49 protein-coding genes and 1 riboswitch (2 of these 50 only partly in view) are annotated in these 56,769 nt (G+C 73.2%); of the genes, 19 read left to right on the top strand and 30 right to left on the bottom strand.

Features of this window, described 5'->3' with window-relative positions; genetic code table 11:
- From ACH5AR_RS02580 to ACH5AR_RS02570, 3 genes are all read left to right on the top strand, one after another.
- A protein-coding gene (locus ACH5AR_RS02580) for an amino acid ABC transporter ATP-binding protein (protein WP_396299511.1) crosses the window boundary here: on the top strand, positions 1 to 327 show its final stretch. Its footprint begins 432 nt before the window's first position; only the last 327 of its 759 coding nucleotides appear in the window; the start codon falls outside the window, past its left edge; its stop codon occupies positions 325 to 327.
- A gap of 431 nt (positions 328 to 758) precedes the next feature.
- Positions 759 to 1,313, top strand: a complete 555-nt coding sequence (locus tag ACH5AR_RS02575) for a DUF5134 domain-containing protein (RefSeq protein ID WP_396299510.1) — start codon at positions 759 to 761, stop codon at positions 1,311 to 1,313.
- Positions 1,314 to 1,468: 155 nt separating this feature from the next.
- Entirely contained in the window at positions 1,469 to 2,416 is a 948-nt protein-coding gene (locus tag ACH5AR_RS02570) for a M56 family metallopeptidase (RefSeq protein WP_396299509.1), read from the top strand.
- A 110-nt stretch (positions 2,417 to 2,526) separates the two neighbouring features.
- Here ACH5AR_RS02570 and ACH5AR_RS02565 read toward each other — a convergent pair whose 3' ends face one another.
- On the bottom strand, positions 2,527 to 2,973 hold the full coding sequence (locus ACH5AR_RS02565; RefSeq protein ID WP_396299508.1) for a MarR family winged helix-turn-helix transcriptional regulator: 447 nt from the start codon (positions 2,971 to 2,973) through the stop codon (positions 2,527 to 2,529).
- 87 nt (positions 2,974 to 3,060) lie between these two features.
- On the opposite strand from ACH5AR_RS02565, the gene ACH5AR_RS02560 reads away from it, so the two are divergent.
- Positions 3,061 to 4,575 (top strand): MFS transporter, encoded by a 1,515-nt coding sequence (locus ACH5AR_RS02560; RefSeq protein WP_396299507.1) that lies wholly within the window; start codon positions 3,061 to 3,063, stop codon positions 4,573 to 4,575.
- Between the two features lie 228 nt (positions 4,576 to 4,803).
- Positions 4,804 to 5,409: a TetR/AcrR family transcriptional regulator gene (locus tag ACH5AR_RS02555; RefSeq protein WP_396299506.1), complete on the top strand. Its 606-nt coding sequence runs from the start codon at positions 4,804 to 4,806 to the stop codon at positions 5,407 to 5,409.
- A 79-nt stretch (positions 5,410 to 5,488) separates the two neighbouring features.
- On the opposite strand, the gene ACH5AR_RS02550 is transcribed toward ACH5AR_RS02555, so the two are convergent.
- Entirely contained in the window at positions 5,489 to 6,355 is an 867-nt protein-coding gene (locus ACH5AR_RS02550) for a helix-turn-helix domain-containing protein (RefSeq protein WP_396299505.1), read from the bottom strand.
- A gap of 417 nt (positions 6,356 to 6,772) precedes the next feature.
- Here ACH5AR_RS02550 and ACH5AR_RS02545 point away from each other — a divergent pair, with 417 nt between their 5' ends.
- Positions 6,773 to 7,330: an ATP-binding protein gene (locus tag ACH5AR_RS02545; protein WP_396299504.1), complete on the top strand. Its 558-nt coding sequence runs from the start codon at positions 6,773 to 6,775 to the stop codon at positions 7,328 to 7,330.
- 401 nt (positions 7,331 to 7,731) lie between these two features.
- Here ACH5AR_RS02545 and ACH5AR_RS02540 read toward each other — a convergent pair whose 3' ends face one another.
- A complete protein-coding gene (locus tag ACH5AR_RS02540) occupies positions 7,732 to 7,995 on the bottom strand; it encodes a DUF397 domain-containing protein (protein WP_396299503.1) in 264 nt (87 codons plus the stop codon).
- 558 nt (positions 7,996 to 8,553) lie between these two features.
- Between ACH5AR_RS02540 and ACH5AR_RS02535 the strand changes: the two genes are divergently transcribed.
- Together ACH5AR_RS02535 and ACH5AR_RS02530 are read left to right on the top strand one after the other, a co-directional pair.
- On the top strand, positions 8,554 to 9,510 hold the full coding sequence (locus ACH5AR_RS02535; protein ID WP_396299502.1) for a hypothetical protein: 957 nt from the start codon (positions 8,554 to 8,556) through the stop codon (positions 9,508 to 9,510).
- 463 nt (positions 9,511 to 9,973) lie between these two features.
- Positions 9,974 to 10,134: riboswitch (cyclic di-AMP (ydaO/yuaA leader) on the top strand.
- On the top strand, positions 10,121 to 11,491 hold the full coding sequence (locus ACH5AR_RS02530) for a transglycosylase family protein (RefSeq protein ID WP_396299501.1): 1,371 nt from the start codon (positions 10,121 to 10,123) through the stop codon (positions 11,489 to 11,491). Its footprint overlaps the riboswitch before it by 14 nt.
- Before the next feature lie 264 nt (positions 11,492 to 11,755).
- On the opposite strand, the gene ACH5AR_RS02525 is transcribed toward ACH5AR_RS02530, so the two are convergent.
- From ACH5AR_RS02525 to ACH5AR_RS02505, 5 genes are all read right to left on the bottom strand, one after another.
- Positions 11,756 to 12,775, bottom strand: a complete 1,020-nt coding sequence (locus tag ACH5AR_RS02525; RefSeq protein WP_396299500.1) for a LacI family DNA-binding transcriptional regulator — start codon at positions 12,773 to 12,775, stop codon at positions 11,756 to 11,758.
- Between the two features lie 25 nt (positions 12,776 to 12,800).
- Positions 12,801 to 14,498, bottom strand: coding sequence for a glycoside hydrolase family 13 protein (locus ACH5AR_RS02520; RefSeq protein ID WP_396299499.1), 1,698 nt, complete (start codon positions 14,496 to 14,498; stop codon positions 12,801 to 12,803).
- A gap of 112 nt (positions 14,499 to 14,610) precedes the next feature.
- Entirely contained in the window at positions 14,611 to 15,516 is a 906-nt protein-coding gene (locus ACH5AR_RS02515; protein WP_396299498.1) for a sugar ABC transporter permease, read from the bottom strand.
- A gap of 40 nt (positions 15,517 to 15,556) precedes the next feature.
- Positions 15,557 to 16,558, bottom strand: coding sequence for a carbohydrate ABC transporter permease (locus tag ACH5AR_RS02510; protein WP_396299497.1), 1,002 nt, complete (start codon positions 16,556 to 16,558; stop codon positions 15,557 to 15,559).
- Positions 16,559 to 16,631: 73 nt separating this feature from the next.
- Positions 16,632 to 17,909 carry an extracellular solute-binding protein gene (locus tag ACH5AR_RS02505; RefSeq protein ID WP_396299496.1) on the bottom strand — a complete coding sequence of 426 codons (1,278 nt, stop codon included), beginning with the start codon at positions 17,907 to 17,909 and terminating at the stop codon, positions 16,632 to 16,634.
- Positions 17,910 to 18,219: 310 nt separating this feature from the next.
- Between ACH5AR_RS02505 and ACH5AR_RS02500 the strand changes: the two genes are divergently transcribed.
- Positions 18,220 to 18,723, top strand: a complete 504-nt coding sequence (locus tag ACH5AR_RS02500) for a GNAT family N-acetyltransferase (protein WP_396299495.1) — start codon at positions 18,220 to 18,222, stop codon at positions 18,721 to 18,723.
- On the opposite strand, the gene ACH5AR_RS02495 is transcribed toward ACH5AR_RS02500, so the two are convergent.
- Together ACH5AR_RS02495 and ACH5AR_RS02490 are read right to left on the bottom strand one after the other, a co-directional pair.
- A complete protein-coding gene (locus tag ACH5AR_RS02495; protein ID WP_396299494.1) occupies positions 18,724 to 19,791 on the bottom strand; it encodes an aldose epimerase family protein in 1,068 nt (355 codons plus the stop codon).
- Between the two features lie 260 nt (positions 19,792 to 20,051).
- Positions 20,052 to 23,066 carry an ATP-binding protein gene (locus tag ACH5AR_RS02490; protein ID WP_396299493.1) on the bottom strand — a complete coding sequence of 1,005 codons (3,015 nt, stop codon included), beginning with the start codon at positions 23,064 to 23,066 and terminating at the stop codon, positions 20,052 to 20,054.
- Positions 23,067 to 23,376: 310 nt separating this feature from the next.
- On the opposite strand from ACH5AR_RS02490, the gene ACH5AR_RS02485 reads away from it, so the two are divergent.
- The 3 genes from ACH5AR_RS02485 (at position 23,377) to ACH5AR_RS02475 (ending at position 26,832) form a co-directional block, all read left to right on the top strand.
- Positions 23,377 to 24,324 (top strand): terpene cyclase, encoded by a 948-nt coding sequence (locus tag ACH5AR_RS02485; protein ID WP_396299492.1) that lies wholly within the window; start codon positions 23,377 to 23,379, stop codon positions 24,322 to 24,324.
- A 455-nt stretch (positions 24,325 to 24,779) separates the two neighbouring features.
- Positions 24,780 to 26,303 (top strand): aldehyde dehydrogenase family protein, encoded by a 1,524-nt coding sequence (locus ACH5AR_RS02480; RefSeq protein WP_396299491.1) that lies wholly within the window; start codon positions 24,780 to 24,782, stop codon positions 26,301 to 26,303.
- Positions 26,304 to 26,508: 205 nt separating this feature from the next.
- On the top strand, positions 26,509 to 26,832 hold the full coding sequence (locus ACH5AR_RS02475; protein ID WP_396299490.1) for a nuclear transport factor 2 family protein: 324 nt from the start codon (positions 26,509 to 26,511) through the stop codon (positions 26,830 to 26,832).
- A gap of 101 nt (positions 26,833 to 26,933) precedes the next feature.
- Here ACH5AR_RS02475 and ACH5AR_RS02470 read toward each other — a convergent pair whose 3' ends face one another.
- Positions 26,934 to 28,187 carry a serine hydrolase domain-containing protein gene (locus ACH5AR_RS02470; protein ID WP_396299489.1) on the bottom strand — a complete coding sequence of 418 codons (1,254 nt, stop codon included), beginning with the start codon at positions 28,185 to 28,187 and terminating at the stop codon, positions 26,934 to 26,936.
- 177 nt (positions 28,188 to 28,364) lie between these two features.
- Between ACH5AR_RS02470 and ACH5AR_RS02465 the strand changes: the two genes are divergently transcribed.
- The 3 genes from ACH5AR_RS02465 to ACH5AR_RS02455 all read left to right on the top strand — a co-directional run bounded on the left by ACH5AR_RS02465 (position 28,365) and on the right by ACH5AR_RS02455 (position 31,874).
- Entirely contained in the window at positions 28,365 to 28,874 is a 510-nt protein-coding gene (locus ACH5AR_RS02465; protein ID WP_396299488.1) for an NUDIX hydrolase, read from the top strand.
- A gap of 49 nt (positions 28,875 to 28,923) precedes the next feature.
- Positions 28,924 to 29,742: a TetR/AcrR family transcriptional regulator gene (locus ACH5AR_RS02460; RefSeq protein WP_396299487.1), complete on the top strand. Its 819-nt coding sequence runs from the start codon at positions 28,924 to 28,926 to the stop codon at positions 29,740 to 29,742.
- 263 nt (positions 29,743 to 30,005) lie between these two features.
- The gene (locus tag ACH5AR_RS02455; protein WP_396299486.1) at positions 30,006 to 31,874 is read left to right on the top strand and encodes a hypothetical protein; all 1,869 of its coding nucleotides are present in this window, start codon (positions 30,006 to 30,008) and stop codon (positions 31,872 to 31,874) included.
- Positions 31,875 to 32,099: 225 nt separating this feature from the next.
- On the opposite strand, the gene ACH5AR_RS02450 is transcribed toward ACH5AR_RS02455, so the two are convergent.
- The 11 genes from ACH5AR_RS02450 to ACH5AR_RS02400 all read right to left on the bottom strand — a co-directional run bounded on the left by ACH5AR_RS02450 (position 32,100) and on the right by ACH5AR_RS02400 (position 43,327).
- Positions 32,100 to 32,810 carry a spermidine synthase gene (locus ACH5AR_RS02450; protein ID WP_396299485.1) on the bottom strand — a complete coding sequence of 237 codons (711 nt, stop codon included), beginning with the start codon at positions 32,808 to 32,810 and terminating at the stop codon, positions 32,100 to 32,102.
- 103 nt (positions 32,811 to 32,913) lie between these two features.
- On the bottom strand, positions 32,914 to 34,026 hold the full coding sequence (locus ACH5AR_RS02445; RefSeq protein ID WP_396299543.1) for a YeiH family protein: 1,113 nt from the start codon (positions 34,024 to 34,026) through the stop codon (positions 32,914 to 32,916).
- Positions 34,027 to 34,084: 58 nt separating this feature from the next.
- Entirely contained in the window at positions 34,085 to 34,666 is a 582-nt protein-coding gene (locus ACH5AR_RS02440) for a cysteine dioxygenase (protein ID WP_396299484.1), read from the bottom strand.
- 223 nt (positions 34,667 to 34,889) lie between these two features.
- On the bottom strand, positions 34,890 to 35,795 hold the full coding sequence (locus tag ACH5AR_RS02435) for a LysR family transcriptional regulator (protein ID WP_396299542.1): 906 nt from the start codon (positions 35,793 to 35,795) through the stop codon (positions 34,890 to 34,892).
- A 136-nt stretch (positions 35,796 to 35,931) separates the two neighbouring features.
- Complete coding sequence (locus tag ACH5AR_RS02430; RefSeq protein WP_396299483.1) at positions 35,932 to 36,801, bottom strand: amino acid ABC transporter permease; 870 nt, start codon at positions 36,799 to 36,801, stop codon at positions 35,932 to 35,934.
- Positions 36,798 to 37,442 carry an amino acid ABC transporter permease gene (locus tag ACH5AR_RS02425; RefSeq protein WP_396299482.1) on the bottom strand — a complete coding sequence of 215 codons (645 nt, stop codon included), beginning with the start codon at positions 37,440 to 37,442 and terminating at the stop codon, positions 36,798 to 36,800. The genes ACH5AR_RS02430 and ACH5AR_RS02425 overlap by 4 nt, the downstream gene beginning before the upstream one ends.
- Positions 37,443 to 37,454: 12 nt before the next feature.
- Complete coding sequence (locus tag ACH5AR_RS02420; protein ID WP_396299541.1) at positions 37,455 to 38,336, bottom strand: glutamate ABC transporter substrate-binding protein; 882 nt, start codon at positions 38,334 to 38,336, stop codon at positions 37,455 to 37,457.
- 111 nt (positions 38,337 to 38,447) lie between these two features.
- On the bottom strand, positions 38,448 to 39,227 hold the full coding sequence (locus ACH5AR_RS02415; RefSeq protein ID WP_396299481.1) for an amino acid ABC transporter ATP-binding protein: 780 nt from the start codon (positions 39,225 to 39,227) through the stop codon (positions 38,448 to 38,450).
- Complete coding sequence (locus tag ACH5AR_RS02410; RefSeq protein ID WP_396299480.1) at positions 39,224 to 39,469, bottom strand: lipopolysaccharide assembly protein LapA domain-containing protein; 246 nt, start codon at positions 39,467 to 39,469, stop codon at positions 39,224 to 39,226. Before ACH5AR_RS02410 ends, ACH5AR_RS02415 begins: the two co-directional genes overlap by 4 nt.
- 122 nt (positions 39,470 to 39,591) lie before the next feature.
- A complete protein-coding gene (locus ACH5AR_RS02405) occupies positions 39,592 to 41,364 on the bottom strand; it encodes an ABC transporter ATP-binding protein (RefSeq protein ID WP_396299479.1) in 1,773 nt (590 codons plus the stop codon).
- 178 nt (positions 41,365 to 41,542) lie between these two features.
- Positions 41,543 to 43,327 (bottom strand): ABC transporter transmembrane domain-containing protein, encoded by a 1,785-nt coding sequence (locus ACH5AR_RS02400; protein WP_396299478.1) that lies wholly within the window; start codon positions 43,325 to 43,327, stop codon positions 41,543 to 41,545.
- A 608-nt stretch (positions 43,328 to 43,935) separates the two neighbouring features.
- Here ACH5AR_RS02400 and ACH5AR_RS02395 point away from each other — a divergent pair.
- The gene (locus ACH5AR_RS02395; protein ID WP_396299477.1) at positions 43,936 to 44,802 is read left to right on the top strand and encodes an aldo/keto reductase; all 867 of its coding nucleotides are present in this window, start codon (positions 43,936 to 43,938) and stop codon (positions 44,800 to 44,802) included.
- A gap of 166 nt (positions 44,803 to 44,968) precedes the next feature.
- On the opposite strand, the gene ACH5AR_RS02390 is transcribed toward ACH5AR_RS02395, so the two are convergent.
- Positions 44,969 to 45,793, bottom strand: coding sequence for a MarR family winged helix-turn-helix transcriptional regulator (locus tag ACH5AR_RS02390; RefSeq protein ID WP_396299476.1), 825 nt, complete (start codon positions 45,791 to 45,793; stop codon positions 44,969 to 44,971).
- A gap of 444 nt (positions 45,794 to 46,237) precedes the next feature.
- Between ACH5AR_RS02390 and fabG the strand changes: the two genes are divergently transcribed.
- Both fabG and ACH5AR_RS02380 read left to right on the top strand, forming a co-directional pair.
- Positions 46,238 to 47,005, top strand: coding sequence for a 3-oxoacyl-ACP reductase FabG (gene fabG / locus ACH5AR_RS02385; RefSeq protein ID WP_396299475.1), 768 nt, complete (start codon positions 46,238 to 46,240; stop codon positions 47,003 to 47,005).
- A gap of 232 nt (positions 47,006 to 47,237) precedes the next feature.
- Positions 47,238 to 48,047, top strand: coding sequence for a phosphatase PAP2 family protein (locus ACH5AR_RS02380; RefSeq protein ID WP_396299474.1), 810 nt, complete (start codon positions 47,238 to 47,240; stop codon positions 48,045 to 48,047).
- A gap of 99 nt (positions 48,048 to 48,146) precedes the next feature.
- Here the strand turns inward: ACH5AR_RS02380 and ACH5AR_RS02375 are convergent, their stop codons facing one another.
- Positions 48,147 to 48,374 (bottom strand): I78 family peptidase inhibitor, encoded by a 228-nt coding sequence (locus ACH5AR_RS02375; protein WP_396299473.1) that lies wholly within the window; start codon positions 48,372 to 48,374, stop codon positions 48,147 to 48,149.
- Positions 48,375 to 48,450: 76 nt separating this feature from the next.
- Between ACH5AR_RS02375 and ACH5AR_RS02370 the strand changes: the two genes are divergently transcribed.
- The gene (locus ACH5AR_RS02370) at positions 48,451 to 48,720 is read left to right on the top strand and encodes a DUF6343 family protein (protein WP_396299472.1); all 270 of its coding nucleotides are present in this window, start codon (positions 48,451 to 48,453) and stop codon (positions 48,718 to 48,720) included.
- An 83-nt stretch (positions 48,721 to 48,803) separates the two neighbouring features.
- On the opposite strand, the gene ACH5AR_RS02365 is transcribed toward ACH5AR_RS02370, so the two are convergent.
- The 6 genes from ACH5AR_RS02365 to ACH5AR_RS02340 form a co-directional block, all read right to left on the bottom strand.
- On the bottom strand, positions 48,804 to 50,204 hold the full coding sequence (locus ACH5AR_RS02365; RefSeq protein ID WP_396299471.1) for an aspartate aminotransferase family protein: 1,401 nt from the start codon (positions 50,202 to 50,204) through the stop codon (positions 48,804 to 48,806).
- Positions 50,194 to 52,104, bottom strand: coding sequence for a 1-deoxy-D-xylulose-5-phosphate synthase (dxs, locus tag ACH5AR_RS02360; RefSeq protein ID WP_396299470.1), 1,911 nt, complete (start codon positions 52,102 to 52,104; stop codon positions 50,194 to 50,196). Before dxs ends, ACH5AR_RS02365 begins: the two co-directional genes overlap by 11 nt.
- Before the next feature lie 113 nt (positions 52,105 to 52,217).
- Positions 52,218 to 53,246 (bottom strand): adenosyl-hopene transferase HpnH, encoded by a 1,029-nt coding sequence (gene hpnH, locus ACH5AR_RS02355; protein WP_396299469.1) that lies wholly within the window; start codon positions 53,244 to 53,246, stop codon positions 52,218 to 52,220.
- 2 nt (positions 53,247 to 53,248) lie between these two features.
- Positions 53,249 to 53,929, bottom strand: a complete 681-nt coding sequence (locus tag ACH5AR_RS02350) for a 1-hydroxy-2-methyl-2-butenyl 4-diphosphate reductase (protein ID WP_396299468.1) — start codon at positions 53,927 to 53,929, stop codon at positions 53,249 to 53,251.
- Positions 53,926 to 56,007: a squalene--hopene cyclase gene (shc, locus tag ACH5AR_RS02345; protein ID WP_396299467.1), complete on the bottom strand. Its 2,082-nt coding sequence runs from the start codon at positions 56,005 to 56,007 to the stop codon at positions 53,926 to 53,928. Before shc ends, ACH5AR_RS02350 begins: the two co-directional genes overlap by 4 nt.
- Positions 56,008 to 56,014: 7 nt before the next feature.
- A protein-coding gene (locus ACH5AR_RS02340) for a polyprenyl synthetase family protein (RefSeq protein ID WP_396299466.1) crosses the window boundary here: on the bottom strand, positions 56,015 to 56,769 show its 3' portion. It continues 334 nt past the right edge of the window; the window shows 755 of its 1,089 coding nt (coding positions 335–1,089); the start codon falls outside the window, past its right edge; the stop codon is at positions 56,015 to 56,017.

The following is a 56,769-nucleotide window of genomic DNA, read 5'->3' as shown; positions in this document are numbered from 1 at the left end:
GGGCAGCAGCAGCGGGTCGCCATCGTGCGCGCGTTGGCCACCGGGCCGCGGCTGCTGCTCCTGGACGAGATCACCGCGGCGCTCGACCCGGTGCTGGTCGGCGAGGTGCTCTCGGTGGTGCGGGACCTCAAGGAGCAGGGGATGACGATGGTCCTCTCCACCCACGAGATGGGCTTCGCCCGTGAGGTCGCCGACCGGGTCTGCTTCCTGGACGGCGGGGTGGTGCTCGAACAGGGGCCGCCGGAGCAGGTGCTCGGCGATCCTCAGGAGGAACGGACCCGGCAGTTCCTCAGCCGGGTGGTCGCCTCGGGGCGGCTCCAGGGCTGAGCGGGGCGGACCTGCGGTACGGGCGGCGGGCGGCGGGGCGTACGGCCGGTGTGCGGCGGGGCCTACGGCCGGTGTGCGGCGGGGCCTACGGCCGGTGTGCGGTTGGGGTGCGGTTGGCGTGCGGTTGGCGTGCGGCCAGGGCGTTCACAACGGCGGGCACCCCTGTGCGCCCCCGTACGCGCCCTGGCCACGCCCGGCCGGGTGCGGTGATCGTGGACCGGACGTCCGTCGCCGCGCACGGGAGCAGCGAGCAGGCGACAGCTCGCCGACGACGGCTGACGGCTGACAGCTGACAGCTGACAGCTGACAGCTGACAACTGACGGCGAACAGATGACAGCCGACAGATTTCATCATCTGTTCGCTGACAGCTGTCCGCCGTCCGCCGTCATCTGTTCGCCGCCCCGTCGCCCACCGCCCCGGGAGGCTGCCGTTGTACGGATCCACCCTGGTCAACTGGCTCCTCGCCCTCCTCGCCGCCGGCGCCGGCACCTCCTGCCTGGTCCGGCTGCGCCACTCCCCCTGCGCCCCGGGCGGCGCCCACCCCCCGTCGGTCCGCGAGTCCGACGCCGCCGAGGCCCTGATGGGACTCGGCATGGCCGCGATGGCCGTCACCGGCGCCGCCGTCCCCGCAGCCGTCTGGGCCGGACTCTTCGCCCTCCCCGCCGCCGCCTTCCTGCTCGCCGCCGCCCACGCCCCGGCCGGCCGCGCCCACCGGCTGCACCACGCGGTGGGCGCGCTCGCCATGACGTACATGGCCCTCGCGATGACCACCGCCTCCGGCCACGCCCACCACCAGGCCCCCGCCCTCGGCCTGCCGGTGCTGACCGGAGCGCTCCTGCTGTACTTCGGCGCCTACACCCTCTGGACCGGCAGCCGGCTGCTGCGCACCCCGGCGGGCGTCCTCGCGGTCGGCACCGCCGGCCTGCCGCAGGCCTGCCGACTCACCATGGGGATCGGCATGTTCGCCATGCTCCTGACCATGTGACGGTCGCACGACCGACCGCTCGGAGGCCCCAAGCGCCCGGGCCCGGCGTGGCGTTGGTCACTGGCCGGTCGAAAGCCGTTCCACCGGGCGTCGCCAGCGCATAGGTTGGCAGGGAGCGCGCTGTCGCGTTCCGTGCGTACTCGGGGAGCCCATCGATGCCTGCCCTGATCGGCCTGCTGCTGCTCGGCCTGCTGCTCTCGACCGTCGCGCCCCGGCTGCTCGCCCGGGCCCGCTGGGCGGAGCGCGAACCGGTGCTGGCCCTGCTGGTGTGGCAGTGCCTGGTGGTGGCCGTCCTGCTCTGCTGCGCACTGGGCCTCCTGCTGGCGGCCTCCGCCGCGCTGCCGGAGCTGCGGGCCCTGCTGTTCCGCGGCGCACCGCACGGCGTGGAGGCCGCGTACGGCCTCCAGGACGCCGAGGGCTGGGGCCGGCTGTGCGCCGCGGTGCTGGCCGCGGGCGGGCTCCAGACGGTCCTGGCGCTCACCCGGGAGGTCCGCACGGCCAAGGCGCTGCGCAGTCGTCGGCACGCCCAACTGGCGACCCGCGCACCGGAGTTGCCGAGCACCATCGAGACCGGCCGGAGCCGTCGGGAGCGGCTGGTGGTGCTGGAGAGCGTCCGCCCGGAGGCGTGGTCGCTGCCCGGGCCCGACTCCCGGCTGGTGGTCACCACCGGCGCCCTCCGGCAGCTGACCGACCGGGAGCTGGCAGCCGTGCTGAGCCACGAGCGCGGCCACGTCCGGGCCCGGCACCACTGGCTCCAGCAGTTCGCCCAGGCGCTCGCCTCCGGCTTCCCCGGCGTCGGCGTGTTCGAGGCCTTCCGGAACCAGGTGGCGGAGCTGGTCGAGCTGGCCGCCGACGACCGCGCCGCCCGCCGCCACGGCCGACACACGACCGCCCTCGCACTGGCCGAACTCAACCTGGACCGCGGAGTGTTCGGCTCCTGCCCGCCCGGCCTGGCGCAGTCACCGAAGCGGGTCGACCGGCTGCTCGCCGGCCGCCCGCGGCTCTCCGTCCCGCACCGGCTGCGGCTCACCGTCGCGGCGCTCGCCGCGCCCGCCGTGGTCGTCCTGCTGGCCGCGGCACCGGGGCTGCACTCGCTGCTCTGACCTGCCGCCCTGACCTGCTCCGACCTGCCCTGACGACACCTGGCAGCGAGCAAATCCACGCCCCAGCCAGCATCCTGACGGAGCGTCAGATCGTCGGCCCGCCAGTCCCGTCAGTCGGAGGAAGGCGAACCAGAAGGGGCCTCGCAGGAGGGGACGGGCCCGTCACCCAGGGTCTGCGCCAGCACCTGCCGGTGCAGCGGCCTGGCCTGCTCGTAGCGCTCCCGGCCGGCCTCGGTGAGGGTGAGCTGGACGCCCCGACGGTCGCTCTCGCACATCGCCCGGGTGACCAGTCCGGCCTTCTCCAGACGGGCGATCAGCCGGGAGAGGGCGCTCTGGCTCAGATGGACGTGGTGGGCCAGCTCGCTCACCCGCACCGCGGACCCCGGCCCGCCGCACGCCTCGACGAGGCGCTCCAGCACCTCGAACTCGCTCATGCCCAGCCCGTGGCGCTCGCCCAGCTCGCGATCGAGCATGCAGGCCGCGGAGGCGTGCCGGGCCAGCAGCTCGCGCCACTGCGCGACGAGACCGGTCTCCGCCGGGGAGTCGAGTTCTGCCACGCCGCCACCCTAGCACGTGCGCCAGAAATTAATGCGTTCACATCTAATTTACTTGCATTGAATGCATGTGCATGTACTGTCCTCCCCATGACCACCGCGACCATCTCGCCGCCCGATGCCCCGTCAACCAGCGGGCCGCACTGGACTCCCCGCCTCTGGGGCACCCTGATCGTGCTCTGCGCCGCCATGTTCCTGGACGCCCTGGACGTCTCGATGGTGGGCGTCGCCCTCCCGTCCATCGGCTCCGACCTGCACCTCTCCACCTCCACCCTGCAGTGGGTGGTCTCCGGCTACGTGCTCGGCTACGGCGGCCTGCTGCTGCTCGGCGGGCGCGCCGCCGACCTGCTCGGCCGCCGCCGGGTGTTCCTGGTGGCCCTGGGCGTCTTCGCCGCGGCCTCGCTGGTCGGTGGCCTGGTCGACGACGGCGGCCTGCTGATCGCGGCCCGGTTCCTCAAGGGCGTCAGCGCCGCCTTCACCGCCCCGGCCGGCCTGTCGATCATCACCACGACCTTTGCCGAGGGCCCGGCCCGCAACCGGGCGCTGTCGATCTACACCACCTGCGGCGCCAGCGGCTTCTCGCTCGGCCTGGTGCTGAGCGGCCTGCTCACCGAGGTCGGCTGGCGCTGGACCTTCCTGATGCCCGTCCCGGTCGCGCTGATCGCCCTGCTCTTCGCCTTCCGGCTGCTCCCCCGGCCGGTCGAGGAGAACGCCAAGGGCGGCTACGACGCCCTCGGCGCGATCACCGGCACCGCGACCGTGCTGCTGCTGGTCTTCACCGTCACCGAGGCCCAGGGCGCCGGCTGGCTGAGCCCCCGCACCCTCGGCTCGCTGCTCGTCGTCGCCCTGCTGGCCGCCGCCTTCCTGCGGGTGGAGAGCCGCGCCGCGCACCCGCTGGTCCGGCTCGGCATCTTCCGCAACGGTGCGGTCGCCCGGGCCAACGTGGTCGCCTTCGCGATGACCGGCGCGTACGGCGGGTTCCAGTTCGTGGTCACCCTCTACCTCCAGCACCTGCTCGGCTGGTCGGCGCTGGAGATGGCCCTCGGGCTGCTCCCCGCCGCGGCCCTGATCGCGCTCTCGGCCCCCTTCATGGGCCCGATCGTGGACCGCTTCGGCACCGGGCGGCTGCTGCCGATCGGCCTGCTCTCGCTGGTCGCCGCGTTCGCCCTGTTCCTGCGGCTGGACGAGCACAGCTCCTACCTCGGCCTGGTGCTGCCCTCGATGCTGCTGCTCGGGGTGGGCTTCGCCTTCGCCTTCCCCTCGGTGAACATCGCCGCCACCGACGGGGTGGCCGACGAGGAGCAGGGCCTGGCCTCGGGCCTGGTGAACACCGCGATCCAGGTCGGCACCGCCGTGGTGCTGGCCGGGGCGACCGCGATGATCACGGCCGGCAGCGCGGGCGGCGACGGCCCGCAGGCCCAGCTCGACGGCTACCGGCCGGCGCTGCTGTTCGTCACCGCGGTCGCGGTGGTCGGCCTGGCCGTCGCGGCGGCGGGCGCCCTGGTGGACCGGCGGCGCGCTTCAACCCCCGCGTCGCTGCCGGACTATGATGACCAGCCAGTCGGGTCGACCGCGAACAGGTCCGTGGTCCTGACCGAGCGCTGACCCCGGGCTCCCCCCGCGGCCCCTCCCGGAACCGTCGGGCCGTGGCGCCGGCTCCACCAAACCCCCGTGTTGGTGGAGCCGGCCGTCTTCGTGGCGGCCGCCCAGGCAGCGCCCGTCGGGGCGCGGTACCTCGGTGCGGCTGTCGGCTCCGCAAGTATATTGGCTCGGAGCCAACGAACGTTCGGAGCAGACACGATGGCACCTCGCGGGGATTCGGTCAATGAGGAGATGCGGCAACGCTCCCGCCAACGCATCATGCGGGCCACCGTCGAACTGGTTGACCAGCGCGGTTACGCGGGCACCACACTGACGGACATCGCCGAACGGGCCGGTCTCGCCCGCGGACTGCTCTCGTACTACTTCGACGGCAAACGGCTGCTGATGCAGTCCGCCACGCACCGGATGATGCACCTGTCGCTGGCCGGCGCCCTGGCGGAACTGGCCCCCGGCTCCTCCGCCGACGCCCGGCTGGCCCGGGCGATAGACGCCGTGCTCGGGCTGGCACTGGACCACCCCCGGGTGATGCGCTCGCACCTGGCCCTGATCCTCGACCCGGACACCGGCGCCTTCGTCCAGGACCCGGAGCAGCAGCAGCTCGGCGCGCTCCTCCAGGGGCTGCTCCGGGACTGGGGTGCGCCCGACCCCGCCGCCGAGCACGCCGTCCTGCGCAGTGCGCTGATGGGCGGCTGCATAGGCGTGCTGCTGCCGGGCGCCGAGATCCCGCTGGCGCCGATCCGGGCCGACCTCTTCCGCCGCTACGAACTGGCCTGGGAGCTGGGCTGCCCGCCGCAGGCGTCCCCGCCGGAACGCGAACGGCCGCCGGCCCGCGGCTGACGGCGGGTGGGCGGCCTGGACGACCGGCTGCCGGGGGCCTCGCGAGCGAGGGGACCCACAGGCCCCGGACAGCAGTGGCTCAGCGTTCCTTCAGGATCGAGGCGAGCAGGTCTATCGTGCGCTCCGGCGTGAGGCTGTCCACGCAGAGCCGCTCCATGACCTGGATGTAGGCGTCGACGTCGTCGCGCTTGTCCAGGTAGAGCGCACTGGTGAGCTGCTCCAGGTAGACCACGTCCGCGAGGTCCTGCTCCGGGAAGCGCAGGATCGTGAACGCCCCGGACTCGCCCGCGTGCGCGCCGAACCGGAACGGCATGACCTGGATCACCACGTTGGCCTGCTCGGCGACGTCGATCAGGTACTGCACCTGACCGCGCATCACCTGGGGCCCGCCGACCGGCCGGCGCAGCGCGGCCTCGTCGATGACCGCCCAGAGCCGCGGGCTGCCGCCCTCGGTCAGCAGCTTCTGGCGGCGCAACCGGAGGCTGACCCGCCGTTCGACCTCCTCCTCGCTGATCACCGGCCGACTCTGGCCGAAAACCGCCCGTGCGTACTCCTCGGACTGGAGCAGCCCGGGGATGAACTGCACCTCGTAGGTGCGGATCAGCTGGGCGGCCTCCTCCAGGCCCACGTAGGTCTGGAACCAGCCCGGCAGCACGTCGTTGAAGCTGTGCCACCAGCCGGACTTGTTGGCTTCGCGGACGAGGCCGAGCAGGGCTTCCCGCTCGACGCCGTCGTCCACGCCGTACAGGCTGAGCAGGTCGGCGACGTCGCGCTCCTTGAAGCTGACGCGGCCGAGTTCCATGCGGCTGATCTTGGACTCGGAGGCCCGGATCGCGTAGCCCGCGTCCTCGCGGGTGATGCCGCGCGCCTCACGCAGGCGACGCAGCTGCGAGCCGAGGAGGATCCGGCGGACCATCGAGCCGCCGCCCGGCTGAACTGTGGTCATGCGGTCGAAACCTCCACCTAGGGCAAACAGCGCACAGTCTGCCATCAGTTGAGCGCTCACGGTGCCGATACTGACGGATGTTCCTATCAGTTCTGCACTCCACGCACCAGGATGCACGTGCATCCGGCGCTTGCATATGCCAATAGTGCGACTGCACGTGAATCGACTCTTGCATCTGCAGTGAGCGCACACCACCATGGTGCACGTGCACCTGCACATCCCTGGCAATCCCGCGGGCTCCGCGTCGACCCCACGCGCGACTCCGTGCACCGACCCGACGGCACCCCCGCGTCATCGGGCGTTCGAGTGCGCGCGCGCCTGGTCGAGGGGGCGGCCGAGCGGCCGAGCGAGTCGGAGGTGACCGGCATGACCCCGGCGGGTCCAGCCGTGTCCGCCCCCTTATGGGAGGAGCTCTTCATGAGCACCGGTACGGCCTTGGCGGTTGACCCCCATGTGGTCACCTGCACGCTCGCTCCCCGCTTCGAAGCCGTCAGAACCGCGCGCGACTTCGCTCGGACGACGCTCCAGCAGTGGGGCCTGACGGAGCTGTTCGACGATGTCGCGCTGGTGGCCTCGGAACTCGTGACCAACGCGCTCCGGCACGCGATCGGTGCACGGCCGGACCCGTCGGGCTGCGCCCAGGGCGAGTACGACTTTCCCATACAGCCGACCCCGGAGGGCCGGCTCCCGATCCGAATAAGCCTGGTTCACCGTGCGCCCCAGGTGGTCTGCGCGGTGAGCGATCCGAGCTGTGTCGGCCCGATCGCCCGGGAGGCCGACTTCGTCGCCGAATCCGGCCGCGGGTTGCACCTGGTGGAGTCGTTCAGCCGCTCCTGGGGCTGGCACCCCCTGGGCAGCGGCAAGGTGGTCTGGGCGATGTTCGAGGCCGAGGCGGTCGGCGGCTCCCCGCTCGACGGACGCCCCGGGCTCGGCGGCCCGGTCGACGTCGGTGGGCGGCATCGGCGATCGGCCTAGCACGGGCCCGGCGCCGGACGGCGCGCGCCGCAGGGGAAGCCCCGGACGGGGAAGCCCCCCGGGGGCCACACCCCGGGCCCTGCCGGCCGGCCCGCCCAGCGGCCCCGGCGGCGGGAGACGGGAAGCGCCCCGGATCGGCCCGGCGGATCCCCGGAGGTCCACACCGGAGCCGCACCGGAGCCGCACCGAGAGCCGCGGTGAGCGGCCTCGGCGGAAGGCCTCGACGAAAGGCCTCGGCGGCGGGCCCGCTACAAGGGGCCGCGGGGGAGGCTCCGAAAGAGGCCGTGCGGAAGGCCTCGCGGGAGGCGCCCGCGGAAGGGGCGCCCGGACGAGGCAAAGACAAAGGCCGTCGTGGTGTCGGCACCCACGACGGCCCCCCGATGGCGGAGCACGGCGGCCGGTCAGACCGCCAGGTGGTCGAACTCCCCGTCCTTCGCCCCGAGCAGCAGGGCCGCGATCTCGGCCCGGGTGTAGATGAGCGCCGGACCGTCCGGGAACCGCGAGTTGCGCATCGCCACGTCGCCGCCCGGCAGGGCCGCGAACTCGACGCAGTTGCCCTGGGAGTTGCTGTGCCGGCTCTTCTGCCAGACCACCCCCTGGAGATCGGTGGCGGCCATCCCGTTGTAGGTGTCGAACGAGCCGTGCGTGTCCTGCGAGTCGTGCATAGAAATCTCCCGAAGAGCTCCGGAGTTGTCGTCCTGCGCGGCGCCCCCGGCACCGCCGAAACGAACGGACCGGCCCCGTACCGGTCCGGCACAACGCCTCACTTGACGCGATGATAGCCGCAGTGCACGTGCATCAGCACGGGACGTTGCAGGTGCACGAGGCATTTTGTCCGCCGCCGCGATCTCTTCACGAGCCCTTCTCCTGACGGTACGTAAACGGACATAGCCGATGAATCGTCGAGCGCGCGATAACCGGCCGTGAGCACCTCCCCGCTGAATGTTGATCTTCGAACGCCGGGAGTCGCCCGCCCGTGACCCTCCGTCAGGCCGACCTCATGCTGTGAGACATCTCACGCGTCACGGGCGCAACGTCCGCCCCCTCCGATCGCGTTGTGGCTACCACGGGGTACGACTCGGGGGTTGGGTGAGGAATGTCCGGATTGTAGGCAATGCGCGCGGACCGGCCCCGAAGCCGCACCGCGCCCGCACCCTGACCGCGCGAAACCCGTACGGCAGCCGACTGCAAGCCGGACGGGCCGATGTCCTACGATCTCCGGCATGAGCACCGCAGCCATCCCGGGCGCGCCACTGCCCGTCCGCACTCCAGGCTCCCGTGCGCGGGGGCGCCACCGTCGTCCCGAGCGCCCCGAGATCCCGGCCGGCGCCCCGGCCCTGGTGCTCGCCGTGCCCGCACCCGCCGGACCCGAGTCCCGCTCGGTGGTCGAGGAGCTGCTCTCGATCGTCCGCACCGAGCACAACGGCGTCCAGACGGCGGTCGGCTACCTCCCCGGTGACGGCACCGGCGCCGCGGAGGGCGAGGACCGCACGGTGGCCGAGCTGCTGGCGCTGGCCGCCGAGGCCGGGCTGCCGATGCCCGTCCTGGTCCCGCTGGTGCCCGGCCCGCACGCCTTCCTGGGCGAGCTCCACGCGCTCGCCGCCGAGTACGGAGCCCCCGTCACCGACCCGCTGGGCCCGCACCCGCTGCTGGCCGAGGCCGTGCACGTCCGACTCTCCGAGGCCGGGCTGGCCCGGGCCGACCGCGCCCGGCTGTTCGCCATCGCGACCGCCGCGGACGGCGTGGTGCTGACCACCGTCGGCGGCGAGGACGCGGCCGCCGCGGCCGGCATCACCGGCGTACTGCTGGCCGCGCGACTGGCCGTGCCGGTCGTCGCCGCCGCGCTCGACGTGCCCGGCTCGGTGGCCGCCGCCGTCAACCACCTCAAGGACACCGGCTCGCAGCGCCCGGCGCTGGCCCCGCTGGTGATCGGCCCGGAGGCAGACTCCGAGCTGCTCGCCACCGCCGCCGAGGAGACCGGCTGCCCGTCGGCCGCGCCGCTGGGCGCCTACCCGTCCGTCGGCCAGCTGATCGCCGCGACCTACCTGGCCGCGCTGCCCGCGCCCTCCGCGGAGGACCTGGCACGGGCCGAGGCGGAGGCGGCCGCCGCCGGGGCCGACGGGGCCCCGGAGGGCGCTCGCGGCGCCCACGCGGCCGCCGAGGCGCCCGCCGGGCAGTAATTTCGACACCGCGCGCCCGCCGACGTGCACCGAAGGGCCCGGAACGGCATCCGTTCCGGGCCCTTCGGCATGCTCGCCGCCCTTCCGAGCTGCACGGGGCACGACAAAGGAATGTCCGTTCTGGCCTATTTGAAAGGAAATAGGAAGCGGCCGTCGGTCGCGGATCCGCAGCGGCGCATCACGGCCGCTCCCCCATCCGCCGACGCGCGCCGCAGGGCGATTCGACGCGCCGTCACCTCGCTCCTGAGGAGCAGCCAATTGTGGAGTTCTGCAACAGCATTGCCTGAAAAGGATCATTTGTGATCATGATGGGTGGCAATTTTGGCAGTTCCCACTAAACCGTGATGCGCATCACAAGGGTTTGCAGTTTGAACTTGAGTCTGATTAACGTGCTCCCCGTTCGTGACCACACGAACCCGGTTCATCCGCGACGCCGAGTCCTGCCGTCGGATGTCCTGGCAGCGCGATAGACGCACCACGGCAGGAGCGGGGGACCCACAGGTAAGTCGCCCCGGACCGCTCTCCGGAACGGTCCAGGGCTAGGGGTGAAGCCGTGCACACCGCACGGCCGGGCAACTCCGGCCCGAATCCGACAGCTCACCTCGCAGGCGTGGGAGAGGACCGCGTCTTCATGCTGCCCACCAACGGCACCAACGGCACCAGCCTGTCCAGCCGCACCCGTCGCGTGATCGCCGCCCTCGGCGTCGCCGGCGTCGGCCTCACCGTCCCGTGCCTCACCTCCGGCACCGCCTCCGCCGCCTCCGTCGCCACCTGGGACAAGGTCGCCCAGTGCGAGAGCGGCGGCAACTGGAGCATCAACACCGGCAACGGCTTCTTCGGCGGTCTGCAGTTCACCTCCAGCACCTGGGCCGCCTTCGGCGGCACCGCCTTCGCCCCGCAGGCCAACCAGGCCACCAAGGACCAGCAGATCGCGATCGCCGAGAAGGTCCTCGCCTCGCAGGGCCCCGGCGCCTGGCCGGTCTGCTCGGTCCAGGCCGGGCTCACCAAGGGCGGCGCCCCGGCCGCCGTCGACACCTCGGCGGGCTCCGCCTCGGGCTCCACCGCCGCCAAGCCCGCCCAGAGCGCCAAGCCGGCCGCTCCGGCGGCGAAGCCCACCGCCAAGCCCGCCCGGCCCCAGGCGCCGGCCGCGAAGCCCGCCACGCCCGCCACGCCCGCCCAGGGCGACGCGCAGGCCGCCATGGACTCCGCCGCCTCCGGCAACCGCGGCGACCGGGCCCAGACGGGCCGGCAGCAGGCCCAGGGCGGCGACTACACCGTCGTCGAGGGCGACTGGCTCTCCTCCATCGCCGACCGGCACAACGTGCAGGGCGGCTGGCAGCGGCTGTACGAGCTCAACCGCTCCACCCTGACCGAGGGGCCGGACAGCATCTACCCGGGCCAGCACCTGTCCTTCGACGGCAAGTCCGGCTCGGGCTTCACCTGGTTCGACCGCTCGCAGAAGTCCGGCCAGTCCGCGAACGGCGGTTCCGTGGACGCCCAGCCGGCCGCGCAGACCCAGCCCCAGACCCAGGCCCCGGCGACCAAGCCGTCCAGCAAGCCGGCCGCCAAGCCCGCTCCGCAGGCCCAGACCCCGGCCCCGGCCCCGGCCCCGGCCGCCACCGGCAGCATGGCCGCCGCGGTCTCCTTCGCCGAGTCGAAGGTCGGTCAGGCGTACGTCTACGGCGGCACCGGCAACGGCGGTTGGGACTGCTCCGGCCTGACCCAGGCCGCGCTGCGCGCCGCGGGCATCTCCGTCCCGCGGGTCGCCGCCGACCAGGCCGCCGCCAGCACCCACGTCTCGCTGGACAGCCTCCAGCCGGGCGACCTGCTGTTCTGGTCCAACAACGGCAAGGACTCCGGCGTCTACCACGTCGCGATCTACGTCGGCAACGGCAAGTACGTCGAGGCCGCCAACCCGAGCTCGGGCGTCCGCGAGCAGAGCATCGCCAACTGGGCCCCGGACTTCGCCGGCCGGGTCTGAGAACCACGGACAGATGACAACTGACAGCTGACAGATTTCAACATCTGTCAGCTGTCATCCGTCCACTGTCATCCGTCAGCCGCAGGCCCCCGCCCGCCCGCTGACCACCCGCCACCCCCGGGGAGAGTCTGGTCGCTCCTCCCCGGGGGTCCCGGCGTTCCCGAGGGCCGGTCCGGCCGGCCCCACACACGTCGACGGGCCCCGGAGAGCAACGCCCTCCGGGGCCCGTCGACCGACCGTGGCAGCGGCCGTTACGGCCGCGGCTCAACGCGCGCAGGCCCCGGTGGACCCGCGCATCACCAGCTCCGGCTGGAACATGAACTCGCCGCGCTGCGCGGCGTTCCCGCCGACCTCCTCCAGCAGCGCGTCCACCGCCGCGGTGGCCATCGCCTCGACCGGCTGCCGGATCGTGGTCAACGGCGGCTCGGTGAAGGCGATCAACGGCGAGTCGTCGAAGCCCACCACGGACGCGTCCTGCGGCACCGACAGCCCGCGCTGCCGCACCGCCCGGATCGCCCCGAGCGCCATCATGTCGCTCCCGCAGACGATCGCCGTACAGCCCTTGTCGAGCAGCGCGCCGGCCGCCGCGTGCCCGCCCTCCACGCTGAACAGCGTGTGGTGGACGAGGTCCTCGGCCTCCTCCTGGCCGCGCCCGAGCACCGCCCGCATCGCCGCCGTGAACCCCTCGATCTTGCGCAGCACCGGGACGTACCGGCGCTGGCCGACGGCCAGCCCGATCCGCTCGTGCCCGAGTTCGGCCAGGTGCTGGACGGCCATCCACATCGCGGCGCGGTCGTCCGGCGAGATGAACGGCGCGTCGATCCGCTCGCTGTAGCCGTTGATCAGCACGAACGGCACCCCGCGCCCGGCCAGCCGGGCGTAGCGGTCGTGGTCGGCGGTGGTGTCGGCGTGCAGCCCGGAGACGAAGACGATGCCCGCCACGCCCCGGTCCACCAGCATCTCCACCAGTTCGTCCTCGGTGGACCCGCCCGGCGTCTGGGTGCACAGCACCGGCGTGTAGCCGTGCCGGCTGAGCACCTGCTCGATCACCTGGGCCAGCGCCGGGAAGATCGGGTTGCTCAGCTCCGGCGTGATCAGACCGATCAGCCCGGCGCTGCGCTGGCGCAGGCGGGTCGGCCGCTCGTACCCGAGCACGTCGAGCGCCGCCAGCACGGTCTGCCGGGTGGCGGCGGAAACGTTCGCCTTGCCGTTGAGCACGCGGGAGACGGTGGCTTCGCTGACCCCCGCCTGCGCCGCGATGTCTGAGAGTCGCGCCGTAGTCACGGTCCCAGAGCCTATTCCAACCACGTCAGACCGCCCACCAGCCGGTGCAGTCCGGCGCGAGCACCGTTTCGCCGCCGTCCACCACCAGGTCGGTGGAGGCGAGCAGCAGCGTGCCCGGCGCCGCGATCCGCACCGGCTCGCCGGTGGTGTTCACGGTGCAGACGAAGGCGCCGCGGCGGAAGGCCAGGGTGCCCTCGGGGCTCTCCAGCCACTCGACCCCGGTCCCCGCGCCGAGGTCGGGCCGCGCCCGGCGGACGGCCAGCGCGCTGCGGTAGAGCTCCAGGGTGGAGGTCGGGTCCCCGGTCTGCGCCTCGACGCTCAGCTCGGCCCACTCGGCCGGCTGCGGCAGCCAGGACGGGCCGCCGGCCACCGGGCCGAAGCCGTACGGGGCCTCGGTGCCGGACCACGGGATCGGGACGCGGCAGCCGTCGCGGTAGCCGTCCTGGCCGGCCTGGCGGAAGAACGACGGGTCCTGGCGGACCTCGTCGGGCAGGTCGGTGACGTCCGGCAGGCCGAGCTCCTCGCCCTGGTAGACGTACGCGGAGCCGGGCAGCGCGAGCATCAGCAGGGTGGCCGCGCGGGCCCGGCGCAGGCCGAGTTCGCGGTCGCCGGGGGTGCGGATCTGGGTGCCGAGGCCGGGCTCGTTGGCGAACCGGGTGGCGTGCCGGGTGACGTCGTGGTTGGACAGCACCCAGGTGGTGGGCGCGTCGACCGGACGCATCGAGTCGAGCGAGAGGTCGATCACCTCGCGCAGCGCGGCGGCCTCCCAATCGGTGCCGAGGTACTGGAAGTTGAAGGCCTGGTGCAGCTCGTCGGGCCGGACGTAGTTGGCGGTCCGCTGGACGGTCGGGGTCCAGGCCTCGGCGACGCCGATCCGCTGCCCCGGGTACTCGTCGAGGATCCTGCGCCAGCTGCGGTAGATCTCGTGCACGCCGTCCTGGTCGAAGAACGGCATGACGTCGTTGCCGAGCAGCTTCAGCTGGTCGGCGCCGCCGAGGTCGGGCAGGCCGGGGGCCTTGACCAGGCCGTGGGCGACGTCGATGCGGAAGCCGTCCACGCCCATGTCCAGCCAGAAGCGCAGGATCGAGCGGAACTCGTCGGCGACGGCCTGGTTCTCCCAGTTGAAGTCCGGCTGCTCCGGGGCGAACAGGTGCAGGTACCAGTCGCCGGGGGTGCCGTCCGGGTTCGCGGTGCGGGTCCAGGCGGGGCCGCCGAAGATGGACTCCCAGTCGTTGGGCGGGAGTTCGCCCTGCTCGCCCTTGCCGGGGCGGAAGTGGTAGCGGTCGCGCAGCGGGGAGCCGGGGCCCTCCCGCAGGGCACGCTGGAACCACTCGTGCTGGTCCGAGGAGTGGTTGGGGACGAGGTCGACGATGATCCGCAGGCCCAGGTCGTGGGCGTCCCGGATCAGGGCGTCGGCGTCCAGCAGGGTGCCGAACATCGGGTCCACGGCGCGGTAGTCGGCGACGTCGTAGCCGGCGTCCGCCTGGGGCGAGGCGTAGAACGGCGAGAGCCAGACCGCGTCCACCCCGAGGTCGCGCAGGTAGGGCAGTCGGCTGCGGATGCCGGGCAGATCGCCCATGCCGTCGCCGTTGGAGTCGGCGAAGCTGCGCGGGTACACCTGGTAGATGACCGCGTCCCGCCACCAGCCTCTGGACGCGCTGACGTTCGCCTCGTGAGCGCTGTCGGCGGCAGGCCGGGAGGTGTCGGCCAGGTTCTGGGTCATGGACGGTATCCCTTGCGGACTAGAGAGGAGCGGAGGGCGCCGGGACGCGGAGGCACGCGACGACGTGCGGGCGCCTGACGACGCGGCGGGCGCGTGACGACGCGGCGGCGCGCTACGACTTGGAGGCACCGGCGGTCAGGCCGGTGACCAGGTGGCGCTGCACCAGGTAGAAGAAGGCCGCGGACGGGATCGCGATCAGCACGGCGGTCGCGGCCATCAGGTTCCACTGGGCGTCGTGCTCGCTGACGAAGGTCTGGAGACCGACGGCCAGGGTGTACTTGTCGGAGCTGAGCATGAACGTGGAGGCGAACGGCACCTCGGCCCAGTAGGTGAGGAAGGAGTAGAAGGCGGCCACCGCCAGGCCCGGGCGGGCGAGCGGCAGCACCAGCCGCCAGAAGGTGCCGAACGGGCTGAGCCCGTCGACGCGGCCGGCCTCGTCGATCTCCACCGGGATGGTGTCGAAGTAGCCCTTCAGCAGCCAGGCGCAGTAGGGCACGGTGGTGGTCGAGTAGACCAGGATCAGGCCGGTGTAGCTGTCCAGCAGGCCGAGTTCGGAGAGCATCGTGTACATCGGCACGATCAGCACCGCGATCGGGAACATCTGGGTCACCAGCAGCGACCACATCAGCGGCCGGTGCCCGGGGAACTTCATCCGGGAGACGGCGTAGCCGGTGGTGGCGGCGACCATCACGCCGAACACGGTGGTGATCCCGGAGACCAGCAGGGCGTTGCCGAACCAGGTGAAGAAGTCGGTGTCGGACAGCACGTGCCGGTAGTTCGACAGCGTCAGCTTGTCGAGGATCTGGCCGGGGTGGAGGTAGTCGGTCTTGTCCGGGCCGAGCGAGACGAACAGGATCCACGCGACCGGGAACAGCGCGATCAGGCCCGCCAGGACGAGGGTGCCGTGGGACAGCGCCCGGGCCAGCGGGCTGCGCTCGCCGCGGCGGCGGACCCGGGCGGGCCGGGCCGACGGGGCCGTGGCCGCCGCGCGGGCCGGGAGTTCGGTGGTGGTGCTCATCGGGGGTACCTGCCTTCGTGGGTCAACTGGGTCCGGGGCCTCAGCCGTTGGCCTGCTCGTTGCGGGCGAGCCAGCGCCGGTAGAAGGCGGTGAAGACGATCAGGATGGACAGCAGGATCACGCCGTAGGCGGCGGACTGCGCGTAGTCCCGCGGGATCTGGCCGAAGCCGAGGCGGTACGCCCAGGTGACCAGCAGCTGGGCGTCGGGAGCGCCGGTGCCGAACAGCAGGAAGATCACGTTGAACTGGTTGAACGTCCAGATCACGCCGAGCAGGACGACCGTGGAGGAGACCGAGCGCAGCCCGGGCAGGGTGACGTACCGGAAGCGCTGCCAGGCGCCGGCACCGTCCATCTCGGCGGCCTCGTACAGCTCGGCCGGGATCGACTGGAGGCCGCCGAGCAGCGAGATCATCATGAACGGCACGCCGGCCCAGGTGTTCACCATGATCGCGGCCGCCTTCTGCGCCCACGGTTCGGTGAGCCAGCCCGGCTCCGGCAGGTGCAGGAAGGACAGGGCGCTGTTGACGACGCCGCCGTCGGCGAGCATCAGGCGCCAGGAGAAGACGGTGACGAAGGTCGGCACGGCCCACGGCAGGATGAGCAGCATCCGGTAGGCGGCGCGGCCGCGCAGCTTCTGGTTGAGCAGCAGCGCCAGGCCCAGGCCGAGGGAGTAGTGCAGGAAGACGCAGACGGCCGTCCAGGCGACGGTCCAGACGAAGTGCGACCAGAAGCGGTCGTACGAGCCCGGGCCCCACAGGATGTCGGCGTAGTTGTGGAAGCCGACGAACCGGTAGCTCGCCGGGATCTCGTTGACGCCGATCTTGCGGGCCACGTTGAGGCTGTTGGCGTCGGTGAGGGTGAGCCAGATGCCCTCGGCGAGCGGGTAGAGCACCAGCACGCCGAGCACCAGCACGACCGGGGCGATCATCGCGTAGGCGTACCAGTGCTTGGCGTAGGAGCGCTTGACGCGTTCCAGCAGGCCCGGACGCTGCTCGCGCTCCCGGCTGCCCTTGCCGGTGGCGCCCTGCACGGCGACTGACATCGTTTGCACCTTCTCGGGGAGTTCTCGGGGAGCCGACGGCCCGGCCCGTCGGCTGACGGGCCGGGCGCAGGGACTACTTGGCGAAGCCCGGCAGGAGCTTGGCGTAGTCGGTGGCGACGGTGTTCAGCGCGTCCTGGGTGCTGGTGCCCTGGACGACCTTGCCCAGGTTGGTGTTCAGCGAGGCGAGCAGCGAGCTGTACTCGGGCAGCTCGGGGCGCGGCTTGGCGCTGGTCAGCACGGTCTGGAAGCCGGCGATGCCCGGGTCGGCCTTGACGTCGGCGGTGAAGGCGTCGGAGCGGGTGGGCAGGGTGGCGTTCTTCTGCGCGATGAACGCCTGGCTCTCGGCCGAGGTCATGAAGGCGGTGAACTTCTCGGCGGCGGCCTTGTGGGCCTTGTCGGCGCCGGCGTAGACCGAGATGTTGTGGCCGCCGGTCGGGGCGGCGCCCTTGCCGGCGGTGCCGCCGGGGACGGCCGCGATGCCGAGGTTGTTCTTGTCCGCGAAGGCCGAGCCCTTGTAGATGTTGGTGATCTCCCAGGGGCCCTGGATGATCGCCGCGACCTTGCCGCTGTTGAAGGCGTCCATCATGTGCGCGTAGGCGTCGGTGGTGACGTCGGCCTTGGCGGTGCCGGGCGAGGTGAACATCGTCTTGTAGGTCTCGACGGCCTTGACGGCCTCCGGCGAGGTGATGGTGATCTTCTTGCCGGCGGCGTCGACGGTGTCGGTGCCCTCGCCGAACAGGAACGGCAGCGCGTAGTAGCCGTCCGCGGCCTTCAGCCAGAAGCCGTCCACACCGGCCTTCTCCGTGACGGCGGCGGCATCGGCCTTCAGCTCGTCCCAGGTCTTCGGCGCCTCGGTGATGCCGGCCTTGGTGAACAGCTCCTTGTTGTAGAGCAGTCCGAGGGTGTCGGTCACCAGCGGCACGCCGTACAGCTTGCCCTCGTACTTGGCCTGCTGGATCAGGCTGGGCTGGAAGGCGGAGGTGTCGGCAGCGGCCGGGGTGCCGTCCAGCGGCTCCAGGTAGCCGGCCTTGGCGAAGGCGGCGGTCCAGCCGACCTCGGAGCGGAACACGTCCGGAGCACCCTTGGCCCCCATCGCGGTCTGGAGCTTGTTCTGGGCCTGGTCGAACGGCACGTTGACGAAGTCGACCTTGATGGTCGGGTTCGCAGCCTCGAACTTCTTGACGAGCTCCTGGTAGTTCGGCGCCTCGTTGGTGGCGTTCGACGTGTCCCAGTACGTGAGGGTGACCGGCCCGTCGGCCTTGCCGTCGGAGCTGGAGCCGCTGCTGCCACAGGCAGCCATCGAGACCGCGAGGGCCACAACGAGGGCAGAGGCCGCGATGCCACGCCGCATGAGAACTCCTTGGGAGGGTGGGGATGCCCGAGATGTTCGGAGGCAGGCGCATAATGGCTGCCTCGTGCCGACCGCACCGTTGCTGCCGTCGGGCTCGGGAAGGAAGTTAACAGCGGCGCAAGAGGGACGGAAAGTCCTTGCAGCAAGTTTCTGCAAGAAACGGCGATCGTTACGCCCGCGTGTCCTGGAAGTTGCCGCACGGTAGTCGACGCCGGTGCGAAATGCCGTGATTCGCCCGGATCGCCCCTCCATGGACTGGCCGGCGGAACCACCATGCGTGGCCGAAAACGCGCTGCAGCAGACTGGACGCATGCGAATCAGAGCCGTCACCAGGGACGAACTTCCGCTGCTCGCCGAGCTGGAGCGGGCCGCCGGCGCGCCCTTCGCCACGATCGGCATGCCCGAGATCGCCGAGGACGAGCCCCCGGCGCCGGAGGAGCTGGCGCACTACCTCGACCAGGGCGTCGCCCTGCTCGCCGAGGCCCCCGACGGAAGCGTCGCCGCCTACCTGCTGGCCGAGCCGGTGGACGGCGCGCTCCACATCGAACAGGTCTCGGTCCACCCCGACCACGCCCGCCGCGGCATCGGCCGGGCCCTGATCGAGCACCTCGCCGAGAGCACCGACGCCCCCGCTCTCACCCTCACCACCTTCGCCGAGGTCCCCTGGAACGCCCCCTACTACGCCCGCTGCGGCTTCCGGCCGCTGGCCGGTGAGGAGCTCACCCCGGGCCTGCGCGAGATCCGCCGCAAGGAGGCCGAGCACGGGCTGGACCGCTGGCCCCGGCTCTGCATGCGCCGGGACCTGCGGCCGTAGCTAGGGCCGGACCCCCAGCCGAAGCACGGTCGTGGAGCGGAACTCCTCCCCCGGCCGCAGCTCCGTGCTGGGGAACTCCGGATGGTGCGGGGAGTCCGGGAAGTGCTGGGTCTCCAGGGCGATCCCGGCGAACGGCCCGTACGGGACGCCGCTCGCACCGGTCACAGCGCCCTGGAACTTGTTCGCCGTATAGACCTGGAGCCCCGGCTCGGTGGTCAGCACCTCCAGGGTGCGGCCGCTGGCCGGGTCCTCCAGCAGCGCGGCCCGGGCCGGGGTGCCGTCCGCCGGCCGGGCCCGCAGCACCCAGTTGTGGTCGTAGCCGCCCGGGCCGACCAGCTGGGGGTGCTCGTCGTGCACCGACTTGCCGATCGGCGTGGCCACCGTGAAGTCGAAGGGCGTGCCCGCCACCGGCTCGGTCCGGCCGTACGGGATCTGCCGCTCGTCGGCCGGGGTGTACGCGTCGGCGTCCAGGGTGAGCAGGTGGCCGAGCACGTCGCCGCTGCCCTCACCCGCCAGGTTGAAGTACGCGTGGTTGGTCAGGTTGACGACCGTCGGCTTGGTGGTGACGGCGCGGTAGGCGATCACCAGCTCGCCGGAGGCGTCCAGGGTGTAGGTGACGGTGACGTCCAGGGCGCCGGGGAAGCCCTGGTCCCCGTCCCGGCTGTGCAGTGCCAGCCGCACCCCGCCCTCGACCGGCTCGGCCGCCCACATCCGGTGCGCGAAGCCGTCCGGGCCGCCGTGGAGGGTCATACCGCCGCCGGTCGGGGCGAGCTGGTGCTCCACACCGTCGACGGTGATCGACGAGCGGTCGATCCGGTTGGCGTACCGGCCCACCACCGTGCCGTAGTGCCGGGCCGGGCCGAGGATCTCGGACAACCGGTCGGTGGACAGGAGCAGTTGGGCGCAGCGGCCGGAGCGGTCCGGGGCGCTCAGGGTGTGCAGCGTCGCGCCGAGGGTGAGCACGCTCGCCTCGTACGGGCCGGCCGTGAGCGTCCAGCGCTCGATCGCGGCGCCCGCGCCCGAGGCGTCCAGGGGTTCGTGCCGCACGCTGGTGGCCTCGCTCGCCATTGGCCTGCTCCTCACTGGCGGCGGCGTCGCACCGCGGCCGCCCGGTTCCGGGTCCGTCGAGGGGCGCCGCGGCAGCCCCGTGTCCGTCAGCCTAGCGACGGCAGCGGCCGTGGAGGCGCTCCCGCGGGCCCGCACGCCGCCCGGCGCGCCGCGACCGACCACCGCGCGCCGGGCCCCGACCGCAGAAGCAGCCGCCTGCGCTCCCAGTCGTCCGGTTCGCCCGACCGGCCCTGGTCCCGCTGCCGCCGCCGCCTGCGCTGCTAGTCGTCCAGCTCCCCCGACCGGCCCTGGTCCCGCTGCTGCTGCGGCAGCCCGAGCGCCGAGGCCAGGCCGTCCGGCCCGCTGCCCGCCTTGCGGTAGACCGCCGCCAGTCGGCGGTTGACCAGGCCGATCGGCACCCCGAGCTCGTCGGCGATCCGCTGCGGCGGCACGCCCTGCACGGCCCGCTTGGCGACCTCCCACTCCGCGCTGCTGAGCGTGTCGATGGTGTCCCGGAAGTCGCGCGGCCCGACCCGGTTGGGCCGCAGTCCGTAGTTGGCCAGCTCCTGCCTCGCCCGGTCGACCAGCCCCTCCGCCGAACAGTGCTGGGCCAGCTCGATGCCCTGGTACAGGCACTCCTGGGCGTCGTCCAGCCGCCCGACCCGGCGCAGCGCGGCACCGAGGTCGACCAGCGCCACGGCGTGCTCGTACCCGGCCGGGGACTGCCCGAGGTGGGCCACGGCGTCCTCCAGCAGTTCGACCGCCGCCCGGCCGTGCTCGACCCGCGCCTGGAGGCGCAGCGCGCTGCCGATCGCCGAGGCGGTGCCGAAGGTGCGGGCGTCCCGGACCGCCTGCTCGGCGTAGCCCCGGGCGCGCTCGGGTTCGTCGTCCGCGATCGCGATGGCGAGGTGGCCGGCCCAGGGCGCCCAGACGGTGTTGCGCCAGCCGCGGACCGCCAGCTGGGCGCCCGCCTCGGTGAGCGCGGCGGCCGCACCCGCGTACCGGTTCTTGGCGACCAGCAGCTTGCCGTACAGCGAGGCGGCGTCCGGCAGCACCATGGCCGTCGAGTGGTACGGCGGGTGGAAGCCGAAGTCGTTGGCCGTCTCCCAGGCGTCGGCGACCCGCCCGCGGGCGATCAGGGTGTCGACCAGCACGCCGACCGCGTCCCAGGCCAGCGGCAGCTTCTCGCCGATCCGCTCGGAGATGCGGAACGCCCGGCGCAGGAAGTCCTCGGCCTCGGCGAGCAGACCGCGGCGGAAGCGGGCCAGCCCCATCAGGAAGTACGCGAAGCCCCGGTGGGCACCGCTCCAACCGGCGATCTCGAACTGGATGATGGCGTCCGCCGCCAGCCGTTCGGCCTGGGCGATGCGGTCGTTGTAGATGTACGTCAGGCAGAGCATCGAGGGCAGCTCGAAGCCCCAGGTGGTGTCAGTCCAGCCGAGGCCCTTGGGCAGCCTGCCGCCGTCGAGGACCTCGTCGGCGAGCGCGAGCGCCTCGCTGGAGGACTCGCCGCGCAGGGTGAGGTCCCAGGCTCGCATGGCGAGCACGGCCCGGTCGGCCGCGTCCCGCCCTTCCAGGTTGCGGCACATCTCGCCGAGCCGGGCGGAGCGGCCGGGGCCGTCCTCCTCGGACTTGCGGAAGGCGTGCCACATGAACGAGGCGGCCTGGAGCCGCTGGCGCCCGGCCGGGTCGCTGGTCTGTTCGGCGGCCCGCTGGCAGACCAGCGCGGCCTCGCCCAGCTCACCGGCGTGGGCGAGCACTTCGGAGAGCCGGAAGTTGGCGTCCACCCGCAGTTCGGGGCGCAGCGGCACCTCGTCGGGGTCGAGGGCCAGCTTGAGCTGGTTGACGGTCGCGACGGGATCGGTGAGCAGGGCGGAGCAGCCGAGTTCGTAGAGCACCTCGGCCTTGATCTCGTCGGCGGGCGGCTCCTCCAGCGCGCGGTGCAGACAGCGCTGAGCGGCTTCGGGAGCGCCGATCAGCTGGTGTTCGATGGCGGCGCGGCGCAGCTTCCTGACGATCCGGTCGTCGCCCTCGCCGGAGTGGGTCTCGACCAGGTGCCGGGAGGCGGCGAGCAGGCCGAGCCCGGCGTTCTCGATCTCGGCGGCGGCGATGCCGTGCATGCCGAGGCGGGTGGCGTCCGGCATGGTGTTGTAGATGGAGCTGGCGATCAGCGGGTGGACGAACTCCAGGTTCCCGTTGGGGGTCTGGGTCAGCACGCGCTGCTTGCGCAGCTGCTTGATGGACTCGCGGGCGCCTTCGGTGGTCTGGGTGGAGATCCGGGTGGCGAGGTCGACCCGGATGTCGGTGCCCAGCATGGCGCAGGCCCAGGCGAAGCGCAGGGTGCTGGCGCCGAGCTGGTCCAGCCAGCTCTTGAGGGTCATCCCGGTCGCGTCGACGGCGAGTTCGCGCAGCTGCCGGGAGTTCTCCTCGACCGGTTCGAGCTCCTGGTCGCGGACCTGGTCGAGCAGGCGGCCGACCTCGAAGGGGTTGCCGTTGACGACGTTCCAGAACTCGTAGCAGAAGGCCTCCTCGGCCTTGTCGCCGAGTTCGGCCCGGATCATGTCGGTGACGGAGCTGAGGTTGAGCCGGTTGAGCTCGTGCTTGCGGCCCTTGAGCGCGAGGACGTCGCGCCGGAAGTCGTGGGTCTCGGTGGGCCAGTCGTTCTCGTCCTCCCGGAAGGCGAACACGAGCAGCACGGGAAGTTCACTCGATCGAATGGCGAATTTGGTCAGCCAGGAGAGCGATTCCCCGTCCGCCCAGTGCAGGTCGTCGACGATCATCACCATCGGCGCGCGGCGCGGTGCGAGCTGGGTGAGGACGTAGTCGAGGCCGTCGCGCACGCCCTGCGGGTCGAGCCGGCGGGCCCCGGCCTTGGGCTGCTTGAGGCCCATGGCCGGCCCGACGACCTCTTCCCAGGTGCCCATGACCTGCTTGAACGCCGCCGGGTCCAGGCCGCTGAGCACGGGCTGGAGCAGCTGGCGCAGCACGTGGTACGGCTCCTTGAACTGCCGTTCGCCGCCGCGGCCGAAGAGCACGGTGGTACCGTCGCGCAGCTTGGCGAGCCGCCGGACCTCGTGCAGCAGACTGGTCTTGCCGATGCCGGGGCGGCCGGAGAAGGTGAGCAGGTCACCGATCTCGGTGCCGCCTGCGGCGAAGCCTCGGCAGAGCCGGTCGACGGCGGCCTCCACCGAGCGCAGTTCGGCGTCGCGGTCACGCAGCCGGACCCTGGGCCCGGCACCGCTGCCGTCGTGGGCGGAACCAGCACCCGCCCGATTCGCGTTCTCCTGCTCGGTCACCGTCGCGCCTCCGCCTCGCCCACTCGCGTCACAGCCCCATCACTGCGTGGAGCCGAGATTAGCGCCGTACGAACCTTCCCGTGGGACATTCGTGCAGGCTGGGGCGGACGGTGAGGGTTCGGGCTGTTGGCGAGGGGCAACTCCCCTGTATCCCTAACGTCCGATCATTACATCAGATACCCTACGGCCTTCGAGGTGCGGATGATCTTGCCAAGCCCACCCCCACCGTTCGCGCGCCGCCGCGCCAACTCCCCCCACCATCAGTGCTCGAACACCAAGTGCCCCCACCCTCCGCTGCACCGGGAGTCCGATGTCTGACGACACTTCACTTCAGATTCCGTTCCCGCACCGCCGCAGTCCGCACGGCCAGCGCGCCTCCGCACTGCACCGGGACTGGCTGATCCGCCACCCCCTGCTGCCCGACGCCGACCACCCCGGCTACGCCCACTGGGAGGTGGTGGACCTCGCCGCACTCGGCTACCCCGATGCCGGCCCGGACGAACTCGCCCTGGCCGCCGACCTCATGGGCTTCTACTTCCTCTTCGACGACCAGTTCGACGGCCCGCTCGGCCGCCGCCCCACCGAAGTGGCCCCGATCTGCGAACGGCTGATCGCCGTCCTGCACGGCGCCCGGCCCGACCAGCGCTCCCCGGTCGAGACCGCGTTCGCCGACCTGTGGGACCGCAGTGTGCAGGGCATGCCGGCCCGCTGGCAGGCCCGTGCCGCCTACAACTGGGAGTACTACCTGGCCAGCCATCCGGCCGAGGCCGCCGGGCGGATCTCCACCCGGCCCCCGGACCGCGACGGCTACCTGGAGCTCCGGCGGGGCACCGCGGCGATGGAGACCATCTTCGACATGGTCGAACGCCTGGGCCAGTTCGAAGTCCCGGCGGCCGTCCTGCACCACCCGGTGCTGCGTCAACTCCGCCAGCTGGCGGCCGACATACCGTCACTGAGCAACGACGTGCGCTCGTACCCGCTGGAGGCGCCGCGCGGGGACGTGAACAACCTGGTCATGATCGTCCAGCGGGAGCGGCGCTGCTCGGCCGAGGACGCCTGCGCAGCGGTGATCGCCGAGGCCCAGCTGATGGTCGACCGCTGCGCCGACCTGCGCGACCGACTGCCGGACGTCCACCGTGAGTTGGGCCTCTCCCGGATCGAACGCACGATCGCCGAACGGTACGCCGACGGGCTGCTCACCTGGCTGGCCGGCTACCTCAGCTGGGAGGCCCGCACCGGCCGGTACCACGCGGTCTGACCGGCGCGCACCCGGAGGGGTCCGACGGGGCGTGCGGCGGCACGCCCCGAGAGCGCCCCGGCCGTCGTGCGGCGGCGTGCGGCGGCACGCCCCGAGAGCGCCACTGCGACCGCGCGGCGGCGTGCGGCGGCATCCGCAGGGAGGAGGCGGGACCGCGCGCCCCCTCGGTACATCCGGCTCCGGCGCCGCTCCGCACCCCCGCACATGATCGGAAACGACCGCAAGCGACCGGAGCCGACCGAGCGGCGCACCCTCCGTACCGGCTCGGCGTACGGACCGTAGCCGCGTGGCCGTCCGGCGGCTATCGTGCTCGACGGCGGGCGCCTGGCGGGGCGCCGGCCCGATTGCGTGTCCGACCCCTCCCGCCGGACCGCCTCCGACCGGGGCGGTGCGGCGCGCCGCCCGCGGCTCGGCGCCGCGCCGGCGGCACCCGACGCAGCGAGGAGACACCGAGCATGACGGTCTACCAGCCCCCCGGTACCCCCGGCAGCATCGTCGCCTACCGCTCCCGGTACGAGCACTGGATCGGCGGCGCGTGGACGCCCCCGGCCCGCGGCGAGTACTTCGGCAACCCGACCCCGGTCACCGGCGAGGTGTTCACCGAGGTCGCCCGGGGCACCGCCGAGGACATCGAGGCCGCCCTGGACGCGGCCCACGCCGCCGCCCCGGCCTGGGGCCGCACCTCGGCCGCCGAGCGGGCACAGGTGCTGCTGCGGGTCGCCGACCGGATGGAGGCCAACCTGGAGCAGCTGGCCGTCGCGGAGAGCTGGGACAACGGCAAGCCGGTGCGCGAGACGCTGGCCGCCGACCTCCCGCTCGCGGTCGACCACCTGCGCTACTTCGCCGGTGCGCTGCGCGCCCAGGAGGGCAGCCTCTCCCAGCTGGACGAGGACACCGTGGCCTACCACTTCCACGAGCCGCTGGGCGTGGTCGGCCAGATCATCCCGTGGAACTTCCCGATCCTGATGGCGGTCTGGAAGCTCGCCCCGGCGCTCGCGGCCGGCAACGCGGTCGTCCTCAAGCCCGCCGAGCAGACCCCGGTCTCGGTGCTGCTGCTCGCCGAGCTGACCGCCGACCTGCTGCCGCCCGGCGTGGTCAACATCGTCACCGGCTTCGGCGAGGAGGCGGGCGCCCCGCTGGCCGCCAGCCCCCGGATCCGCAAGATCGCCTTCACCGGCGAGACCGGCACCGGTCGGCTGATCGCCCGCTCGGCCGCCGACAACCTGATCCCGGCCACGCTGGAGCTCGGCGGCAAGAGCCCCAACCTGTTCTTCGCGGACGTCGCCGCCGCCTCGGACGCCTTCTACGACAAGGCCGTCGAGGGCTTCGCGATGTTCGCCCTCAACCAGGGCGAGGTCTGCACCTGTCCCAGCCGCGCGCTGATCGACTCCGCGATCTACGACCGGCTGCTCTCCGACGGTCTGGACCGGGTACGGGCGATGCGCCAGGGCAACCCGCTGGACACCGAGACCCAGGTCGGCGCCCAGGCCAGCGTCGAGCAGCTGAAGAAGATCCTCTCCTACTTCGAGATCGGCCAGGACGAGGGCGCCCGGATCCTGGTGGGCGGCGAGCGGGCCGACCTCGGCGGCGCGCTGGCCGGCGGGTACTACGTCACGCCGACGGTGTTCGAGGGCGTCAACGCGATGCGGGTCTTCCAGGAGGAGATCTTCGGCCCGGTCGTCTCGGTCACCCGCTTCGACGGCTTCGACCAGGCCGTCGCCCTCGCCAACGACACCCAGTACGGGCTCGGCGCGGGCGTCTGGACCCGCAACATCAACACCGCCCACCGGGCCGGGCGCGCCATCCAGGCGGGCCGGGTCTGGACGAACTGCTACCACGCCTACCCGGCCCACGCCGCCTTCGGCGGCTACAAGAACTCCGGCATCGGGCGGGAGACCCACAAGGCGCTCCTGGAGCACTACCAGCAGACCAAGAACCTGCTCGTCAGCTACTCCCCCGACGCGGTCGGGTTCTTCTAGGCGCCGGAAGCGGAGCGGGAGGCCCGCCGGGGGCCTCCCGCTCCCTCACCACTCCCCGTGGCGGGCTCCGGGGCGAATCGCCCGTTCCGGGGATCAAAGCACATGAATGCGGCCGATTCGCCGACGCGCCGCCGACATGCCCGGACGGCCCGCGCGAAAGCCGTAGACAGGACTCCCCGCACCCCTCCGATCCGGGAGCCCCCGCGTGACCATCGCCCCCGCCAAACTCAGCGACCCCACCGTCCGCGCCTTCGTGACCGCCGTCAACGCGGGCGACCGCGAGGCCCTCCTCGCACTGCTCGCCCCGGGCGCGACCATGTCCGACGACGGGTCCGAGCGCGACCTGACGGACTGGGTCGAGCGCGAGATCTTCGGCCCGAACGGCCGGATGGCCGTCCAGACCGAGTCGAACGGCGGCCGCGCGCTGGTCGCCGAGTTCACCAACGACACCTGGGGCACGATGCGCACCGCCTGGCGCTTCACCGTCGAGGGCGACAGGATCAACCGCTTCGAGACCGGCCAGGCCTGAGGCCGGCCCGCCCCACGAGGTCGCCCGCCCCACGAGGTCGCCCGCCCCACGAGGTCGCCCGCCCGCCGAGCCGTCGGCCGGTCGGCCCTCCGCCGTCCCGGTCAGCCCGCCAGCCCCAGGCACCCCCGCACCGCGCGGATCAGGTTCCGCGAGCGGACGTCCCCGGTGACCCCCGGCTGCATGCCGTTGGTGACGTAGCCGAAGCCGAGACCCAGGTCGGGGTCGGCGAAGCCCAGCGAACCGCCCCGCCCCGGGTGGCCGAAGCTCGCCGGGGAGGCCATCGGCGCGGTCGGGCCGTGCCGCCAGAAGCCCAGGCCGAAGGTGGAGTTGACGATCAGCACCCGGTCTGGCCCGCTCACCGCGGGCCGGACGGCTCGTGCGAGCGTCTCGGGGCCGAGCAGCGGCGGCAGCAGCCCGCCGGAGCCGTCCGGGCGGTCGGCCGCCCCGATCAGCGCCGCGTAGAACCGGGCCAGCGAACGGGCGGTGCCGATGCCGCCGCCCCCGGGGATCTCGGCGGCCTGCACCGCAGGGTCGTTGAGGTCCACCCCGGCGCGCACCGAGGCGAAGGAGCGGGCGGTCAGCGAGGACGGATCCTGGTAGGCGTCCCGGACGGCCTGCTTGGGCCGCACCCGCAGGCCGCCCGGGCCGGACCGGGCCGCCTCCGGGGCCGGCAGGTCGACCAGTCTGCCGACCCGTGGCTCGGCACCGGCCGGCAACCCGATCCACAGGTCCAGCCCGAGCGGCCGGGCGACCTCCTCGGCGAAGTACCGGCCGATCGTCCGGCCGCTCACCCGGCGCACCACCTCGCCGACCAGCCAGCCGAAGGTGTACGGGTGGTAGCCGTGCGCGGTGCCGGGCTCCCAGGCGGGCTCCTGCGCGGCGACGGCGGCCACGGCGCGCTCCCAGGTGAGCACGTCCTCCAGGCGCAGCGGCACGTCCAGCGCGGGGACCCCGGCCTGGTGCGAGAGCAGCTGGCTCACCGGGACCCGGCCCTTGCCGGCCGCCGCGAACTCCGGCCAGTACGAGGCGGCCGGGGCGTCCAGGTCGAGCAGCCCGCGCTCGGCCAGCAGCAGCGCGGCGGTCGCGGTCATGCCCTTGGTGACGGAGCGCAGCACCTGCGCGGTGTCCGCCGTCCACGGCACCGCGGGCGCCGGGCGGCCGCCGACCTCCGGGCGGGCGTCGCCGCCCCACAGGTCGACCACCTTGCGGCCGCGCACGTACAGCGCGAAGGCCGCGCCGAGCTCGCCGTAGTCGGCGAAGTTCCGTATGAAGGCCGCCCGTACGGGCTCGAACCCCTCAGCCGTCCCGCCCTGGATCTCCACCACCGTGCGCCGTCCGTCCTCGACCCGTTCCACTGCTTCTCGTGCCGCCCGCGTCCGGTGTCGATCCCTCCGATCCCGCCTCCGAGTCCCCGTTCGAGCGCCGATCCGGGCGCCCGTACGAGCGCCCGTTCGATAACCCCTCGATCGACTCTGAATCGAATCCGGTTCGAATTCGTTCGGACCAAGCCCCGAAACCCTAACCTGTCCCCCATGACCAACCCTGCCGAGGAACTGCTGGACATCGTCGACGAGCACGACCGCGTGGTCGGGACCGCCCTGCGCGGCGAGGTGTACCGGCGCGGGCTCACCCACCGCTGCGTCTTCATCCTGGTCCGCGACCCGGCCGGGCGGATCTTCGTCCACCGCCGCACCGACACCAAGCTGTTCGCCCCCGGCGCGTACGACATGTTCGTGGGCGGCGTGGTCGGATCCGGCGAGTCCTACGCCGAGGCAGCCGTCCGCGAGGCCGAGGAGGAGCTCGGCGTCGAGGGCATCGCACCGCGCCCGCTGTTCAGGTTCCTCTTCGAGCAGGACCGGCTCTCCTGGTGGTGCGACGTGTACGAGGCCGAGTGGGACGGCCCGGTCTCCCCCCAGGAGTCCGAGGTCGCCTGGCACGCCTGGCTCACCCCCGACGAACTCGCCGACCGCCTCGGACGCGACACCTTCGTCGCCGACGGCCGCGAGGCCTACCGCCGCTACCTGGCCCTCCGGACCGCCTGAGGCCGACCGGTGGTGGGGGCCGGGGCTCCGACGAACTAGGGTGGCGCGCATGGCCTCCCGCACGCCGTCCCCGACGGCCGACCGCCCAGCACGGACCCCCGCCGCCGCCCGGGCCGCGGGCGAGCGCCCGAGGCGGCGGCTGAGCGTGGACGAACGGCGGGAGCAGCTGATCGCCGTGGCGCTGGAGCTGTTCAGCCGACGGCCGCCGGAGGAGGTGTCGATCGACGACATCGCCGCCGCCGCGGGCGCCTCCCGGCCGCTGGTGTACCACTACTTCCCCGGCAAGCAGGCGCTGTACGAGGAGTCACTGCGGCGGGCCGGGCAGGAGCTGTCGACCCGGTTCGAGGAGCCGATGGAGGGGCCGCTGTCGGAGCGGCTGTACCGCGTGATGGGCCGCTACCTGGACTTCGTGCAGAGCCACGGTCCGGGTTTCGCGGCGCTGCTGCGCGGCGGCTCGGTGGCGGCCAGCGCGGGCACCTCGGCGGTGATCGACGAGGTCCGCCGGGCGGCGCAGGAGCAGATCCTCGCCCACCTCGCGATCCCGACGCCGAGCGTCGGGCTGCGGCTGACCGTCCGGGCCTGGATCGCCAACGCCGAGATCACCTCGCTGGAGTGGCTGGCCGAGCGCTCGGTGCCGCTGGAGGAGCTCCGGCTGCACCTGGTGCAGGAGTTCGTCGCCTCGCTCACCCTCACCGCCGCCCGTGAGCCGGCCCTCGCCGCCGAACTGGCTTCCTTCTTCGCCGACGAGCGTCCGGAGGGCCCGACCGGGCGCCTGGTGCGGGACCTCGCGGGGTTGTTCGCTGTCCCGGGGATCGTCGAGGCCGTCACCGCGCTGGCCGCCGACCCGGCTGACGGCGGGGCTCCGTAGGACGGTCCGTTCGTCCGGTAGGCCGGTCGTCCGTCGGTCCGGTAGTCCGTTGGTCCGGTAGTCCGTTGGTCCGTTGGTCCGTCGCTCGGGCCGGAGCCACGGTCGCGGCGGCCCTCCGGGTGATCATCGGGTCATCCTGCGGTTCGGTCGGGGCGGTGGGCTCTGATAGGAATGAGCAGGGATTTGACGGTCCGACGCCGTGGCGACGGCCCGCTCCCACCGAACCACCGACGGCAGACGGAGCAGAGCGGGGGGCTCACCAGGTGACCCAGGACGTCCAGTTCAGCGCGGAGGCCAACCCCTTCGCGGCGGCCGAGCAGGTCTGCGCGACCCTCGGCACCCTCACCGACGCCCTGTTCGACGAACACACCTCGCGGTATCCGGCGGCCTCGCTGAGCGCCCTGCGAACGGCCGGGCACCCGGCCGGCGAGGCGCTGTTCGGCCTGCCGCTGGCCCCCAACGGCCCGGTGCACGCCGCCCTCGACCGACTCGGCACGGTGACCACCGCGGGCACCGCGCGTCCGGGTACCGGCGCGCGGCTCACCGAGCGGGTGGTCGCCGCGCTCCAGGCCCGGTACGGCGGCGGCGCGGTGCGCGGCGCCATCGCCGACCGGGGCACCACCTCGGCCGCGCTGTTCCAGCTGCCGGTCACCGGCGAGTTCGCCGACGCCAAGCTGCGCCCGCCGTTCGCCCCCGCGCTGGCCGCGCTGGCGGCCGGGCAGCAGACCCGCCAGCCGTTCGAACTGCCCACCGGCGCGGGCGCCGAGGTGCGGCTGGTCGTGCCGCCCGGCTTCCACGCGCTGACCTCCCCGGGCGGGCCTCCTGGCGTCTCCGCCCGGTCCGTGCCCCCGCTGCCCGACGGCGCGGACCGGACCGGCGGCACCGCCCCGGCCACCGCGGCAGCCGCCGAGGAGGCGGCCCGGCACCTGGCGGAGGTCGCCGAGGAACTGTTCAGCGCCGCCGGTCCGGAGCCGCGGCGCGACTTCGCGGTGATCTCCGCCACCCTGACCGACCTGATCCGCGACGCGGGCGTGGTGTACGCCGGCGTCTGCGCCCTGGAGCTGGGCGACCGCACCTCGGACGCCGCCCTGGTCGTCTCGCTCGCCCGGCACCCGCTGCCGATCACCGCGCTCGCCACCGAGCTGGCCACCGTCCGGCGGCACGCCGAGGTGTGGACCGTGCTGCTGCCCGCCGGGCCGGCCGCCGTCCTGGTCGAGGGCCGGACCGTCCCGGTGCCCGGACCACTGGCCGCCGACGGCCAGCGGCGCTGGGTGGTCACCTCGGCCGTGCAGGCCTTCGTACCGCTGCCGGACGGTGGGACGGTGCTGTGCGCCCAGCTGTCCACGGCGCGGCCGGAGGACTGGGAGCTGTACACGGAGGCGTTCGCGGAGCTGCTGAAGAGCGTCCAGTTCGGCTGGGACGGGGTGCCGGCCCCGAGCGCCGTGGCCGCCGTCCCGGCTGCCCTGGCCCCGGCCGCGACTCAGGCTCCGGAGCCGGCTCCGGCCCCTGCCGCCGTCGCCGTCGCAGAGGCCCCGGAGCCGATGCCGGAGGAGAAGCCGGTGCACCTGCGCGGCACCCCGGTGCGGGTGCCTCCCGCGGACTTCAACCCCTTCGCGCCGGTCGCGGACGCCCCGGCCGCCGACGCGGGCGGGGCGACGGCCCCGGCGGAGGCCGAGGGCGCCCCGAAGGGCACCCCGGTGATGATCCCGCCGCCGGACTTCAACCCCTTCGCCATGGCCGCCCTCCCGGAGGGACCGGGCGAGGCACCCGCCACCCAGCCGGCCGGAGCAGCTCAGGTCCCCGATCCGTTCGGGACCACGGTCACGGCCGATCAGCAGGCCGACCCGTTCGAGACCACCCTGCCCGCCCAGGGGCCCGCCGTCCCGCCGCCGCCCTCGACCCCGCCCGTCATCCCGGCCCGGGCACCGGCCGCCGGGGCCGGGGCGGCGGAGCACGGTGCGGCGCAGGCCGGGGACGCGGAGGGGCCGAAGCCGGGCAAGGGCACGCCGGTGATGATCCCGCCGCCGGACTTCAACCCCTTCGCCATGGCCGCCCTCCCGGACGGACCGGCGGCCGAGCCGGAGCCGGAAGCGGAGGCGCAGACCGCGCCGGAGAACCGACCGTTCGGCTGACCCTGAGCTCGGGCTGGGCGGGAATGCGGACGGGGCGGCGGGCGGCGGGCGGCGGTCGGCCGAGAGATGACAAGTAACAGATTTCAGATTTCGTTCGCTGAAATCTGAAATCTGTCAGCTGTCAGCCGCTGCCCCACATCCGACCGCCGCCGCCGGACACCGAACGCCAACCGTCAAGCCCCACAGGCGGGTTCGCCCCCGCCACCACCCGGCCAGCAGTGCTCCTCAGCCCGCCCGCCGGGCCAGGTGCACGACGTCCGGCACTCCGCGGGCGACCGGGATCTCGTGCGTCACCACGTCCGAGAACCCCGCCGTCCGCAGGGCCTCCTCGAAAGCCGCGGAGGGCTGTGCGCTCCACACCGCCAGCACCCCGCCCACCCGCAGCCGGTGCCACAGCACCGCCAGGCCGTCGACGCCGTACAGCCCGTCGTTGGACTCGGTGACGGTCCAGTCCGGCCCGTTGTCGATGTCCAGGCACAGGGCGTCGTAGCGCTCGCCGTCCGCCGCCGCGAGGTACTCCAGCAGGTCCGTGTGGAGCACCTCGACCCGGGCGTCCTCCAGCGCACCGCCGGAGAAGGCGCCGAGCGGGCCGGTCCGGTGCCAGTCGATGATCGCGGTCTCCCGCTCGACGACGGCGATCCGCCCCCAGCGGGGCTCGGCCGCCGCGTACGCCAGCGAGAAGCCGACCCCGAGGCCGCCGATCAGCACCGACGGCCTCTCGACCGGCCCGCCCGTACGGTCCAGCTCGTCCAGCGCCGCCTGGATCAGCAGCCGCTCCGAGCGGCCGTCGGCGGTGTCCATCAGGAAGCAGCCGTTGGCGATGATCTCGAAGTCCCGCCCGCGCTGCCGGAGCACCACCTCGCCGTACGGGCCCTCCCGCCGGTCGAGCGTGACGACGGCCTCACGGCCGTCACGTTCGGGCAGTGCGGTGGTCATCCGTGCTCCTTGGCGGACTCGGGCAAGCTCGGCTGCGGGGCCGCCCCGGGACGGACCGGGACGGACACCCGCCCGACTCTAGCCGAGTCCGCACCCGGCCCCGTCAGGTCGTGACCAGCACACCCGCGTACGAGACGCCGGCGACGACCACCCAGGACCCGAGCCCGAGCAGGGCGATCCGCCCGCCGGTGCGGGCCATGGTCGGCAGGTGCACCGCACTGCCCAGGCCGAACAGCGCGGCGGCCAGCAGCAGTTGCTGGGCGTCCGCGGCCAGCCCGAGCGCCCGCTCGGGCAGTACCCCGGTGGTCCGCAGGACGATCATGGCGAGGAACCCGGCGACGAACAGCGGCACGATCGGCGGCCGGCTGCCGGTCTTCACCGGCTTCTCATCCGACTTCTCCTCCGGCACCCCGCCGGCCGTCCCGCCCGGCACCCCGCCCGGCGTCCCGCCCTGGGCCCCGGCCGCCGGCCCGCCCGAGGCCCCCACCGAAGCCGTCGCCCGCGCCGCCCACAGGTTCCGCCGCACCACCACGGCCACCCCCGCGACCAGCGGCGCCAGCAGCACCACGCGCATCAGCTTGACCAGCACCGCCTCCCGCAGCGCCCCGGCCCCGCCGGTCTGCGCGGTGGCGACGACCTGCCCGACGTCGTGCACGCTCGCCCCCACCCAGCGCCCGAACTCGACCCCGTCGAGCCCGAGCGGGTGCTGGAGCAGCGGCAGTACGGCGATCGCCAGCGTCCCGCACAGAGTGACCAGCGCCACCGAGGCCGCGACGTCCTCCTCCTCGCTGCCCGCGGCCTGGCTGACCGCGCCGATCGCCGAGGCCCCGCAGATCGAGTACCCGGTGGCGACCAGCAGCGGCTGGTCCCCGGGCAGGCCGAGCCGCCGGCCCAGCCACAGGGTGCCCGCGAAGGTCGCCGCGACCACCGCCAGCACCATGGCGACGGTGGCCCAGCCGAGGCCGAGCACGTCGTCCAGGGAGAGCTTGAGCCCGAGCAGGACGATCCCGAGCCGCATCAGCCGCTTCCCGGCCGTGGAGAGCCCGGGCCGGGCGATCCCGCGGACCACCGGGCGCAGCCCGGGCAGGTGCGCCACCAGCATGCCGAGCACGACGGCGGCGGTGAGCTCGGGCACGGCGGGCACCAGCGCGTGGATGCCCAGCGCGGCGGCCACCCCGAGGGCCGCGAGCAGCAGCCCGGGGGCGTCCCCGCGCATCGGGGGCAGCGAGCGGGTGCGGACGGCGCGCTGCCGGAGGGTCAGTGCCACGCCGCCCTCACTGCTGCCCGTCGGCGGGCAGCCGGTAGACCCGCCGGATGCTGGTGCCGAGTCGCGAGACGTCCGCGCCGTAGACGTGGATGGAGATCGCGGTGCTGCTACAGGAGTTGCGCACGAGGTGGATGTCGCCGGGCGGGGCGAAGGCGGCCACGGTGCCGGCCGGGCCGGCCACGTGCTCGGTCTCGACCAGCCGGGAGCGGGCGCCGTCGGAGACCAGCCGGTAGCGGGTCTCGCTCTCCTGCCCCTGGTGGACGCCGGCCACGCACCAGGAGACGTGGTCGTGGATCGGGGTCTGCTGCCCCGGCAGCCAGACCAGGGCGACGACGGAGAAGCTGCCGTCCTCCTCGGCGTGCAGGACGTGCTGGCGGTAGCGCTGCGGGTCGCCTTCGCGGTGGGCGGGCGCGAGCAGCGCGTCGGGCCCGTCCGAGTCGGCGAGCAGGTGCGGGGCGAGGCGCTCGCCGACCAGGTAGGCGGTGAGCTCCGGGGGGAGCCCGCGGTCCACGACGGCGCGGATCTCACTGATCAGCGCGGTCATCCGCTCGGTGAGCCGGTCAGTGCCGACCGTGGCTGAGGGTGTCATGCCAGTATGTTCGAAGCCCCGGACCTATCACGTCCAAGGAGGGATTGTAAGGAACCTCCCCATTAACGCTTATAGGTCGCGATGCATCAGCCCTCGCCGCCGCCCGACGGCCCAGCGGCCCCGCCGCCCGGCGGCTCAGCAGCCCAGCGGCCCCACCGCACGCCCCGCCGCCCGGCGGCTCAGCAGCCCAGCGGCCCCACCGCACGCCCGGCCGCCCGGCGGCTCAGCAGCCGACCCGACTCGCCGCCGCCTGCCGGAGGTGGTCCAGCACCAGCCCGGTGGCCGGGATCCGCCGGTGCTCGCGCAGCACGTACGCACTCACCTGCCGCCGCAGGTGCGGCTCGACGGCCCGCCCGGTGACTTTGCGGTGGCACATGAAGGACAGCACCAGGGCGGGCATCAGCGCGATCCCGACCCCGGCCGCGACGAGCGACTGCACCGCGAGGTTGTCGTCGGTGGAGAACACGATGTCCGGCGCGAAGCCCTCGTCCGCGCAGACGTGCAGCAGGTTGGCCCGGCAGCGCGGACAGCCCGCGATCCAGCGCTCGCCGGCGAGGTCGGCCAGCCGTACGGCGTGCCGGCGCCCGAGCTGGTGCCCGACCGGCAGCAGCACCGTGAGCAGGTCCTCCATCAGCGGGATCTCGTCCACGCCCTCCGGCACCTCGGTGGCCCCGCCCGGATAGCGGAAGGCCAGCGCGATGTCGCACTCCCCGCGCAGCAGCCGCTGGACGGAGTCCGGCGGCTCGGCCTCCAGCAGTTCGACCCGCACCGCGGGGTGCTCGGCCAGCAGCCGGGCCATCGTCTCGGGTATCAGGGTGGCGTTGGCGCTGGGGAAGGCGCAGACCCGCACCCGCCCGGCGCGCAGCCGGGCCAGCGCGGCGAGCTGCTGCTGGGCGGCGGACATGCTGCCGAGGATCAGCTCGGCGTGCCGGGAGAGCGCCTCGCCGGCCTCGGTGAGCCGCAGTCCGCGCCCCGCCCGGGTGAAGAGCGGGACGCCGACGGTGCGTTCGAGCGCCTTCATCTGCTGGGTGATGGCCGGCTGGGTGTAGCCCAGCTCGCGGGCGGCCGCCGAGTAGGAGCCGGCTCGGACGACCTCGTGGAACGTCCTGATGTGCCGCGAGTCGAACACCGGCTCCATGATCCCTCCCACTCGTCCGTCCACCGGGCGCCCGAGAATCATAAGAGGAATTTGGAGGTAGCGACCCCGACCCCACCCGCACCTATGGTTCAGCCTCGAACCAACGCCCACACCCGCCGGGCCAGCCTCACCGCTGCGCCGAGGGCGGCAGGCCCATCGACACCCCGGCCTTGACCACCGGCGCCCCACCGCGCACGCTCGGGCTGCGCCGGCTGCGCCGCTCCACGAAGCGGGCGAGCCAGGAGAGCAGCAGACACATCCCGATGTAGATCGGCGCGATCACCATCACCACCGGGATGAACGGCAGGTCGTAGTCGAGGTTGGTGGCGATCAGCTTGCCCGCGTGCAGGAACTCCTCGAAGGTGATCAGGAAGCCCAGCGAGGTGTCCTTGAGCGCGACCACCAGCTGGCTGATGATGGCCGGCAGCATCGCCCGGTTGGCCTGCGGCACCAGGACGTACGTCATCACCTGCGTCTTGCGCATCCCCAGCGCGAAGGCCGCCTCCCGCTGCCCCTTGGGCACCGCGAGCACGCCGGCCCGGAACACCTCGGCCAGCACCGAGCCGTTGTAGAGCACCAGCCCGGCCACCAGGGCCCAGAGCGGCTGCACCTTGAGCGCGACGAACACGAAGAAGATCATCACCAGCAGCGGCATGGCCCGGAAGAACTCCACCACCAGCGTCGCGAACCAGCGCACCACCCGGTGGTCGGAGAGCCGCCCGGCGGCGAACAGCGCACCGAACGGCAGCGCGAACAGCACCGTCCACCCGAAGGCCTGAAGGGTGTTGCCGAGCCCGCGCAGCAGCAGGTCCTGCACGCCCCGGTACTCGAAGGGCCGCCACTTGGCGGCCGTGAACTGGTGCGTGTGGAAGAGCATGTAGACCACCCAGCCGACCAGCGCCGCGATCAGCAGCAGCGCGATCCCGCCGTACAGCCGGTGCCGGGCGAGGGCCTTCGGGCCGGGGATGTCGTACAGGGCCGAGGTTTCCGCCGTCATCGGGACACCGCCACTCGTCGTTCCAGCAGGTTGAAGACGGCGCTGATGGCCAGGGTGATGACCAGGTAGCCGACCGCGATCCAGACGAAGGTCCAGACGATGCTGTAGCCCAGCTCGTTGATGGTCCGGTAGGTGCCCAGCAGTTCGGTGACGCTGAACGAACCGGCGATCGCCGAGTTCTTCGCCAGTGCGATCATCACGCTGCCGAGCGGTGCCACCACCGAGCGGTACGCCTGCGGCAGCACCACCAGGCCCATCGTCTGCCCGAAGCTCATGCCGAGGCTGCGGGCCGCCTCGCCCTGCCCGGTCGGCACCGTGTTGATGCCGGACCGCATAGCCTCGCAGACGAAGGCCGAGGTGTAGCAGCCCAGGGCGAGCACCGCGAAGGCGTAGAAGGGCAGGGTGACGTCGAACCGGGGCAGGCCGAGCACCACGATGAAGAACAGCAGGGTCAGCGGCGTGTTGCGCAGCACCGTCACCCACAGCGTGCCGAACACCCGCAGCGGCCTCACCGGCGAGACCCGGAAGCCCGCGATCACCACGCCCAGCACCAGCGACAGCACGGCGCTCACCGCGAACAGCGAGAGCGTCCCGAGGAACCCCTCCCAGTAGGTCGACCAGTTGTCGGTCAGCGTTTTCACGGCGCGGCCCTCTCAGTACCGGTCGATCTGCGGCGGGTTGGGCGCCGGCTCCCCGGAGAGGCCGAGAGTCGCCTCGAACGCCCTGCGCCAGTCGCCGTTCCGGATGTGGTGCTCGAGCGCGTCGTCGATCGCACCGCGCAGCACGGTGTCGTTCTTCGGCACCCCGATCCCGTACGGCTCGGTGGAGAACAGCGGGCCGACCACCTTGAGCTCGTCCGGCACCTTGGCCGCGTAGCCCAGCAGGATCGCGTTGTCCGTGGTCACCGCGTCGACCTGGTCGGTGATCAGGTTGTCCACGCAGGCCGAGTAGGTGTCGTAACCGATCAGCTTGGCCTTCGGGTACTTCGCCTGGATGCGCTGGTACGGCGTCGAACCGGCCGCCGAACAGACCTTCCTGCCGTCCAGGTCCTCGGGGCCGTGGATGGTGGTGTTGTTCTTGCGCACCAGCAGCGACTGCCCGGCGATGAAGTACGGGCCGGCGAAGCCGACCAGCTTCTTGCGGTTCTCGTTGATGGTGTAGGTGCCGACGTAGTAGTCCACCTGGCCGTTCTGCAGCGCGGTCTCCCGGTTGGCCGAGGCGATCGTCCTGAACTGGATGCGGTCCGGCGGGAAGCCCAGGGAGGCGCCGACCATCTTGGCGATCTCGATGTCGAAGCCGGAGTACACGCCGGTGGCCGGGTTCTTCTGGCCCAGGTACGGCTGGTCCTCCTTGGCGCCGACCACCAGGTGGCCCCGGCCGCGGGCGGCGTCCAGGGTCGGCGAGCCGGTGATCGCGGAGGCGTCCTGCACCTGGTAGGTGGGCAGGGCGCTGGGTTGCGGGCCCTTGGGCGGCGGGGTGCCGGGCTTGCCGCAGCCCGCCACCAGCGCGGTGAGCAGCAGAGCGGCGGCGAGCAGCCGCCCGCCCGCCCGCGCCGCGGTCCCGCCCGCGGGCTTCGCCGCCCGCGCCGCCCCGGAGGCCGTCCCGGGCCCCGCCACCGGCGTCGTCTCACGGTTCACGGCGCCGCCTCAGTGCTTCAGGATCTTGGACAGGAAGTCCCGGGCGCGCTCGCTCTCGGGAGCGCTGAAGAAGTCCTCCGGGGCGCGGTCCTCGACGATCCGGCCGTCGGCCATGAACACCACCCGGTTCGCGGAGGCCCTGGCGAAGCCCATCTCGTGGGTGACCACGACCATCGTCATGCCCTCGCTCGCGAGCTGCCGCATGACGTCCAGCACCTCGTTGATCATCTCGGGGTCGAGCGCCGAGGTGGGCTCGTCGAACAGCAGCGCCTTGGGCTCCATCGCCAGCGCGCGGGCGATCGCGACCCGCTGCTGCTGCCCGCCGGAGAGCTGCGCCGGGTACTTGCCGGCCTGGTCGGCGAGGCCCACCCGCTCCAGCAGCGCGCGGGACTTGGCGTCCGCCTCCGCCTTGGCCCGGCCCCGGACCTTGACCTGGGCGAGCGAGACGTTCTGCAGCACGGTCTTGTGCGCGAACAGGTTGAAGGACTGGAACACCATGCCGACCTCGGCGCGCAGCTTCGCCAGGCCCTTGCCCTCGGCGGGCAGCGGCTGCCCGTCGATCAGGATGGTGCCGTTCTCGATCGGCTCCAGCCGGTTGATCGCCCTGCAGAGGGTGGACTTGCCCGAGCCGGACGGCCCGATGACCACGACGACCTCGCCGCGCCCCACCGTCAGTTCGATGTCCCGCAGGACGTGCAGGTCCCCGAAGTGCTTGTTGACACCGCGCAGCTCGATCAGCGGGACGAAGGCCTGGGCGCCGACGGAAGCCGGCCCGGAGGCTGCGGTCACCGGTCGCGCCGTCCCTTCAGCAGCCAGCCCAGCACCACGCCCGCGACCAGCGTGGCCAGCAGCGCGATCCAGAGCGGCGCGGTGACGGTGAAGACCCAGAACTGGATCCTGACCTTGTCGAGGTTGGCGAACAGGAACCACACCGCGAGGACGACGATGGCGGCGATCCCGAGGTAGCGCGTGGGAATCCCGCCGATCTCACCGCGCGGGGAGCGGGACGAGCCGTCTGAAATCTTGGTCACCGGAGCAGTCTGCGGGGCGGGCGGACGATTTGCCCGGTTACGCGCCCTTCCGGGCCAGGGAGTAACCCGTACGGGGCAATCCTGCCCCGTACGGGTTTGAGCTCCCGCCGCCCGGACGGCCGCTACCGCTCGTCGCGCCAGGACCGCCAGAGCGCCGCGTACGGACCACCCGCCGCGACCAGCTCCGGGTGGCTGCCGTACTCGCTGATCCGCCCGCCCTCGACCACCGCGATCACGTCCGCGTCGTGCGCGGTGTGCAGCCGGTGGGCGATGGCGATGACCGTCCGGCCCTCCAGCACCCGGGAGAGCGAGCGCTCCAGGTGGCGGGCGGCCCGCGGGTCCAGGAGGGAGGTGGCCTCGTCCAGCACCAGGGTGTGCGGATCGGCCAGCACCAGCCGGGCCAGCGCCAGCTGCTGGGCCTGCGGCGGGGTCAGCGCGGTGCCGCCGGAGCCGACCTCGGTGTCCAGGCCCTCCGGCAGGGCGTCCACCCAGGCCCCGGCGTCCACCGCGTCCAGTGCGGCCCGCAGCCCGGTGTCGTCCGCCTCGGGGGCGGCCAGCCGCAGGTTGTCCCGCAGGGTGCCGACGAAGACGTGGTGCTCCTGGTTCACCAGGGCGACCTCCGAGCGCACCCGCTCGGCCGGCATCCGTGCCAGCGCCGCACCGCCGAGCGTCACGCTGCCGCGGCCGGGAGCGTAGATGCCCGCCAGCAGCCGGCCCAGGGTGGACTTGCCCGCGCCCGACGGCCCGACCAGCGCGACCCGGCTGCCCGGGGCGACGTCCAGGCTGATCCCGTGCAGGACGTCGGCGCCCTCCCGGTAGCCGAACCGGACGTCCTTGGCCTCGACCCGCCGGCCGTCCGGCCGCGCGGACTCGTCCCCCTCGTGCTCGGGGACCTCGCGCACCCCGACCAGCCGGGCCAGCGAGGCCTGGCCGATCTGGAGCTCGTCGTACCAGCGCAGGATCAGGTCCACCGGGCCGGTCAGCATCTGCGCGTAGAGCACACCGGTGGTCAACTGGCCCACGGTGATCCAGCCCTGGATGGTGAACAGCCCGCCGAGCACCAGGGTGGCGAGCACCGCCGAGGTGTAGACGGCGTCGATGGTCGGGAACCAGACCGAGCGCAGCCACAGGGTGTACCGCTCCCAGGCCAGCCACTCCCCCAGTTTGCGGTCGGTCAGCCGGACCCGCTGGTCGCCCAGCCGCAGCGCCTCGACCGTCCGCCCGGCGTCGACCGTCTCGGCCAGCACGTTGCTGACCGCCGCGTACCCGGCCGACTCGCTGCGGTAGGACTGCGGCGCGCGCCGGAAGTACCAGCGGGAGCTGACCAGCAGCAGCGGCAGCCCGACCAGCGAGGTCAGCGCGAGCAGCGGCGAGGTGACCAGCAGGGCGCCCAGCACCAGCAGCAACGACACGACGGCGACGGCGAGTTCGGGCACCGCCTCGCGGACCGACTTGTCCAGCCGGTCGACGTCGGTGGTGCCCCGGGAGACCAGGTCCCCGGTGCCGGCCCGCTCCAGCACGCCCGTCGGCAGGCCCACCGAGCGGACCAGGAAGTCCTCGCGCAGGTCGGCCAGCACCCGCTCGCCGAGCACCGCACCGCGCATCCGGGACCAGCCGGTGAAGGCCGCCTGCGCCACCAGTGCCAGCAGGTACCAGGCGACCGCCACCGCGATGGTCGATCCGGCGGTGCCGGTGGCCAGCGACTCGACCAGGCGGCCGAGCACCCAGGGCCCGACCAGCCCGGCCACCGTGGCCGTCGAGTGCAGCGCGACCACCGCGGAGAACCCGGCACGGTGCCGCCGCGCGAGCAGCAGCAGGTACTCGCGCACGGCGGCCGGGGAGCCGACCGGCAGGGTGGTGGCCGGCCCCTGCTCCTCCTGGACGGGGGGCTTCATGACGTACTCCTCGCGTGTGTGGCAGGGAAGTTGGCGGCGGTTATCAGGCCTGCGGACGTCAGGCCCGCGGACTTCAGGCCCGCGGACGTCAGGCCCGCGGACCACGGGCCTACGGGCCCCGGGCGGGCGGTCCTCATGACGGCGGTCCTCATGACGGCAGCCCTCACGGCGGCGGTCCTCATACGGCCCCACCCACCGGACGGGCCGCCTCCTCGTCGCGGGTGACCACGGCCCGGTAGGCCGGCTCCGACCGCATCAGCTCGCGGTGCCGCCCGGCCGCGACGACCCGCCCGTCCCGCAGCAGCACCACCCGGTCCGCCTGGTCGAGCAGCAGCGGACTGGTCGCGAACACCACGGTGGTGCGGCCCGCCCTGGTCTCGCGCAGCCCGGCGGCGATCCTCGACTCGGTGTGGGCGTCCACCGCGCTGGTGGGCTCGTCCAGCACCAGCACCGGCGGGTCCGCCAGCAGGGCGCGGGCCAGCGCGAGCCGCTGGCGCTGCCCGCCCGAGAGCGAGCGCCCGCGCTCGGTGATCCGGGCGCGCATCGGGTCTCCCCCGCACTCCGGCGAGCCCTCCACCAGGGCCTCCAGCACGTCCTCGCACCGGGCCGCCGCCAGGGCCGCGGCGGCCGGCACCCGCCCCGAGGACGGGATGTCGAACAGCTCGGCCAGCGTGCCGGAGAGCAGCACCGGCTCCTTGTCGTGGACCAGCACCGCCGCCCTGGCCTCGGCCAGCGGCACCGCGTCCAGCTCCGTGCCGCCGAGCCGCGCAGAGGGCCGGGCGCGCTCGCCCTCGGCCAGCGGGACGTGGCCGCCGAGCCGCTCGGCCAGCGCCCCGGCGTGGTCCGGATCCCCGCAGACCACGGCGGTCAGGTCGCCGGCCCGTGCCGTCAGCCCGCTCGCCGGGTCGTACAGGTCGGCCTTGTCCGGCCTGGCCAGCCCGGCAGGCGCGGCCGACGCGGCGCCGGCCGTCCGCTCCAGCGAGAGCACCCGGACGGCCCGCCCGGCCGAGACCCTGGCCACGCTCCAGGCGTGCGCCGCCTCGCCCAGGACCCGCAGCGGAGCGGCCAGGAAGGCCGTCGCGCCGTACACCGCGATCAGGGTGCCGACGGCGAGCTCGCCGTCCGCCACCAGCCGGGCGCCGTACCAGGTGACACCGACCACGAACAGGCCGGGCAGCAGCACCTGCTGCGCCTGCATCAACGACCAGATCCGGGCCGAGCGGACGGCCGCCGCCCGGACCTTCTGGGAGGCGGCCCGGTACCGCTCCAGGAACAGCTCCTCGCCGCCGATGCCGCGCAGCACCCGCAGCCCCGCGACCGTGTCGGCCGCCAGCTCGCCGGCCTTGCCGCCGAGGGACCGCTGCTCCTCGTAGCGCCGCTCGAACGGCCCGATCAGCGGCCAGACGGAGGCCGCCAGCACCGGAACGCCGAGCAGCACCCCGACCCCGAGTACCGGGTCGACCACCAGCACCACCGCGCTGACGGCCAGCCAGACCACCACCGCGGAGCGGACCCGGGCGACCAGCTCGACGTACCAGCCGATCCGCTCGACGTCCCCGCTGCCGACCGCGACGACCTCGCCGGTGGCGATCCGGCGGGACAGCCCGGCCCCGAGGTCCGAGGCCTGCCGGGCCACCAACTGCCGTACGTGGGTCGCCGCGTGGATCCAGTTCCAGACCGCCTGACGGTGTGCCAGCACGGTACCGGCCGCGGCGCCCGCGCCCAGCAGCAGCAGGAGCCCGCCGGAGCGCCAGAGCCGGCCGGCGTCGCCGTCCACGGCGGCCTGCACGCCGAACCCGAGCGGCACCGGCAGGGCGGCCTGGCACCCCATCTCGATCAGCGTCCAGACGGTGGCGAGCAGTTGCCCGCGCCGCTGGCTGCGCTGGAGCCAGCGCAGGAAGGCCAGGGGCGAGGAGAGGTCGGGCCGGCCTGGGTCGGCCAGCGGCAGGGGGGTGAGCAGCATGACACTCCGATACGAGCGGTGCGCGCGTGCGGGCACGGGCGCACGGGGTGCGGGGGAGCTACAGGGGCACGGGGCGCGCGGAACGCCGCGGTGACGTGCGCGCGGCACGGACGGCAGCGGACGGCAGCCGGGCGGCAGCCGGGCAGCAGCCGCCCCGGGCCGGCGGGCGGAGGATGCGCTGCGCGGCGGCACGGCGGCCCGCGCGGCATCGTGGACGCGTCCGGAGCGGAGACCGGACGGAGACGGAACGGGCACGAAGGGCCCGGAAGTCAGGAGGTCATGGCCGCGAGCCTGCCAACCTCGCTGTGATCCGCGCAACAGGTTTTTCCCCGCGCTCCGCACCCCCCGCGCCCGGCCCGCCGGCGACCGGGCCCGCACTCCCCCTACGCGCCCCCGGCGTACGCCCCCAGCGCCCGCCCGCACCTTCTCCTCGGACCCCCCGCACCTGACCCCACCTGGGCTTTTCCGTCCCGCTACGGGCCGACCGGGGCCTCGGCCAAACCCCCGCAAAGCTTCACCCAAGATTCGCCCGTTCGGCGGGAACAATCACACCGGGACACCAGTTGCCCCCACTGGAACCACAGGACAATCAGGAGGGCACCGCTTCCGTGAGCACCATCCCCACCGTCACCCTCAACGACGGCGCGCAGATCCCGCAGCTCGGATTCGGCGTGTGGCAGGTCCCGGACGCCGAGGCCACCCCCGCCGTCCGCACCGCGATCGAGGCGGGCTACCGCTCCATCGACACCGCGGCCGTCTACGAGAACGAGGCCGGCACCGGTGCGGCCATCGCCGAGGCGCTGGCGGGCGGCGTGGCCCGCGAGGACCTGTACGTCACCACCAAGCTGTGGAACTCGGGCACCCGCGACTGGTCCGGCCCGCAGGGCCGCGACGCGGTGCTGCGCGAGTTCGACGCCTCGCTGGCCAAGCTCGGCCTCGACCGCCTCGACCTGTACCTGATCCACTGGCCGCGCCCGATGCGCGGCGACAGCTACCTGAACATCTGGAAGGCCTTCGAGCAGCTGAAGGCGGACGGCCGGGTCACCTCGATCGGCGTCTCCAACTTCGGCGCCGAGCAGCTGACCCGCCTGCTGGACGAGGCCTCCGTCGCCCCGGCCCTGAACCAGGTCGAGCTGCACCCGTACTTCCCGCAGACGGAGCTGCGCGCGTTCCACGCCGAGCACGGCATCGCCACCGAGGCCTGGAGCCCGCTGGGCCAGGGCGGGGAGCTGCTCGCCGAGCCCGCGCTGGTGAGGATCGCCGAGAAGCACGGCCGGACGGTCGCGCAGGTGGTGCTGCGCTGGCACCTCCAGAGCGGCGTGATCGCCATCCCGAAGTCCGTCACCCCGTCGCGGATCCGCGAGAACCTGGACGTCACCGGCTTCGAGCTGGACGCCGAGGACCTCGCGGCGATCGCCGCCGTGGCCACCGGCAAGCGGATCGGCCCCGACCCGCAGGAGTTCGACTGGAACTGACGCGGACCCCGGGCCTCCCGGGCCTGCGAACCGCCTGACGGCCGTCGCACGGAGACCGCCCGCACCCTACGGGAGCGGGCGGCCTCCGGCGTACCCCGATGCGCCAAAGCCCATGGGCCCTCAGCATTTTGGCGAATCGTTTTGGCTACTGCGGCGAACTCTTGACCTAGAGCCTGGCCGCCTTCGCGATGAGCGCGAGCGCGGCCTCGTGCTCGTCCTCCTCCAGCGGCGCCAGCAGCAGCCGCTGGACCTCGGCCACCCCGGCGGCCGAGCGGTGCAGCAGGTCCTGCCCCGCCGGTGAGAGCGAGAGCAGGTTGCGCCGTCCGTCCGAGGGGTCGCGCCGGCGCTGCACCAGACCTCGGCGCACCAGCCGGCTGACCATCTCGGCCATCGTGGCCTTGTCCAGCGAGGCGAGCTCGCCGACCGTGCGCTGGTCGGCGCCCGGTTCCAGCTCCAGCGCGTCCAGCACCGCGTACTGCGGAGCCGTCAGCTCGGCGCCCACGTGCTCCGACCAGAGCTTGGTGTGCACCTGCTGGCTCACCCTGATCAGGTAGCCGATCGCCCGCTGGGCGTCCAGTATCGGCCGCGCGTCCGTGATGACGGCGACCGCCGCGGGCTCCAGCCTGGCTATCTTGGCCATCACCCGGACGATCTCGACCTGTTCCTCCGCGGTGAGCGGCTCGAACAGGACGCGTTGTACGCGGACCACACCGCCGGTGGCCTCGCGCACCGCCTGGGCGCCGCCCTGCGAGAGGGCCAGCAGCTTGCGCCGGCCGTCGGCCGGGTCGCGCCTGCGCAGCACCAGGCCGCGGCGGACCAGCCGCGCGACCATCTCCGCCATCGTGGCCTTGTCGAGCGAGGCCCGCTCGCCGACCGTCCGCTGGTCCGCACCCGGCTCCAAGGCCAGGACCAGCAGCACGGCGAACTGCGGAGCCGTGAGATCGGCTCCGACGTGTTCGGACCACAAGCGGGTGTGAACCTGCTGTGCCACGCGAATGAGGTGTCCGGGCGACTGCTGAAGTCGCGCGGACACGCGGGTTGTCGGGATCTCCCCCAGCACCATGTATCCGTCCCGATGTCACACCCGGTGTGTGTGGGACACCCGGGTGGGGCAGTAACGGCGAGTGGGCGTCCAGCTATGAGGGAGGGCGCTCCAGCCGTGCAGCCGGTGGCTGCTGGCGGACACTATACAAACGGCGGGCCCTTGCTGGCAGGCAGGGGCGGATAGTAGACGCAGGTTCGGCAACATTGGCATATTTACTGGCTGCGAAGGCCTTGCAGTAACCCGTTCTCAGCAGAAAGCCGACCGGTCGGTCCTTACCGACCGTCACCTGCGTCTCTCCACCCTGGCCGCCACACCTACCCGCCGGTAGGGTGTGGCCACCCTCTCCGGGGGCCCTCCCGGAGCGGCACTGCGAGAGAGACGAGAGCGAGCATGACCGAGCAGAGCACCGCCCCCCGGGTCGCCGTCGTGACGGGCGCCGCCCGCGGCCTGGGCGCCGCCACCGCCCTGCGACTGGCCGCCGACGGCCACGCGGTCGCCGTCCTGGACCTGGACGAGGCGGCCGGGCGGGAGACCGTCGACCGCATCACCGCCGCCGGCGGCAGGGCGCTGGCCGTCGGCGCCGACGTCTCCGACGCCGAGCAGGTCCAGGCCGCCGTCGACCGGGTGGCCGCCGAGCTCGGCGCCCCGGTCGTCCTGGTGAACAACGCGGGTGTGCTCCGCGACAACCTGCTCTTCAAGATGTCCGAGTCCGACTGGGACACGGTCATGAACGTTCACCTCCGCGGCGCCTTCCTGATGACCCGCGCGGTGCAGAAGCACATGGTGGACGCCGGCTTCGGCCGCATCGTCAACCTGTCCTCCTCCTCGGCCCAGGGCAACCGCGGCCAGGCCAACTACTCGGCAGCCAAGGCCGGTCTCCAGGGCTTCACCAAGACTTTGGCCATCGAGCTCGGCAAGTTCGGCATCACCGCCAACGCGGTCGCCCCCGGCTTCATTGCCACGGACATGACAGCAGCCACCGCCGCCCGGGTCGGCATGGACTTCGAAGACTTCAAGCGGGCTGCGGCCTCGCAGATCCCGGTCCAGCGGGTCGGTCAGCCCGAGGACGTCGCCCACACCATCTCGTTCCTCGCGAGCGAGGGCGCCGGCTTCGTCTCCGGCCAGGTGATCTACGTCGCGGGCGGCCCCCTCGACTGAGCACGGAACCTACACAGGGTTACCACGGAGTGGGAAGCCGGGCACACCGGCCGCCCACTCCGTTTGCTTTACCGGGGCTTTTGCAGGAACATTCGAGCACCACACTGACTTTCGATGACGGAATAGCGGAAATCACCCCTCGGGCCGCCCCCGGTCGGCCCCAATTGTCGATTTCCCGGGAAAATGACAATTACCGCCGGAATAGCCCTGTCCGGCTGGGTAAGGTCACCCCGTGCAATCCAGAAGTACCCCCGCTCCCCTTCCGCGCCGGGGCCCGGAGCACCGCACCGCCGGAACCGGCCGCGAGGAGGCGCCCGGCGCCCCCGGCCGCACCCTCGCGCAGCTCGGTCCCGCCCCCGGCGAGCCCGGCTGGCCCCCCATGGGCCGACGGCAGGCCGCACTGCTCGCCGTGACCCTCGCCGGCTACCTGCTGGTGCTGGCCGGGGTCCTGCTCAACACCGCCCTGGTCGACCTCGACTGGTCGGTCCGGCTGCTGCGCCCCTACGAGCGCTGGCCCCGGCTGGAGCCGCTGCTGGGCACCTGGGTGGTCGCCGGGCAGCGCGGCCCCTCGGCGATCGCCGCCTTCCTCTGGCTCGGCTGGCGCGCCCACCGGCTCGGCCGGCTGCGACCGCTGCTGGTCATGGGCATCGCCCTGTTGTTGCTCAACGTCACCGTCGGAGCGGTCAAGATCGTCACCGGCCGGCTCGGCCCGCACTACGCCCAGTACGTCGGCTCGCCCGAGCTCTTCTCCGGCGGCACCATCTTCCCCTCCGGCCACACCGCCAACGCGGTGGTCACCTGGGGCGTGCTCGCCTACCTCGCCGTCCGCTGGCGGCGCACCGGGGCGCTGATCGCCGCCGCCACGGCCTGCTCGATCGGCCTGACCACGGTCTACCTGGGCACCCACTGGGTCACCGACGTGCTGGCGGGCTGGGCCGCCGGACTGCTGGTCCTGCTCTCCCTGCCGTTGCTGGAGCCGCTCGTCGCCGCCGCCGAACAGCGGCTCCAGCGGCGCCTGGGGCGCCGACACCTGCCCTGCTGAACCCGTGCCCCCGCCGTCCGGCTCCGTCCCGCCCGGGAGCCCGCGAGCCCGCTAGCCCGGAACCACGCAACCGTCGGAAGCCGGGACCCGGGGGCGGCCCTACCCCTCCCAGCTGCGCTCGACCACTCCGTCGCGCACCGCCAGGTTGAGCCGCCCCTGCCGGTACTCCATGGTCATCAGGTCCCCCGGCTCCAGCACCCGGACCGACGCCCAGCCGTGCCGCCGGGCCAGCTCCCGGGCCCGCTCGACCCGCAGTCCCGCGTACCCCTCGCCGTCCTGGCCCGCCCCGGCCCCGGAGCCCGCGCCCACTTCGTCCGACTCCGACACCACGCCTCCCCGGCTCGTCCGCCCCGGACGTACGCTGGAATCGTAGCCCGACCCGCACGGTCCGGAGGTGAACGGCATGCGCACCACCACCCCGCGACGCTGGCGCAGCGGCACCGAGCCGGCCACCGCCCGCAGCGCCCTCAGGCTCCGCTACCTGCTGTCGCTCGCCTTCACGCCGCTGTTCGCCCTGGCCACGGTGGGTTTCGCGGTCTGGGCGGCCGTCTCCCCCGCCTCCGGCGCCCCGAGCCGGGGCACCCTCACCGGCTTCGCCGTGGCCTGCGGCGTGCTCACCCTGTTCGCCGTCGTCGATCTCCTGGTGGTGGTCCGCCGCCGGACCGAGCTCTGACGCGGTGTCTCCCACGGAGTGGGAAGCCGGCCCGGCCGGCCTCCCACTCCGCGCCGCCGCCGGCCCCAAGGCCCCTGGCGCCCTCAGCGGCCGCTGACCGCCTGCTTGACCAGCGTCCGCCCGAAGTCCCACATCAGCCCGCTCCCCCGGTGGGCCTCGTCCATGATGTCGGTGAAGGCGTCCGTGAACCGGTCCACGTCCTGCTCCGTGATGATCAACGGCGGGATCAGCTTGATCACTTCCAGGTGGTCCCCGGACACCTGCGTCAGGATGCGGTGGCGCTGCAGCAGCGGCACCACCACCATCTGCGCGAACAGCCCCTTGCGCGCCGCCTGGAGCGCCGTCCAACCGGTGCGCAGCTTGAGCGACTTGGGCCGCCCGAACTCGATCCCGATCATCAGCCCGCGCCCGCGCACCTCGGCGAGCAGTTCGTACCTGTCCACCAGCGCGGCCAGCCGTTCCCGGAGCTGGTCGCCCACCTTGCGGGCGTTCTCCACCACCTGCTCGTCGCGCATCACCTCCAGGGTCGCCAGCCCGGCCGCCATGGCCTGGGCGTTGGACCCGAAGCTGGCCGAGTGCACCAGCACCCGGTCCATCGAGGAGTACACCTTCTCGAAGATCCAGCTCTTCCCGAGGGTCGCCCCGACCGGCACGTAGCCGCCGGACAGCGCCTTGGCCGCGCAGACCAGGTCGGGCAGCACCCCGTCCTCGTGCTGGTAGGCGAAGAACTCGCCGGTGCGGCCGATGCCGGTCTGCACCTCGTCGCAGATCAGCAGCGCCCGGTGCTCGTGGAGCAGCGCCTGGGCGGCCCGCAGCCAGCCGGGCGGCGGGGCCTGCACGCCCTTGCCCTGGATCGGCTCCACGATCAGCCCCGCGACGTCGCCGCGCTTCAACTCCTTGGCCAGCGCGCCGAGATCGCCGAGCGGGATGGCGGTGTCCGGCAGCAGCGGGTCGAAGCCCTTGCGGAAGCCGCTCTCGCCGTTCACCGAGAGCGAGCCGGTGGTCAGCCCGTGGAAGGCGTGGTCGGCGTACAGGATCCGCCGCCGGCCGGTGGCGTACCGGGCGAACTTGAGCGCCGTCTCCACGGCCTCGGTGCCGCTGTTGCCGAAGAAGACCCGGTCCAGCCCGGGCGCGTACGACAGCAGCCGCTCGGCCAGCAGCCCGGGCAGCGGCGAGCAGTCGAAGCGGACCAGGTCCGGCAGGTCGAGGTCCATCACCTGGCGGATCGCCGAGCGCACCACCGGGTGGTGGCGGCCGAGTCCGAAGATGCCGAAGCCGGCCAGCATGTCGAGGTACTCGTTGCCCTCGGCGTCGTAGAAGTACTGGCCCCGGGCGTGCTCGTAGTACTTGTCGAAGCCGATGGTGTGCAGCATCCGCGGCAGCTGCGGGTTGAGGTAGCGGCCGTGCAACTCGTAGCGCTCGGCGCCGCGTTCGGCGATCAGCGCGGCGAGGTCGAAGGCGGGGCGGTCTGGTTCAGCCGGCATGGCGCGGGTTCGCTCCTCGGGTCGGTAGCAGGTTCTTGGCGAAGACGGCGGTCTGGGCGGCGACGCCCGTCCCGGTCAGCCCGGCCTCCTCCAGGATCTCCCCGCGCGAGGCGTGGCCGAGGAACTCCTGGGGCAGGCCGAGCACCCGGACCGGCACGTCCACGTCGGCGTCGCGCAGCGCCTGGGCGAGGGCCGAACCGACGCCACCGGTACGGCCGTTGTCCTCGACGGTGACCACCAGCCGGTGGGCGGCGGCCAGTTCGGGCAGCACCTGGTCGACCGGTTTGACCCAGCGCGGGTCGACCACGGTCGCGGTGAAGCCCTCGGCGAGCAGCAGCCGGGCCGCGTCCAGGCAGGCGGAGGCGGTGGTGCCGACCGCGACCAGCAGGATCTCCGGTTCCCGCCCGGTGCGCAGCAGCACGTCCACCCCGCCGATCCGCTCGACGGCCGGCACCGCGGGCCCGACGGTGCCCTTCGGGAAGCGCACCACGGTCGGGGCGTCGCCGACCTCGACGGCCTCGCGCAGCTGGGCGCGCAGCTGGTCCGCGTCGCGCGGCGCGGCGAGCCGCAGTCCGGGGACGACCTGGAGGATCGAGAGGTCCCACATGCCGTTGTGGGAGGCGCCGTCCGGCCCGGTCACCCCGGAGCGGTCGAGCACGAAGGTGACGCCCAGCCCGTGCAGGGCCACGTCCATCAGCACCTGGTCGAAGGCCCGGTTGAGGAAGGTGGCGTACACCGCGACCACCGGGTGCAGACCGCCGGTGGCCAGCCCCGCGGCGCTGGTGACGGCGTGCTGCTCGGCGATCCCGACGTCGAAGGTCCGCTCCGGGTAGGCCTTGGCGAACGGCGCGAGGCCCACCGGCTGGAGCATGGCCGCGGTGATCGCCACCAGGTCGGGCCGCTCGGCGCCGAGGGCGACCAGTTCGTCGCCGAACACCGAGGTCCAGGAGACGCCGCCGCTGGGCGAGACGGGCAGGCAGGTGTACGGGTCGATCGGGTTGACGGCGTGGAAGCGGTCGGCCTCGTCCTGTTCGGCCGGCCGGTAGCCGCGGCCCTTGACGGTCAGGCAGTGCACGATGACCGGTCCGCCGAAGTTGCGGGCCTGGCGCAGCGCCTGTTCGACCGCGCCCAGGTCGTGGCCGTCGATCGGTCCGAGGTACTTGAGGCCGAGGTCCTCGAACATGCCCTGGGGGGCGAAGGCGTCCTTGAAGCCCTTCTTGGCGCCGTGCAGCGCGCCGAAGATCGGCTGGCCGACCAGCGGGGTGCGCTGGAGGGCCTCCTTGCCGAGGGCCAGGAAGCGCTCGTAGCCCCGGGTGGTGCGCAGGGTGGCCAGGTGGTTGGCGAGGCCGCCGATGGTTTTGGCATAGGAGCGCTCGTTGTCGTTGACGACGATGACCAGCGGCCGGTCGCGCGCCTCGGCGATGTTGTTGAGCGCCTCCCAGGCGAGCCCGCCGGTGAGCGCGCCGTCGCCGATCACCGCGACGGTGTGCCGGTCGTGCTGGCCGAGCAGCCGGGCGGCCTTGGCCAGGCCGTCGGCGTAGGAGAGCGCGGTGGAGGCGTGCGAGTTCTCGACCAGGTCGTGCTCGGACTCGGCCCGGGAGGGGTACCCGGAGAGTCCGCCGCGCATCCGCAGCCGGCTGAAGTCCTGGCGGCCGGTGAGCAGTTTGTGGACGTAGCTCTGGTGGCCGGTGTCGAAGACGATCCGGTCGTACGGTGAGTCGAAGACCCGGTGCAGCGCGATGGTCAGCTCCACCACGCCGAGGTTCGGCCCCAGGTGGCCCCCGGTCCGGGTGACGGCGTCGATCAGGAAGTCGCGGATCTCGTCGGCGAGCAGGGGGAGTTCGACGGCCGGGAGCTTGCGCAGCTCGGCCGGGGACGTGACGCGGGAGAGCAGTGACATGGGTACACCTCACGACTCGGAGCGGTGCGGTGGGTGCCTCCCCCGGCCCGGGGCGCGGGCCCGGGCCGGGTTCGGGGGCGGGACCGGGCCCGCGCCGGAGGCCGACTCCCCGCTCAGCGGCCCTTGTTGCCGCTGACGGTCTCGGTGATGGCGCGCAGCGACTGCTGGAGCGAGCCCATCGTGGCGAGGACGGCGGTCGGCTCGTAGCCGCAGTGCGCCATGCAGTTCTCGCAGCGTGGGTCCTTGCCGCGGCCGTACTTGCTCCAGTCGGTCTTCTCGACGAGTTCGCGGTAGGTCGGCACGTAGCCGTCGGCCATCAGGTAGCAGGGCCGCTGCCAGCCGAACAGCGAGTAGTTGGGGATGCCCCAGGGGGTGCACTCGAAGTCGGCCTTGCCCTCCAGGAAGTCCAGGAAGAGCGGGCTGTGGTTGAGCCGCCAGCGCTGCCGGTTGCCGCCGGAGAAGGCCTTGCGGAACAGCTCCCTGGTCTGCTCGACGCCGAGGAAGTGCTCCTGGTCGGGGGCCTTCTCGTAGGCGTAGGCGGGCGAGATCATCATCTCGTCCACCTTGAGCTCGTCGTTGAGGTAGTCCAGGACGTCGATGACGGTCTGCGGTGTGTCGGTGTTGAAGAAGGTGCTGTTGGTGGTGACCCGGAAGCCGCGCCGCTTGGCCTCCTTGATCGCCGCCACCGCCTCGTCGAAGGTGCCCTCCTTGGCCACCGACTCGTCGTGCCGCTCGCGCAGCCCGTCGATGTGCACCGCGAAGGTGAAGTACGGCGAGGGCCTGAACTTGTCCATCTTCTTGCGCATCAGCAGCGCGTTGGTGCAGAGGAACACGTACTTGCGGCGCTCGACCAGCTGTCGGACGATCTCGTCGATCTGCGGGTGCATCAGCGGCTCGCCGCCGGCGATCGAGACCATCGGGGCGCCCGACTCCAGGACCGCGCCGACCGCCTGGGCGACGGGCATCCGCTGCTTCAGGACGCCCGCGGGGTGCTGGATCTTGCCGCAGCCCTCGCAGGCGAGGTTGCACGCGAAGAGCGGTTCCAGCTCCACGATCAGCGGGAACTTGTCGCGGCGCTTGATCAGCTTCTGCTGCATGAGGTACGTGCCGACCCGCAACGTCTGGCGCAACGGCATGGCCATGGCTAGCTCGCCTCCTGGGGGAGCGTCGAGGATGTGGGGTGGTTCAGGTCTGCGGAGCCGGGCGCGCGCTCCTGCCGGTACCAGTCGACGAGGGCGGGTACCGTCGCCCGCAGGGTCCGCCAGGCGCGCACCCCGGCCGGGAGGGTGCCGGGCCGCAGCAGCTCGTGCTCGGGCGTGTCCACCACCACCCGCAGGACGGCGGCCGGCAGCACCGGCCGGACCTCGCAGAGCGCGGCCAGCACGGCGGCGGCCTCCATGTCGACGGCGAGCGCGCCCTGGAGGTGCAGCGCCCGCCGTTCGATGCCGCGCACCACGTGGTCGGCGGTGTGGTGCACGCCGGTGTGCACGGTGAGGCCGCGCTCCTTCAGCGCCCGGGTGAGCTCCGTCCCGGAGTCGAGCGGGTACAGGTGGCCCTCGGCGTCGCGCACGCCGTCGGCGGCGACCACGTCGCCGGGCAGGACGCCCGGGCCGAGCGCGGCGCCGAAGCCGGCCACCACCACGGCGCCGTAGCCGGCGGGGGCGGAGCCGAGCAGCCGGCGGACGGCCAGCCCGGCGCGCCGGCGGCCGACGCCGGTGCGCACCAGCACCGGGGGGCCGCCGGCCGCGCCGCGCCAGTCACCGCCGCGCAGGGCCCAGACCTCGGGGCCCAGGGCGCAGAGCACCAGCAGGGGTGCGGTGGTCACCGCGCCGCGCCGATCGCCGGGGCGCCGTCGGTGCGGCCGGTGCCCGGGGCGCCGTGGAGGTAGCGGCCGAGCGCGGTGACCGGGAAGACCAGCCGGTACAGGTGGTAGTTGATGGAGAAGTCCCACGGGAAGCCGGTCCCGGTGAACTGCGGCTCGTCCCAGGTGCCCTCGGGCAGCTGGGTGCGCACCAGCCACTCCACGCCGCGTTCCACCGCAGGGTTGGCCCGGCCCTGCGGGCCCTCGCCGGCCGCGAGCAGCGCCATCAGCGCCCAGGCGGTCTGCGAGGCGGTGGAGTCGCCGCGCCCGGCCCAGCGCGCCGGGTCGTCGTAGGAGCGCATGTCCTCGCCCCAGCCGCCGTCGGCGTTCTGCCGGTCCTCCAGCCAGCGCACCGCCCGGCGGATCGCCGGGTGCTCGTCGGGGACGCCGGCCGCCACCAGGGCGGGCAGCACCGAGCCGGTGCCGTAGATGTAGTTGGTGCCCCAGCGGCCGAACCAGGAGCCGTCCGCCTCCTGGTTGCGCAGCAGCCACTCGATGCCGCGCCTGGTCCGGGGGTCGCGGGAGCGGCCGGTCTCGGCGAGCATCTCCACCACGTGCGCGGTGACGTCGGCGGACGGCGGGTCGACCACCTCACCGAAGTCGCAGAACGGCAGCTTGTTGGGCAGCGTGCTGGTGTTGTCCACGTCGAAGGCGCCCCAGGCGCCGTTCTTGGACTGCATGCCGAGGTTCCACCGCACACCCCGCTCCACCGCCGCGTCGACCCTGGCCGGGTCGGGGTGGGCGACCCGCCGCAGCGCGAGCACCACCTCGGCGGTGTCGTCGATGTCGGGGTAGGTGTCGTTCTCGAACTCGAAGGCCCAGCCGCCGGGGGCGAGCCCGGGCCGCTGGACGGACCAGTCGCCGCGCTTGCGGATCTCCTCGCCCAGCATCCAGTCGACGGCGGAGACCAGGGACGGGTGGTCGGCCGGCAGCCCGGCGTCGACCAGGGCGATGGTGGCCAGGCAGGTGTCCCACACCGGGGACTGGCAGGCCTCCATCCAGCGCTTGCCGTCCTCGGTGTGCACGGTGAAGCGGTCGAAGGAGGCGAGCCCGGCCTTCATCACCGGGTGCTCCAGTTCGTAGCCCTCCAGGTGCAGGGCGATCAGCGAGTAGACGGCGGGGGGCTGGATGCCGCCCCAGCAGCCGTCGGCCTCCTGGCGTTCGACGATCCAGCGGCAGGCCTGCGCGACGGCCAGCCGGCGCAGCGGGCGGAAGGCCCGCCGGTGGTAGGCATGCAGTGCCTTGTCGAGGCGCTCGAAGAGGCCGTCCCAGGTGGTGGCGGGGGCGAGCGGCCGGTGGGGGTACGGGTCGTCCGGGTCGGTGTGCAGCTCGGTGAGCGCGAAGGGGGCCGGGCGGACGGGGCGGTGGGACGACACGACGGTCAGCGGGACGATGGTCTGGCGGGCCCAGCAGCCGAAGGCGTAGATGTTCAGCGGCAGCCACCGGGGCAGGAAGATGATCTCGGGCGGCATCTCGGGCAGCCGCTCCCAGGGCCACCAGCCGAACAGGGCGAGCCAGATCCGGGTGAACACCCGGGAGGCCGCGATGCCGCCGGCCGAGCGGACGTAGCGCGCGGCGGCCAGCATGTGCGGGGCGTCCGGCCGGTCGCCGGCCAGTTTGAGCGCGACGTACGCCTCGACGGTCGTGGACAGCTCGGGCGGCCCGCCGTGGAAGGTGGACCAGGTGCCGTCCTCCCGTTGCTGGGAGCGGATCCACGCCGCGGTCGCGCGGGTCTGCTCCTCGGTGCGGATCCCCAGGAACTGGCGGAGCAGTAGGTCCTCGGCGTCCATGGTGACGTTGGTCTCCAGGTCGCCCTTCCACCAGCCCTCGGAGGACTGCAGCGAGAGCAGGTGGGTGGTGGCGCGGGCCAGGGCCTCCCGCGCGTCGGCCGGTCCGTGGTCCGCCTCACCGGCCGGCCGCGGCCGGTCGGCGTCCTCGGGCTGCCACCGCCCCGGGCCTAGCAGGGCCGGGGGGCGGTCGCCCACCGCGACCGGCTCGGAATCGTACTCAGGGTCGAGCCGGCCGTCCGCGGTTGCTGTCAACGTAACGTCACCTCTCTCGTACCACCACGAATTCGGCGAGTGCGACGAAGTGCTCCCGCACCTCGTCGGTCATGGGCACCTCGTCCAGGGCGGCGAGGGCAGTCGTGTGCTGGCGGCGGGCTTCCTCCCTGGTCCAGGCGCGGCCGCCGGCCTCCTCGATCAGCGCGGCGCGGGCGGCGAGCTCGGGCTCGCTCTCCTCCCCGCGCCCCCGCGGGTCGGCCAGCTGCTCGGCGAGCCGGCGCGAGGCCGCTCCGCCCTCGGCCAGTGCGGCGGCCACCGGCAGGGACTTCTTGCGCTGGCGCAGGTCCCCCCAGTGCGGCTTGCCGGTGACCTCGGTGGCGCCCCAGATGCCCAGCAGGTCGTCCACCGCCTGGAAGGCCAGGCCCAGGTGGTAGCCGTAGCGCTGGAGCGCGTCGGAGACCTTGTCGTCGGCGCCGGCCAGGACGGCGCCGATCGCCGAGGCGGCGGCCAGCAGGGCTGCCGTCTTGCCGCCCTCCATCTCCAGGCACTCGGCGACGGTGACGCTGTCGCGCTGTTCGAAGGCGACGTCCATGGCCTGGCCGTCGATCAGGCCGCGGGTCGCGGTGGTGAGCAGCCGGACGGCGCGCGCGGCGTCGGTGGCGCTCGTGCCGCCGGTCACCGCGGCGTCGAGCAGCACCTCCGTGCCGAGCGTCGCCAGGGCGTCGCCGACCAGGATCGCCTGGGCCGGCCCGAAGACCGTCCAGGCGGTGGCCCGGTGCCGCCGGGTCTCGTCACCGTCCA

Origin of the sequence: Kitasatospora sp. NPDC018619, from assembly GCF_044391605.1 — a bacterium.
In the GTDB taxonomy this organism is placed as follows: Bacteria; Actinomycetota; Actinomycetes; order Streptomycetales; family Streptomycetaceae; genus Kitasatospora.
Note: the sequence above shows the minus strand (reverse complement) of the source record. Positions and strands in the feature narration are given on the sequence as shown.

Bases quoted from the DNA above. Each gene is read 5' to 3' on its own strand.
- ACH5AR_RS02570 (WP_396299509.1), top strand. From the start codon at position 1,469: ATGCCTGCCCTGATCGGCCTGCTGCTGCTCGGCCTGCTGCTCTCGACC.
- ACH5AR_RS02560 (WP_396299507.1), top strand. From the start codon at position 3,061: ATGACCACCGCGACCATCTCGCCGCCCGATGCCCCGTCAACCAGCGGG.
- ACH5AR_RS02555 (WP_396299506.1), top strand. From the start codon at position 4,804: ATGCGGCAACGCTCCCGCCAACGCATCATGCGGGCCACCGTCGAACTG.
- ACH5AR_RS02550 (WP_396299505.1), bottom strand. From the start codon at position 6,355: ATGACCACAGTTCAGCCGGGCGGCGGCTCGATGGTCCGCCGGATCCTC.
- ACH5AR_RS02545 (WP_396299504.1), top strand. From the start codon at position 6,773: ATGAGCACCGGTACGGCCTTGGCGGTTGACCCCCATGTGGTCACCTGC.
- ACH5AR_RS02540 (WP_396299503.1), bottom strand. From the start codon at position 7,995: ATGCACGACTCGCAGGACACGCACGGCTCGTTCGACACCTACAACGGG.
- ACH5AR_RS02535 (WP_396299502.1), top strand. From the start codon at position 8,554: ATGAGCACCGCAGCCATCCCGGGCGCGCCACTGCCCGTCCGCACTCCA.
- ACH5AR_RS02520 (WP_396299499.1), bottom strand. From the start codon at position 14,498: ATGACCCAGAACCTGGCCGACACCTCCCGGCCTGCCGCCGACAGCGCT.
- ACH5AR_RS02515 (WP_396299498.1), bottom strand. From the start codon at position 15,516: ATGAGCACCACCACCGAACTCCCGGCCCGCGCGGCGGCCACGGCCCCG.
- ACH5AR_RS02510 (WP_396299497.1), bottom strand. From the start codon at position 16,558: ATGTCAGTCGCCGTGCAGGGCGCCACCGGCAAGGGCAGCCGGGAGCGC.
- ACH5AR_RS02505 (WP_396299496.1), bottom strand. From the start codon at position 17,909: ATGCGGCGTGGCATCGCGGCCTCTGCCCTCGTTGTGGCCCTCGCGGTC.
- ACH5AR_RS02500 (WP_396299495.1), top strand. From the start codon at position 18,220: ATGCGAATCAGAGCCGTCACCAGGGACGAACTTCCGCTGCTCGCCGAG.
- ACH5AR_RS02495 (WP_396299494.1), bottom strand. From the start codon at position 19,791: ATGGCGAGCGAGGCCACCAGCGTGCGGCACGAACCCCTGGACGCCTCG.
- ACH5AR_RS02485 (WP_396299492.1), top strand. From the start codon at position 23,377: ATGTCTGACGACACTTCACTTCAGATTCCGTTCCCGCACCGCCGCAGT.
- ACH5AR_RS02480 (WP_396299491.1), top strand. From the start codon at position 24,780: ATGACGGTCTACCAGCCCCCCGGTACCCCCGGCAGCATCGTCGCCTAC.
- ACH5AR_RS02465 (WP_396299488.1), top strand. From the start codon at position 28,365: ATGACCAACCCTGCCGAGGAACTGCTGGACATCGTCGACGAGCACGAC.
- ACH5AR_RS02460 (WP_396299487.1), top strand. From the start codon at position 28,924: ATGGCCTCCCGCACGCCGTCCCCGACGGCCGACCGCCCAGCACGGACC.
- ACH5AR_RS02450 (WP_396299485.1), bottom strand. From the start codon at position 32,810: ATGACCACCGCACTGCCCGAACGTGACGGCCGTGAGGCCGTCGTCACG.
- ACH5AR_RS02445 (WP_396299543.1), bottom strand. From the start codon at position 34,026: ATGCGCGGGGACGCCCCCGGGCTGCTGCTCGCGGCCCTCGGGGTGGCC.
- ACH5AR_RS02440 (WP_396299484.1), bottom strand. From the start codon at position 34,666: ATGACACCCTCAGCCACGGTCGGCACTGACCGGCTCACCGAGCGGATG.
- ACH5AR_RS02430 (WP_396299483.1), bottom strand. From the start codon at position 36,801: ATGACGGCGGAAACCTCGGCCCTGTACGACATCCCCGGCCCGAAGGCC.
- ACH5AR_RS02405 (WP_396299479.1), bottom strand. From the start codon at position 41,364: ATGAAGCCCCCCGTCCAGGAGGAGCAGGGGCCGGCCACCACCCTGCCG.
- ACH5AR_RS02400 (WP_396299478.1), bottom strand. From the start codon at position 43,327: ATGCTGCTCACCCCCCTGCCGCTGGCCGACCCAGGCCGGCCCGACCTC.
- fabG (WP_396299475.1), top strand. From the start codon at position 46,238: ATGACCGAGCAGAGCACCGCCCCCCGGGTCGCCGTCGTGACGGGCGCC.
- ACH5AR_RS02370 (WP_396299472.1), top strand. From the start codon at position 48,451: ATGCGCACCACCACCCCGCGACGCTGGCGCAGCGGCACCGAGCCGGCC.
- ACH5AR_RS02365 (WP_396299471.1), bottom strand. From the start codon at position 50,204: ATGCCGGCTGAACCAGACCGCCCCGCCTTCGACCTCGCCGCGCTGATC.
- dxs (WP_396299470.1), bottom strand. From the start codon at position 52,104: ATGTCACTGCTCTCCCGCGTCACGTCCCCGGCCGAGCTGCGCAAGCTC.
- hpnH (WP_396299469.1), bottom strand. From the start codon at position 53,246: ATGGCCATGCCGTTGCGCCAGACGTTGCGGGTCGGCACGTACCTCATG.